General features: G+C 53.9%; 61 protein-coding genes (2 of these 61 cut by a window edge). 11 read left to right on the forward strand and 50 right to left on the reverse strand.

Going from position 1 to position 57,671, the window contains the following annotated elements:
• Together MELB17_RS11685 and MELB17_RS11690 are read left to right on the forward strand one after the other, a co-directional pair.
• Positions 1–945, forward strand: the 3' portion of a protein-coding gene (locus MELB17_RS11685; protein ID WP_198136485.1) for a glycosyltransferase. Its footprint begins 237 nt before the window's first position; the window shows 945 of its 1,182 coding nt (coding positions 238–1,182); its start codon lies beyond the left edge, outside the window; it ends in the stop codon at positions 943–945.
• Entirely contained in the window at positions 942–1,922 is a 981-nt protein-coding gene (locus MELB17_RS11690) for a WavE lipopolysaccharide synthesis family protein (protein WP_007350453.1), read from the forward strand. The genes MELB17_RS11685 and MELB17_RS11690 overlap by 4 nt, the downstream gene beginning before the upstream one ends.
• Here MELB17_RS11690 and MELB17_RS11695 read toward each other — a convergent pair.
• The 4 genes from MELB17_RS11695 to glnE form a co-directional block, all read right to left on the reverse strand.
• Positions 1,919–3,145 carry an O-antigen ligase family protein gene (locus MELB17_RS11695; protein ID WP_083796382.1) on the reverse strand — a complete coding sequence of 409 codons (1,227 nt, stop codon included), beginning with the start codon at positions 3,143–3,145 and terminating at the stop codon, positions 1,919–1,921. The two genes, MELB17_RS11690 and MELB17_RS11695, sit on opposite strands and share 4 nt — an antisense overlap.
• 66 nt (positions 3,146–3,211) lie before the next feature.
• The gene (locus tag MELB17_RS11700; protein ID WP_007350455.1) at positions 3,212–3,955 is read right to left on the reverse strand and encodes a 3-deoxy-D-manno-octulosonic acid kinase; all 744 of its coding nucleotides are present in this window, start codon (positions 3,953–3,955) and stop codon (positions 3,212–3,214) included.
• A gap of 100 nt (positions 3,956–4,055) precedes the next feature.
• Positions 4,056–4,982 (reverse strand): branched-chain amino acid transaminase, encoded by a 927-nt coding sequence (locus MELB17_RS11705; protein ID WP_007350456.1) that lies wholly within the window; start codon positions 4,980–4,982, stop codon positions 4,056–4,058.
• A 72-nt stretch (positions 4,983–5,054) separates the two neighbouring features.
• A complete protein-coding gene (gene glnE / locus MELB17_RS11710) occupies positions 5,055–7,955 on the reverse strand; it encodes a bifunctional [glutamate--ammonia ligase]-adenylyl-L-tyrosine phosphorylase/[glutamate--ammonia-ligase] adenylyltransferase (protein WP_007350457.1) in 2,901 nt (966 codons plus the stop codon).
• A gap of 94 nt (positions 7,956–8,049) precedes the next feature.
• Here glnE and MELB17_RS11715 point away from each other — a divergent pair, with 94 nt between their 5' ends.
• The gene (locus tag MELB17_RS11715; protein WP_007350458.1) at positions 8,050–9,210 is read left to right on the forward strand and encodes a potassium channel family protein; all 1,161 of its coding nucleotides are present in this window, start codon (positions 8,050–8,052) and stop codon (positions 9,208–9,210) included.
• A 26-nt stretch (positions 9,211–9,236) separates the two neighbouring features.
• Here the strand turns inward: MELB17_RS11715 and MELB17_RS11720 are convergent, their stop codons facing one another.
• The 6 genes from MELB17_RS11720 to typA form a co-directional block, all read right to left on the reverse strand.
• Positions 9,237–10,163: a CYTH domain-containing protein gene (locus MELB17_RS11720; protein ID WP_007350459.1), complete on the reverse strand. Its 927-nt coding sequence runs from the start codon at positions 10,161–10,163 to the stop codon at positions 9,237–9,239.
• Between the two features lie 64 nt (positions 10,164–10,227).
• On the reverse strand, positions 10,228–11,040 hold the full coding sequence (locus MELB17_RS11725) for a DUF547 domain-containing protein (protein WP_227498885.1): 813 nt from the start codon (positions 11,038–11,040) through the stop codon (positions 10,228–10,230).
• 128 nt (positions 11,041–11,168) lie between these two features.
• Positions 11,169–12,227: a porin gene (locus MELB17_RS11730; RefSeq protein WP_007350461.1), complete on the reverse strand. Its 1,059-nt coding sequence runs from the start codon at positions 12,225–12,227 to the stop codon at positions 11,169–11,171.
• Positions 12,228–12,564: 337 nt separating this feature from the next.
• Positions 12,565–13,017: a D-aminoacyl-tRNA deacylase gene (gene dtd, locus MELB17_RS11735; protein WP_007350462.1), complete on the reverse strand. Its 453-nt coding sequence runs from the start codon at positions 13,015–13,017 to the stop codon at positions 12,565–12,567.
• 128 nt (positions 13,018–13,145) lie between these two features.
• Positions 13,146–14,105, reverse strand: coding sequence for a prolyl aminopeptidase (gene pip / locus MELB17_RS11740; protein WP_007350463.1), 960 nt, complete (start codon positions 14,103–14,105; stop codon positions 13,146–13,148).
• A 133-nt stretch (positions 14,106–14,238) separates the two neighbouring features.
• The gene (gene typA, locus MELB17_RS11745) at positions 14,239–16,050 is read right to left on the reverse strand and encodes a translational GTPase TypA (RefSeq protein WP_007350464.1); all 1,812 of its coding nucleotides are present in this window, start codon (positions 16,048–16,050) and stop codon (positions 14,239–14,241) included.
• A gap of 542 nt (positions 16,051–16,592) precedes the next feature.
• On the opposite strand from typA, the gene glnA reads away from it, so the two are divergent.
• From glnA to MELB17_RS11775, 7 genes are all read left to right on the forward strand, one after another.
• Positions 16,593–17,996, forward strand: a complete 1,404-nt coding sequence (gene glnA, locus MELB17_RS11750) for a glutamate--ammonia ligase (protein ID WP_007350465.1) — start codon at positions 16,593–16,595, stop codon at positions 17,994–17,996.
• A 210-nt stretch (positions 17,997–18,206) separates the two neighbouring features.
• A complete protein-coding gene (locus MELB17_RS11755) occupies positions 18,207–18,731 on the forward strand; it encodes a DUF4124 domain-containing protein (RefSeq protein ID WP_007350466.1) in 525 nt (174 codons plus the stop codon).
• 118 nt (positions 18,732–18,849) lie between these two features.
• The gene (glnL, locus tag MELB17_RS11760; RefSeq protein WP_007350467.1) at positions 18,850–19,992 is read left to right on the forward strand and encodes a nitrogen regulation protein NR(II); all 1,143 of its coding nucleotides are present in this window, start codon (positions 18,850–18,852) and stop codon (positions 19,990–19,992) included.
• On the forward strand, positions 19,989–21,413 hold the full coding sequence (gene glnG / locus MELB17_RS11765) for a nitrogen regulation protein NR(I) (protein ID WP_007350468.1): 1,425 nt from the start codon (positions 19,989–19,991) through the stop codon (positions 21,411–21,413). Before glnL ends, glnG begins: the two co-directional genes overlap by 4 nt.
• Before the next feature lie 271 nt (positions 21,414–21,684).
• Complete coding sequence (locus MELB17_RS23260; RefSeq protein ID WP_007350469.1) at positions 21,685–22,347, forward strand: diguanylate cyclase domain-containing protein; 663 nt, start codon at positions 21,685–21,687, stop codon at positions 22,345–22,347.
• Between the two features lie 194 nt (positions 22,348–22,541).
• A complete protein-coding gene (locus MELB17_RS23265) occupies positions 22,542–23,393 on the forward strand; it encodes a putative bifunctional diguanylate cyclase/phosphodiesterase (RefSeq protein ID WP_007350470.1) in 852 nt (283 codons plus the stop codon).
• 44 nt (positions 23,394–23,437) lie between these two features.
• Positions 23,438–23,818, forward strand: a complete 381-nt coding sequence (locus MELB17_RS11775) for a BLUF domain-containing protein (protein ID WP_083796383.1) — start codon at positions 23,438–23,440, stop codon at positions 23,816–23,818.
• Positions 23,819–23,896: 78 nt separating this feature from the next.
• Here the strand turns inward: MELB17_RS11775 and MELB17_RS11780 are convergent, their stop codons facing one another.
• The 3 genes from MELB17_RS11780 to MELB17_RS11790 are packed head-to-tail and all read right to left on the reverse strand — an operon-like array spanning position 23,897 to position 26,098.
• Positions 23,897–24,082, reverse strand: a complete 186-nt coding sequence (locus MELB17_RS11780) for a hypothetical protein (protein ID WP_007350472.1) — start codon at positions 24,080–24,082, stop codon at positions 23,897–23,899.
• Positions 24,079–24,669 (reverse strand): single-stranded DNA-binding protein, encoded by a 591-nt coding sequence (gene ssb, locus MELB17_RS11785; RefSeq protein WP_036184596.1) that lies wholly within the window; start codon positions 24,667–24,669, stop codon positions 24,079–24,081. Before ssb ends, MELB17_RS11780 begins: the two co-directional genes overlap by 4 nt.
• Before the next feature lie 58 nt (positions 24,670–24,727).
• Entirely contained in the window at positions 24,728–26,098 is a 1,371-nt protein-coding gene (locus MELB17_RS11790) for an MFS transporter (protein WP_007350474.1), read from the reverse strand.
• Between the two features lie 154 nt (positions 26,099–26,252).
• Here MELB17_RS11790 and uvrA point away from each other — a divergent pair, with 154 nt between their 5' ends.
• Positions 26,253–29,096: an excinuclease ABC subunit UvrA gene (uvrA, locus tag MELB17_RS11795; protein ID WP_007350475.1), complete on the forward strand. Its 2,844-nt coding sequence runs from the start codon at positions 26,253–26,255 to the stop codon at positions 29,094–29,096.
• Between the two features lie 123 nt (positions 29,097–29,219).
• On the opposite strand, the gene rplQ is transcribed toward uvrA, so the two are convergent.
• The 37 genes from rplQ to rplA all read right to left on the reverse strand — a co-directional run.
• Positions 29,220–29,609 (reverse strand): 50S ribosomal protein L17, encoded by a 390-nt coding sequence (gene rplQ, locus MELB17_RS11800; protein ID WP_007350476.1) that lies wholly within the window; start codon positions 29,607–29,609, stop codon positions 29,220–29,222.
• 32 nt (positions 29,610–29,641) lie between these two features.
• Positions 29,642–30,646 (reverse strand): DNA-directed RNA polymerase subunit alpha, encoded by a 1,005-nt coding sequence (locus MELB17_RS11805; protein WP_007350477.1) that lies wholly within the window; start codon positions 30,644–30,646, stop codon positions 29,642–29,644.
• 35 nt (positions 30,647–30,681) lie between these two features.
• Positions 30,682–31,302, reverse strand: coding sequence for a 30S ribosomal protein S4 (gene rpsD / locus MELB17_RS11810; protein WP_007350478.1), 621 nt, complete (start codon positions 31,300–31,302; stop codon positions 30,682–30,684).
• 17 nt (positions 31,303–31,319) lie between these two features.
• Positions 31,320–31,709 (reverse strand): 30S ribosomal protein S11, encoded by a 390-nt coding sequence (gene rpsK / locus MELB17_RS11815; protein WP_007350479.1) that lies wholly within the window; start codon positions 31,707–31,709, stop codon positions 31,320–31,322.
• Between the two features lie 13 nt (positions 31,710–31,722).
• On the reverse strand, positions 31,723–32,079 hold the full coding sequence (gene rpsM / locus MELB17_RS11820; RefSeq protein ID WP_007350480.1) for a 30S ribosomal protein S13: 357 nt from the start codon (positions 32,077–32,079) through the stop codon (positions 31,723–31,725).
• 139 nt (positions 32,080–32,218) lie between these two features.
• Positions 32,219–32,332, reverse strand: a complete 114-nt coding sequence (gene rpmJ, locus MELB17_RS23810) for a 50S ribosomal protein L36 (protein WP_007350481.1) — start codon at positions 32,330–32,332, stop codon at positions 32,219–32,221.
• A gap of 30 nt (positions 32,333–32,362) precedes the next feature.
• The gene (gene secY, locus MELB17_RS11825) at positions 32,363–33,685 is read right to left on the reverse strand and encodes a preprotein translocase subunit SecY (RefSeq protein ID WP_007350482.1); all 1,323 of its coding nucleotides are present in this window, start codon (positions 33,683–33,685) and stop codon (positions 32,363–32,365) included.
• Between the two features lie 17 nt (positions 33,686–33,702).
• Positions 33,703–34,137: a 50S ribosomal protein L15 gene (gene rplO / locus MELB17_RS11830; RefSeq protein WP_007350483.1), complete on the reverse strand. Its 435-nt coding sequence runs from the start codon at positions 34,135–34,137 to the stop codon at positions 33,703–33,705.
• Between the two features lies 1 nt (position 34,138).
• On the reverse strand, positions 34,139–34,327 hold the full coding sequence (gene rpmD, locus MELB17_RS11835) for a 50S ribosomal protein L30 (protein WP_007350484.1): 189 nt from the start codon (positions 34,325–34,327) through the stop codon (positions 34,139–34,141).
• A gap of 4 nt (positions 34,328–34,331) precedes the next feature.
• Positions 34,332–34,832, reverse strand: coding sequence for a 30S ribosomal protein S5 (rpsE, locus tag MELB17_RS11840; protein WP_007350485.1), 501 nt, complete (start codon positions 34,830–34,832; stop codon positions 34,332–34,334).
• Between the two features lie 12 nt (positions 34,833–34,844).
• Entirely contained in the window at positions 34,845–35,192 is a 348-nt protein-coding gene (gene rplR, locus MELB17_RS11845; protein WP_007350486.1) for a 50S ribosomal protein L18, read from the reverse strand.
• A 9-nt stretch (positions 35,193–35,201) separates the two neighbouring features.
• Positions 35,202–35,735 (reverse strand): 50S ribosomal protein L6, encoded by a 534-nt coding sequence (rplF, locus tag MELB17_RS11850; RefSeq protein WP_007350487.1) that lies wholly within the window; start codon positions 35,733–35,735, stop codon positions 35,202–35,204.
• A gap of 9 nt (positions 35,736–35,744) precedes the next feature.
• The gene (gene rpsH, locus MELB17_RS11855) at positions 35,745–36,137 is read right to left on the reverse strand and encodes a 30S ribosomal protein S8 (protein WP_007350488.1); all 393 of its coding nucleotides are present in this window, start codon (positions 36,135–36,137) and stop codon (positions 35,745–35,747) included.
• Positions 36,138–36,225: 88 nt separating this feature from the next.
• Positions 36,226–36,531, reverse strand: coding sequence for a 30S ribosomal protein S14 (gene rpsN / locus MELB17_RS11860; RefSeq protein WP_007350489.1), 306 nt, complete (start codon positions 36,529–36,531; stop codon positions 36,226–36,228).
• A 12-nt stretch (positions 36,532–36,543) separates the two neighbouring features.
• A complete protein-coding gene (gene rplE, locus MELB17_RS11865) occupies positions 36,544–37,083 on the reverse strand; it encodes a 50S ribosomal protein L5 (RefSeq protein ID WP_007350490.1) in 540 nt (179 codons plus the stop codon).
• 15 nt (positions 37,084–37,098) lie between these two features.
• Entirely contained in the window at positions 37,099–37,419 is a 321-nt protein-coding gene (gene rplX / locus MELB17_RS11870; RefSeq protein ID WP_007350491.1) for a 50S ribosomal protein L24, read from the reverse strand.
• 17 nt (positions 37,420–37,436) lie between these two features.
• On the reverse strand, positions 37,437–37,805 hold the full coding sequence (gene rplN / locus MELB17_RS11875; protein ID WP_007350492.1) for a 50S ribosomal protein L14: 369 nt from the start codon (positions 37,803–37,805) through the stop codon (positions 37,437–37,439).
• 18 nt (positions 37,806–37,823) lie between these two features.
• A complete protein-coding gene (gene rpsQ, locus MELB17_RS11880; protein WP_007350493.1) occupies positions 37,824–38,090 on the reverse strand; it encodes a 30S ribosomal protein S17 in 267 nt (88 codons plus the stop codon).
• A gap of 1 nt (position 38,091) precedes the next feature.
• Positions 38,092–38,283 carry a 50S ribosomal protein L29 gene (rpmC, locus tag MELB17_RS11885; RefSeq protein WP_007350494.1) on the reverse strand — a complete coding sequence of 64 codons (192 nt, stop codon included), beginning with the start codon at positions 38,281–38,283 and terminating at the stop codon, positions 38,092–38,094.
• On the reverse strand, positions 38,283–38,696 hold the full coding sequence (gene rplP, locus MELB17_RS11890) for a 50S ribosomal protein L16 (protein WP_007350495.1): 414 nt from the start codon (positions 38,694–38,696) through the stop codon (positions 38,283–38,285). Before rplP ends, rpmC begins: the two co-directional genes overlap by 1 nt.
• Before the next feature lie 12 nt (positions 38,697–38,708).
• Complete coding sequence (gene rpsC, locus MELB17_RS11895) at positions 38,709–39,392, reverse strand: 30S ribosomal protein S3 (protein WP_007350496.1); 684 nt, start codon at positions 39,390–39,392, stop codon at positions 38,709–38,711.
• An 11-nt stretch (positions 39,393–39,403) separates the two neighbouring features.
• Positions 39,404–39,736, reverse strand: coding sequence for a 50S ribosomal protein L22 (gene rplV / locus MELB17_RS11900; RefSeq protein WP_007350497.1), 333 nt, complete (start codon positions 39,734–39,736; stop codon positions 39,404–39,406).
• Positions 39,737–39,753: 17 nt separating this feature from the next.
• Positions 39,754–40,029, reverse strand: a complete 276-nt coding sequence (gene rpsS / locus MELB17_RS11905; RefSeq protein ID WP_007350498.1) for a 30S ribosomal protein S19 — start codon at positions 40,027–40,029, stop codon at positions 39,754–39,756.
• 23 nt (positions 40,030–40,052) lie between these two features.
• The gene (rplB, locus tag MELB17_RS11910) at positions 40,053–40,880 is read right to left on the reverse strand and encodes a 50S ribosomal protein L2 (RefSeq protein ID WP_007350499.1); all 828 of its coding nucleotides are present in this window, start codon (positions 40,878–40,880) and stop codon (positions 40,053–40,055) included.
• A gap of 17 nt (positions 40,881–40,897) precedes the next feature.
• Complete coding sequence (rplW, locus tag MELB17_RS11915) at positions 40,898–41,191, reverse strand: 50S ribosomal protein L23 (protein WP_007350500.1); 294 nt, start codon at positions 41,189–41,191, stop codon at positions 40,898–40,900.
• Entirely contained in the window at positions 41,188–41,793 is a 606-nt protein-coding gene (gene rplD / locus MELB17_RS11920) for a 50S ribosomal protein L4 (RefSeq protein ID WP_007350501.1), read from the reverse strand. Before rplD ends, rplW begins: the two co-directional genes overlap by 4 nt.
• Before the next feature lie 11 nt (positions 41,794–41,804).
• Positions 41,805–42,443: a 50S ribosomal protein L3 gene (gene rplC / locus MELB17_RS11925; RefSeq protein WP_007350502.1), complete on the reverse strand. Its 639-nt coding sequence runs from the start codon at positions 42,441–42,443 to the stop codon at positions 41,805–41,807.
• A gap of 75 nt (positions 42,444–42,518) precedes the next feature.
• The gene (gene rpsJ, locus MELB17_RS11930; RefSeq protein WP_007350503.1) at positions 42,519–42,830 is read right to left on the reverse strand and encodes a 30S ribosomal protein S10; all 312 of its coding nucleotides are present in this window, start codon (positions 42,828–42,830) and stop codon (positions 42,519–42,521) included.
• Between the two features lie 185 nt (positions 42,831–43,015).
• Complete coding sequence (gene tuf, locus MELB17_RS11935; protein ID WP_007350504.1) at positions 43,016–44,212, reverse strand: elongation factor Tu; 1,197 nt, start codon at positions 44,210–44,212, stop codon at positions 43,016–43,018.
• Positions 44,213–44,247: 35 nt separating this feature from the next.
• The gene (fusA, locus tag MELB17_RS11940; RefSeq protein WP_007350505.1) at positions 44,248–46,353 is read right to left on the reverse strand and encodes an elongation factor G; all 2,106 of its coding nucleotides are present in this window, start codon (positions 46,351–46,353) and stop codon (positions 44,248–44,250) included.
• Positions 46,354–46,371: 18 nt separating this feature from the next.
• Positions 46,372–46,842 (reverse strand): 30S ribosomal protein S7, encoded by a 471-nt coding sequence (gene rpsG / locus MELB17_RS11945; RefSeq protein ID WP_007350506.1) that lies wholly within the window; start codon positions 46,840–46,842, stop codon positions 46,372–46,374.
• Between the two features lie 111 nt (positions 46,843–46,953).
• Entirely contained in the window at positions 46,954–47,328 is a 375-nt protein-coding gene (gene rpsL / locus MELB17_RS23815) for a 30S ribosomal protein S12 (RefSeq protein WP_007350507.1), read from the reverse strand.
• Positions 47,329–47,491: 163 nt separating this feature from the next.
• Positions 47,492–51,706: a DNA-directed RNA polymerase subunit beta' gene (rpoC, locus tag MELB17_RS11950; protein WP_007350508.1), complete on the reverse strand. Its 4,215-nt coding sequence runs from the start codon at positions 51,704–51,706 to the stop codon at positions 47,492–47,494.
• Between the two features lie 76 nt (positions 51,707–51,782).
• On the reverse strand, positions 51,783–55,859 hold the full coding sequence (gene rpoB / locus MELB17_RS11955; RefSeq protein ID WP_007350509.1) for a DNA-directed RNA polymerase subunit beta: 4,077 nt from the start codon (positions 55,857–55,859) through the stop codon (positions 51,783–51,785).
• Between the two features lie 241 nt (positions 55,860–56,100).
• A complete protein-coding gene (rplL, locus tag MELB17_RS11960; RefSeq protein WP_007350510.1) occupies positions 56,101–56,472 on the reverse strand; it encodes a 50S ribosomal protein L7/L12 in 372 nt (123 codons plus the stop codon).
• A gap of 39 nt (positions 56,473–56,511) precedes the next feature.
• Positions 56,512–57,042 carry a 50S ribosomal protein L10 gene (gene rplJ / locus MELB17_RS11965; protein ID WP_007350511.1) on the reverse strand — a complete coding sequence of 177 codons (531 nt, stop codon included), beginning with the start codon at positions 57,040–57,042 and terminating at the stop codon, positions 56,512–56,514.
• A 269-nt stretch (positions 57,043–57,311) separates the two neighbouring features.
• Positions 57,312–57,671: the 3' portion of a 50S ribosomal protein L1 gene (gene rplA / locus MELB17_RS11970; protein ID WP_007350512.1), read on the reverse strand. Its footprint extends 339 nt past the window's final position; 360 of the gene's 699 nt are visible here — the last part of the coding sequence; its start codon lies off the right edge, out of view; the stop codon is at positions 57,312–57,314.

Raw genomic sequence — 57,671 nt, forward strand, 5'->3', positions numbered from 1 at the left:
CTAAGTAAAGTCTTCTCGAAACCGCTAATAGCTCTACTTGGAAAACACTTCTACCACTTTCTGTTTAGCCCTCTTTTCTGCTGGCAGTTAAAATCAAAACTGCAGGCGGAGAAGTATCAGGCCATATTTTACCACGGGATGAGTTGCATCCCGCTCCATGCCGATAAAGACGATCACTACGTTGTGGTACATAGCTGTAAATACGAGAACTTCGTAGAACGTTACACAGGTGTTCGAAGGCACATCTTCAGGTGGCTGTATAAAAAAATTTATAGTGGAAAAAAATTGCTAACAGTCTCCCAAGATGTTCAAGACGACATGACTCAGAAAATTGGCGCACGACCTGAAAGTATAGAAAACATTTACAACGGTTTTGATTTTGACCGATTGAAAGCCGAGATAGCCAAGCCCGCACCGGATAGCCTGCCGGACTCTTTCATTATGTCTGCTGGTCGCCCCGACCGTACCAAGCGCTTCGATATACTCCTGCGTGCTTATGCAAAAAGCAATAAAACCTATCCCTTGGTTATTTTTGGCGACGGAAAACGCCTGAACCAACTCAAGCAACTCGCGAACGAGCTGGGCATAGCTAAAGATGTTTTTTTTGCGGGTTTTTGCAACAACCTATTACCTGCCTTTCGACGCGCCAAACTTTACGTATCCAGCTCCGATGTAGAGGGCTTACCCACGGTTATCGTTGAGAGTTTGGTCGCGTGCACTCCGGTTGTCGCCACCGACGCAGGTGGTTGTCGTGAACTACTTAACGGCGAGCTGAGCAAGTGGGTTGTGCCGAGACGCGATATAGACGCGCTCGCCCGTGCCATGAATGACATTCTTCAGAACCCACCAGAAGTGAGCTACAACAATATCGCCTTTCTGGATTACCGGCGGATTGCCAAGCATTACATTGCCCTCAGTGAACAACTGAAAGGACACCAGCGTTGAAAACCTTTGAAAACATCACGGTTGTTGTTCAAGGCCCGGTGCAAACCCTAAAGGGCAGAACTCAGGAAGCAGGCATTACTCATAAATGCCTCTCTTCGGTGAGGCAACACCTGCCGGGTGCCATAATCATTTTATCCACTTGGCCCGAACAGCAGCTCTCGGGGCTGGATTATGACCAGTTGGTTATTTCTGAGGACCCCGGCTCCAACATCCGAAACTTCCATAGCGATGGGCGCCCTCAGCACTACAACAATAATCGCCAGATTGTGTCTACATTGGCTGGATTGAAGCAGGTAAAAACCCCCTACGCCATTAAGCTTCGTAGCGATAATTATCTGACCGGAAATCAGTTTGTAGAGCTGCAGCAACGCTATCCTGAACGATGTGACAGTCACCGCTTATTCCGCGAGCGGGTGGTGGTCAGCAATGTATTTACACGCAAGTACGCCAAGGGCTTCCGGGTCGCATTTCATCTCAGTGATTTTTTCTATTTCGGTTTAACCGAAGACTTACTCGCCATTTGGGACCTTGAACTGCTTGAAGACGTAACAACAGATGAAGCGGCTAATGCAAAAAACACCTCAAGGGGCCTCCTGATCGACTGCACACAGATGTTCTGGCTGAAAACGCTGAAAAAATTCGACCCCTCTGTTCGGCTCGATGGTTTGCTGGACAACGCTCCGGAAACACTCGAGAAGTCCGATATCTATTACGCCAACAACTTGATTATCGCTGAACCCGAAGCATTAGGGCTCAGCCTCGGTGAGAAGTTTTCTGGCAAGGCCAGAATTGCCCGGCAAAAAGGCAAATGCGCGCAGTGGCAGTATTTTGAGTGGCAGGATCTTTACCAAAAATACTGCCAGCCTTCTTTCAAACCAGACGCCACCGCGTGGCAGCGACTTTCGTTAACGTTCACGCGATGGCTTCACGTGTTACCAACACGCATTGAAACAACGCTTAAAAAAGTTCGCCATTAATCAGTGTAGTGCCTTGTCTCAGCACTAACCGCGCTGATGAGAAAGCAAATTCCGAAAAACAAAAATATCGTATGGGCATGAATTAACGGCACGTCAGTCAGCGCCGATCCACCGTAAACTAAAATAACCGCCAAGCCGGAGTACCATTGCCAAGGTGCGCGCGGAGACCGATAAGCCATCTGAACGCCGGCTCCAAGCAGCAGCAGTAACGCCAAGCCGCCAACTAAGCCTTTTTTCACGGTCGTATCAATATACTGGTTATGAAAATGATTGGCATTGAACAGGTATAAGCTTTCTTTCATACTGGCCGCTAAATACAGCGACTCCAATGCGTCTCGATAGCCCTTTCCGTGACCAATAATCGGTTCTTGTACAATCAGTTCACCTGCTGTTAACCAGAGCTGAAGACGGACACCAATAGATCCGTCATAGTTGCCTTCAGTCATCTGTCCATACTCGTTGTACGTTTGCGTCAGGCGGTCCTTAAGAAAAACATTGCCGGCAATCGCCGCAAACCCGACCAAAGCAAATACGATCACTAAAGATTGCAGCAGCCTCTTGCTTTTGTTCATCATTAAAAGAACAACGAGCAATCCACCGGTAACCAAAAAAACCGGTACCAAAACACCTCGCGTCTTTGTCATAAACAAGGAGACAACCAAAAGGATGAAGAGTACCCCGAAAGCGCCTCTTTGCCAGAACGCACGATTGCTGAAAAGCGTCATTGCCAGAAACAGCACCGCCACTGAACCAACGGCGGTAGCGTAGGGTATTGGGTTAATGAAGCCACCAATCCTGCCTCCTGTGCTTAGGTACTGGGAAAACGTCAGTGTTATAAAGCCCATTGCAGAGATCAGCGCAATCAATTCGAAAACACGGTCGTTAAAGCGGACACCCCAAAAAAATGAGATATAAACAGCCATCACTAGCACGGCCCGCAACTCAGACCAACTGCCATCATTAACCGCATAACCAACCACAGTTACAAAAACGAACAGCCAACTTGCGAACAAAAAGGGCTTCTGTTTTCGTTGCATCTCCTTGTTGCGTGCCGGCCACTTTCCGCAACATCCATAAAGTAGTATTGCGCCAACTGTCAGCCCGGCAACGTATTTATCGCCGCGAGGGAACCACCACATCAATGTGAGAATATAAAACGCAGGCAGTATGGCAAAAGACTCCCGCAGCCCAGCAACTACAGTTGCTCTTGATGGCAGGCTCATAAACTACTCCGGTCAGACATTACGATAGCGCCAACGGCCGCTGCTCAGAAATATTACTTGCCAGGCTCAATAAGCATGATAGGCGCTTAGCAACTGCTGCCAATCCGCTGCCGTTTTTTGACTCATTTCGGGAGGGGTGATCTTGTCGATCGACCTTTTTAAGCGTTCAAGATTGCTTGCCTTCCATGGCGCATTTTCGCGGGAAGGAGGGTAACGCCGGCACTTGTCAAAATCAATCAGGTGCACAGCGCCAGGGCTAACAAGAATGTTAAAGCAGTTCAGGTCGGCGTGATAAACACCATTGTCATGAAACCTCCGTATAACTGAACCAACGCTCCGCCAAACTGAAGACTCCAGATCAGAAAGCTGCTCACCCATCGTGCTTGCGGCAAGGATACGGTTGATCAAGATACATGCGGAATACGAGGCGTCACCGCGGGTATACGAAGCGGCTACCGGCTCGGGTACCGGCAGACCCTCATCGAACAATTCCTGGAGCAGTTTCAGCTCATAAAACGATCGCACTTTTTTTTCACCGAGGAATAAGAAACGATCAGCGCTTATTCGAGAAACAATACCGCCACGTAAATACTGACGTAATACCCAACTGCGCTGGCCATCATCAATAAACCAGGCACTGCCTCTTCCGCCCTGTGACACAGATTCTAAAGCAACACCCCAATGCGATGATGAAAACCACTCACTGCGAAAAGTTTCAAGATACCGGTTACAGACCAGGTAATGGGCTGGGCGACCTTTGTCGCGAACAAGTTCTGCCACACCACCCTCACTTTGCACGCCGTGGTTCATGCGCTAAGTTGCTTTTACCAACAAGGCTTAGCCCCGGGTTCAAAGATAGCCAATGAAATATGAGCGCCGCGGATAGTGACGCTCATGGTTTATCCGCCAGTTATTTATTAACCACCGACAACCAATCCCGATGCTGGGGCGATTTGCCCTTCACGGCATCAAAGTACATGGCCTGCAGTTTTTCGGTCAACGGGCCACGTTTGCCGGTGCCAATGGCACGGCCGTCTAGCTCGCGAATGGGCAACACTTCGGCGGCGGTACCGGTGAAGAAGGCTTCTTCAGCTACGTAGACTTCGTCGCGGGTGATGCGGCGCTCTTTCACCTCAATGTTGAGTTCTTTGGCGAAGTCCAGAATGGTCTGGCGGGTGATACCTTCCAGGCAGGAGGTCAGCTCCGGTGTATGCAGCACGCCGTTGCGAAAAATAAACACATTCTCGCCAGAGCCTTCAGCCACGTAACCTTCGTTATCCAGCATCAGGGCTTCTTCACAACCGCTGGACACGGCTTCTTGCAGCGCCAACATGGAGTTAATGTAGTTGCCGTTAGCCTTTGCCTTACACATGGTAATGTTCACGTGGTGGCGGGTGTAAGACGACGTGCGCACCTTGATGCCGAGTTCTTTGGCTTCTGGCGACATATACGATGGCCAATTCCAGGCCGCGACCATTACGTGCGTTTTCAGGTTGTCGGCGCGCAGGCCCATGCCTTCGGAGCCATAAAATACCATTGGGCGCAGGTAGGCTTCGTCCAGATTGTTGTCCCGTACCGCAGACAGCTGGGCGGCGTTGATTTCGTCTTTGCTGAACGGCATTTTCATATTCAGAATGTGGGCTGAACGGAATAGCCGGTCGGTGTGATCTTTCATGCGGAAAATAGCGGCGCCTTCATCGGTGTTGTACGCTCGCACGCCTTCAAAACAGCCCAAACCATAATGCAGGGTGTGGGTCAGTACATGCACTTTGGCTTCACGCCAGGGCACCATTTCTCCATCTAGCCAAATAACACCATCACGATCAGCCATCGACATACTAGGTTGCTCCAGAAAAACAGTTTTGTGAGTTCGGTATTCTATCAGGATCACCGAAGAAAGTTTTGGCCGTTATTCAATCATGACTCGCTGCCAGATGGAACGGATAAAATCCCGCTCGGCGATAAAAGCCTCGCCAGACAAATGGCTGTTCAAATCTTGCAGAGTACGCCGATGAATGGCAGAGCGCAGCGCAATGTAGGCCGCACGCAGTGTTTTAACGTCGCTTGCGGGCAATACGCCGGCCTCACCTAATTCTTCCATTTGGCGAATATTGTCTGGCCAGCGAGTTAATGTGGGGTATTCCTCGCTCCAGGCCAGCATCAGGTATTGCACCAGAAACTCGATATCCACAATGCCACCCGGGTCCTGTTTGGCGTGGAACATCTCGGCTCGGCGGCTGGCGGGGGTGGCCAGGCTGGCGCGCATTTTTTCACGCATTGCCACTACTTCGCTGCGCAGCGCCAGACGGTCGCGGTGCTGGCACAGGGTACTCTTGCGGATCTGTTCAAAGCCTTCCAGAGTGCGCGGGCACCCCGCTATGCCGCGGGCGCGAGCCAGAGCTTGGTGTTCCCAGGTCCAGGCGTCGGTGTGTTGGTATTTTTCAAAGGCCTGCAAAGTGGTTACCAGCAGGCCCGAGCTGCCAGACGGGCGCAGCCGCATGTCCACATCGTAAAGCTGGCCGGAGGGTGTCTGGGTGCTCAGAATATGCACAATGCGCTGACCCAGGCGGGTATAGAACACCGCGTTGTCGATGGACTTTTCGCCATCGGTGCTTTGTTGGGGATCGGCGCTATAGACAAACACCAAGTCCAGATCGGAACTGTAACCCAGCTCAATACCGCCTAGCTTGCCATACCCAATCACCGCAAAATCCGAATCGCATACCGAACCATCGGCTCGCCGCGGATAGCCGTGGCGGCTGACCAGATTGGCAAAAGCGACATCCATCACGTGTTCCAGCACCACCTCGGCAATCCAGGTCAGATAATCGCTGACGTTCATCAGCGCCAGGGTACCTTTCATTTCAGCGGCCGCCACCCGCAAGGTGTGGGCTTTGCGGAAATGCCGCAAAGACTCCATCTGGTCTTCCAGATCTTCATAAGAGATGCGCAGCATCTGCTGGTGCAAGTCGTCCTGCAGTTCGGCTTTGGCGGGTGGGTAATACAAGCTTTCAGCGTTTAAAAGTTCGTCCAGTAGCAGCGGTGTGTCGGCCAGCTCGCGCGCTATCCAAGGGCTTTCACTGCACAAGGACACCAGTTGGGAACAGGCCCCCGGGTTTTCCAGTAACAACACCATATAAGCGGTTCGGCGCAGTATGGCTTCTATTAAAGGCTGCACCCGGCCAAAGGTATGGGACGGGTTTTCGACTTCGGTCAGGGTGGCCAGCAGCATGGGCATAAACTGGTGCAGGCGGTTTCGGCCCTGGGTCTGCAGCGACTTTATGGTGCGGCTGGTGCGCAGGTTGGTTAATGCGGCCAGAGTTTCTTCTGGCGCTTCAAAACCCTTTTCAACCAACCAGGCCAAGGCGGTCGGCTCGTCCATCTCGCAAAACCACAGCTCTTGCCAGCCTTCATCAAGGTTGTTTTGCGGGCTGTCGTCGTCATCACTGGTGATGATATTACTGAAGTGCGTAGCCACCTGCGCCCGGTGCTCGTCCAGCTGCTGCTGGCACAGCGGCCAGCTGTCGTAACCCATAATATGCGCCACTCGGGCACGGGCCAGGTCGGTATCCGGCAATAGCTGGGTTTGCTGGTCTTCCATGCCCTGTAGCGCGTGCTCCAGATTGCGCAGGAATACGTAGGCCGCCCGCAGCTCGCCTATCACCTGCGGCGGCAGCAGTTCCAGCTCCAGAAATTCGTTCAGCACCCGCAGTAATTCGCGCTGCTGCAGTTCCCGGTCCCGGCCACCGCGAATCAGCTGGAACGCCTGCACCACAAACTCGATTTCGCGGATGCCACCACTGCCTAACTTAATGTTGTTTTCCAGGCCTTTGCGGCGCACCTCGCGGCCAATCATGGCTTTCATACTGCGCAAGGATTCAAAAGCGCCGAAATCCACGTAGCGGCGATACACGAACGGCCGCAAGCTTTCCATCAGCACCACGCCGGCTTCTTGGTCGCCGGCTACTACCCGGGCCTTGACCATAGCATAGCGTTCCCAGTCGCGGCCCTGGTCTTGATAATAGGTTTCCAGCGCGGCAAAGCTCAGGGCCAGGGCGCCACTCTGGCCATAGGGCCGCAAGCGCATGTCTACCCGGAATACAAAACCGTCAGCGGTTATCTGGTCTAACGCCTGAATCAATCGCTGGCCAAGGCGAACAAAAAACTGCTGGTTGTCTAACGCCCGTCGCCCGTCGCGGGTTTCACCCTTGCTGGGAAAGGCGAATATCAGGTCTATATCGGAAGACACGTTCAGTTCGCGCCCGCCCAGTTTGCCCATGCCCAACACCACCATTTTTTGCGGTGCCTCTTCGCCGCTGACCGGGCTGATACCCCAGGGTGTGCCGAACTGTTCGCAAGCGCTGCCATAAAGCCAGCTTAGTGCGCCATTTATGCAGATATCGGCGAAACCGCTGGTGGCGGCCATGGTTTCGGCCAGGTCGGCCTGGCGCAGAAGATCGCGCCAGATAATACGAAACTGGGTTTCCCGGCGGAAACATCGCAAAGCCTGATGCAGGCCTGGCTCGTCACGAATGTGTGCCAGATATTCCAGCCAGCGCTGTTTCAGATAGGCGACGGTGGTGGGTTTGCTGAGGCAGCGCGAGGCCAGCAATTCACGTACCGCATCGGATTGCCGCTCCAGGGTTTGGCCCAAAAAAGGACTGCTGGCAATGGCCGCCGCCAGTAGCTCGGTGGTAATGGCGCCAGACTCTGTGAGCCAGGAAGGCACGCCGTCTGCGAAAATACCCGGCCAGCGCCCGGCAACGTCGGCAGCCAAAACCTGCGGCAGTGCGTTCCAAGGCTGAGACATAAAGCAAACCTCTGTTTCTCTGTTATATTTTTGGTTTAGTACCTTATTAAAGGTACTGTATAACGAATCAGACCCACAGGACACCAGCGCCCGGATGCTACGCAATCGTCGCCCATTGAACGCCGAACACTCTCAATCCTACGCTCAATCGCACTTGCCTATGAGCGGGTTGATCCGCAAGCGCATGAAAACACTTTTTTCGATGTTGATTGGGCTGCTAATCTTCCAGGTGTTGGTGATTTGGACAGTGGAAGACCTGACCCTGTTCGAATCGATATGGATGACCATGACCACCGTGTCGACCGTAGGCTACGGCGATTACGCGCCGCAAACCCTGATTGGCCGCTTAAGCACTATTATAGTGCTGTTTATAGGCGCCATTACGGTGCTCACGCTGATTATCAGCGACTTCATCGAATACCGGTTTTATCGCCGGGAACGTTCTCTACGCGGACTTTGGATTTACAAAATGAAAGAGCATATTGTTATCATCAACACACCGCAGCACGGCGGCGCGCAGTATTTTCTGCGCTTTGCGTCGCAAATACGCTCTAACCCGGGGTATGAAACCGTTCCTATCATGCTGCTTACCCGCCAGTTTCCAAACGGTTTACCACCCGAGTTAACGGATATGGGGCTGGTGCACTTTCATGGCACCGGGTCTGACCCGTCTGCTTTACAAGCGGTGCACGCCGGCAGCGCCCGGCACATTGTGGTACTAGCCACGGATGAAACCGACGCCAATTCCGACAGCATAACGTTCGACATTGCCCACCGCCTGAGTGAACTCAACCTGGGCTACCAAACCACCTCAGAATGTGTGGCCGATAGAAATCGCAGCCGCTTGAAAGCGCTTGGCATACGCGCAGTGATTCGGCCAGTACGCACCTACCCGGAAATTATGGTGCGCGCGGTGGTGGCGCCCGGCTCAGAGAAAGTGCTGGAAGACATGTTCAACTATGAACATGACCACCCCCACCGTTACGATTTGCTGTTGGAAGACCTGAATTGGGCCGACATCGTCAGCGCTTTGATTCGCCACGACATAGGCACCGCCCTGGCCTACATAGACGACGATGGCGAGGTGATTTGCCAGCCACCCATCAAACAACCGATCAAAGGCAAAGGCCTGATAGTGATGGTACGTTCCATCGAAACCCCGGGCCTGGAGGTGGTGAAAGAAGCCCTTGAGCGCTACCGGAAGTTTCTGGAAAAGTGGCGTAACAGCCAGGAAAGTGACAGCACCGATTCCTGAACGACCCACGGCTTCCCATTCCGTTTTTAATTGGCGCCCTGCTGGTCTGCTATTTGCCGCAGCATGGCCAACTGAGTTTGGCCTAACCAAGGCTGCTGTAACAAATCGCTGACCTTTGTTCCGCCTTGCAGTTGTTCAACAAGCTCTGACCAGGGCTGGCTCGCGGCACAGCCTGCGGCAAGTTGCGCCAGTGCACCGAGGTTCAGGCTCTTCATGTTTACGGATTGCTGCTTTAGCCAGCTCTGACTCAAACGCTGGAGCAGCTTGTTCAAGGAGGCTGTCGCCTCGCCGGCACTCTCACCGGCACTCTCACCAGCACTCTCACCGGCATTCTCAACAGCACGTGCATGAGCCATTGGTGCGTCCGCCAGAAAATAACCCTGCTCGGCTTTACTCACCAGATTCAAAAACACCGGGCAGTGTTGCGCCAGCTTTTGCGCCCAGATCAACAGGCTGTCAGGGTTGCCGGATTTTAGTTCAAATTCAACTTCGCAGAGCGCGCGACCTTGCCCGTTAGCAATTATTTCCCCGGTATCCACCGCCACTTCAATAACGGCATTATCGTTCGCCAGCATAATCACCTGGCGCTCAAAGTTGGTTTCAAACACCGGCGCCAGCCGCGCCAGATTCACGTTATCCGCCAGCGGTGTGTTTGCCAGCAAGCCCAGTTGCAGATTGGGGCCAGGAACCTCCCATTCCCATTCATTGCGATTATGAGCGCCGTTGACAAATTCGCCTTGGGTTTTCAGGGTTTGTAGGGTTCGGCCGCCAGCCTCCCGTAAACGCAGGGCAATGCGTTGACCGTTCAACTGATTGTCGGGGGTGTCGTAGTAAGTATTCACCAGGCGTTTGCACGCGCCCTTGCTAGCGTCCGCCTGCTGTAGCAGCCAAGCCACCGCCAGCGGAATCTGTTGCGGATGCAGAGTCAGTTTAATTTCCAGCTCTTGTGCCATCAATGCGCTTGCCCCATTCGGTGAATGCGTGCCAAAACTGGCAGATACTTGTCAGTGGGCCCGGTTACATGTCAGCCCGCAAACGGCTGAGGTCGCGCCCGTTCAGCGTTCCGTTGACACGCCAGTCATAAGGAATGTCGGGCGCAAGTATCAGGTCCTTAGCGAGCTCTGGCCGATAATGACGAACAAACGCTTCGACACCGCCGTAGGGTTCAAAATCGCTTTCAAACCAATCGAAAATACTAGACAGATGAAGTACGTTATCTGTCTTATTTAGAATAATGCCTTTATTGTCTTGCTTTAAAAACTGAACGCTTTGATCGTCCAGTTGCCTGTCAAGACGACTGGAAACGTAGGGTTCATGGCGCAAGTCCGGACAGCTCATGGAGGCGCAATTAATTGCCATATGCACCCGGGGGTCGCCCATCGCCCTCAAAACATCGTTCTCCAAAGCTCGGAGCGTGACATTTTCGCCACCCACGACACCAGCATTGTGAGCCCAGACCGGGTCCAACATGGAACCTAACGACCGCAACGTATGTAATGGCCAATGCTGCTGAACCATGTTCATTGAAAGAATATTGTAAGCGTTGAGGTAAAACGCCTTTTTTTGATCTTGCGTGTGCAAGCCTGCAATCGGGAACTCGGCTAAGGCCTGAACCAACGCTGCCCACTCCGGATCACCGGACAACGCCGAATAGTCGACCATCCGCGCCTGCATAGAGACCTTTTCACCCACGGAAGTATGTCGAGCCAGTAACTCTGCGTACTGCGCATTAAACGCCTGAAGCGCCTGCTCTGAATTGGCCTGAGCGTTACACATCGACGAGAAAGTGACCAAAATAAAGGCCATGGAACAATAAGAAATAAAGCGCATACCACCTCCACTGTTGCCGTATACGTTACCGCCTCGCTGATCAAATTTCACGAAAATGCTTAAAAAACCGGTGATCCGAAGATCACCGGTTTTTAATACTACCGAATTAACTCATTAACTGAGTTGAATTAGAAGTAGTAAACAGCACCAACAGAAGCGATGGTTTGCTCATCACCGCCAGCGGTAATGCCATCAGGATCGGCATAGTAAGTCGCGCCGTCGGCATTAGACAGGTAGCCTTCGAAGTAAACGTACATGTTATCAGACAGGTTGTGCAGAGCCTGCAGAACAACGGTGTCGTTCTTGTCGTTGGTTGCGTCAATGTCCTGAACCTGATAAGACAAGGAGAACTGATTGGCACCCATAGTATAAATACCAATTACACCGAAGATGTCTCTATCATCAGAACGAGTCTGATATTCACCAGACACACTCAGATCACCCATGTTGTAGGTGGCAAGCAAGCCGTAGGTGTTTTCGTTAGAGCCAGCAGCCGCTTCGTTGCTGTCCATCGCAACCGCCAGTGACAGAGCGTCTACTGAATAAGTTGCTGACAACTGGTACGGGTAAGCCTTGTCACCCTTTACGTCGCGCGTGGCAAGTACTGCTGGGTTAACAGTATTATCAATGAACTGTTCCGTTGTGGACTCGCCGTCGCCATTAATTTGAACGCCAGCGCCCAGAACCAGACCACCAAAAGACGGAGACTGATACTGAATCTGGTCGCCTTCGGAAGTTTTGCCCGCTGTGAAAATGTCGGAGCCAACTTCGTGGAAGTTGCCGATCTTGACAACGGCACGCTCATAAACGCCATCGTCAGAACCTACCCAGATTTGGCCAAAACTGTCGCTTTTCACACCAATATAAGCTTCATCAAGATTATTAATGCCGGAGCTTTTCGATTTGTTGTCAGCGTTAATACCTTCAAGCTCTAGCTTGAAGAAGCCAGTAAGGCCCGGAGCGATTTTATGTTCGTGCTTTACGCCTAAGGTTGTACCGTTGTCAGCGTGCTCAACAGAAGAGCCAGCACCGTCAACGTCGGTTTGCTTGAGAACGTATTGGATGTTGCCGTATACAGACGGCATGGAATCCAACCTTGCAGCCAGCTCAGAAGCGTTTTCCATTGCCAGTGCAGTGCCTGAGAAGGAAATGGCAGCGATAGCTGATGCAATCAGTGTTTTTTTCATTTTTACGTCTTCCTTTTAGGGTTTTATTCAGGTTTTAACGTCGAGATGAATCCCGATTTTAGGTACCGATTATCAGCTTGAGTAAGCTAAATCATCCATAAACTCTATGTCACTTTCGTGACACACTCTGACTGACGTTGTAACTCTCTACTTATTTCTTATTGTCCGGCTTGGCTCTCAATGAGTTAGCGAGCGTTTTTCATGCGTCGCATTACCTGCCCTTTCTAATACACCAATAGAACTTTTGCAAATTCTTAATGTGCATTTATCGGCTTTTTTAGCGATTTCTTTGCATATTTAATAATCAAAAAATCTATCTTTACAATTTTTCGGCTATTCATGCAGCCTTCGACTGCAGTAAAAATGTGACAGGGCCATCGTTTATAAGCCCCACCTGCATATCCGCGCCAAATTTACCCTGTTCCACTTTGTCTTTGCCCAGGGTGCTGAAAGCTTCCACCACAAACTGGCTGTACAGCTCACGGGCGGTGTCCGGTGCAGCTGCCTTGGAGAAGCTGGCGCGCGCGCCAGTGCTGGTGTCGGCGGCCAACGTAAATTGGGGAACAACCAGCAGACTGCCGCCGAGACTTTTCAGACTCAGATTCATGCGGCCTTGCTGATCGGGGAAAATACGGTAATTGATGGTTCGCTGGCACAGGTCTTTTGCCTGCTGCGGCGTGTCAGACTGCTCGATTCCCAGCAATAATAAAACACCGCGGCCAATACTCGCGATGGTATTGCCGTCGACGGTGACCTTGGCTTCTGTCACACGTTGGAGCAGTGCTTTCATTCGAAATCCCCGTAGGTGGGAGTCGACAGTTTATTACGAACCGGCAAGAGTTTATCCATGCTGGCTCAGGATGGCAACCCCACGGGGGCCGGTACCTGACTTTGTCCTCTTTCTTGTCGGATTTTTTGTCAGCCCGCCCGCTCGAATTTTGCGGCTACGTTTTCCACCGCACGCATCAGGGCGTCTACAATGGCGGGCTCTGACGCGCTATGGCCGGCATCGCGAATAATCTGCAAATCCGCTTGTGGCCAGGCGCGGCTAAGAGCCAGCGCGTTGTCCAGCGGGCACACCATGTCGTAACGGCCGTGCACAATGACCGCAGGGATGTTTGCCAGTTTGTGGGCATCGCGCACGATTTGATCGGGTTCAAGAAACGACTGATTCATAAAGTAGTGACATTCGATACGCGCCAAGGCAATCGCCACACGGGGGTGGCCAAAGTGTTCGACCACGTCCGGATTGGGGTGCAAGGTGGCGCAGCGCCCTTCCCAAATAGACCAGGCCTTTGCCGCCTGAATCTGCTCCAGTTCATTGCGACTGGTGAGGCGCTTGTAGTAGGCCGGCACCATATCGCCACGCTCGTGTTCTGGAATCTGCGCCAGGTAATCTTCCCAGTAGTCAGGGAACACCCGGCTGGCGCCGTTCTGGTAGAACCAGTGAATATCTTCGGGCCGGCACAGAAAAATACCCCGCAACACCATGCCCGTTACCCGCTGCGGATGGGCCTGCGCGTACACCAGGCTTAAGGTGGAGCCCCAGCTGCCACCGAACAGCAGCCACTGGTCAATACCCAAAAACTCACGCAGGGTTTCTATATCCGCTATCAAACGGTCGGTACTGTTGTTTGCAAGCTCCGCCAGCGGCGTTGAGCGCCCTGCGCCGCGCTGGTCCATCAGAATAATGCGGAACCGTTCGGCATCAAAAAAACGCCGGTGGTAATCCTCGCAACCTGCACCGGGGCCGCCGTGTATAAACAGCACCGGTATACCCTTAGGGTTACCACTTTCTTCAATGTAAAGTTGATGGGGCTCTTCAACCGCCAGCCGGTGTGTGGCGTAGGGCTTTATATCGGGGAACAAGGTGCGCATGGCAGCTCCGCAGTCATAGGAATGATTGCGATAGTGTAGCGAAGTTACCGCGCAGCAGGGGCACGATTGATGAACGGCACAAAAAAAACCGGCCGCTGTTTCCAGCGGCCGGTTTTTCAGTACGCTGCCAGCGTTACTTCTTGCCGGCGCGCTTACGATCGTTTTCAGTCAGGTGCTTCTTGCGCAAACGGATCGACTTGGGCGTTACTTCCACCAGCTCGTCGTCGTCAATAAACTCCAGCGCCTGCTCCAGGGTGTGTTTGATGGGCGGGACCAAAGGAATCACTTCGTCTTTGCCAGACGCGCGCATGTTATCCAGTTTCTTACCCTTGGTTGGGTTGATCACCAGATCGCTGTCGCGGCTGTGAATGCCACACAACTGGCCTTCGTAAACAGACTGGCCTGGGTCAAGGAACAGCTTGCCGCGGCTTTGCAGGGTTTCCAGCGAGTAAGTCAGCGCCGTGCCTGTGGCCATGGAAACCAGAACGCCGTTCTGGCGACTGGCGACTTCACCGGCCTTGATCGGGCCGTAATGGCTGAAGGTCGAAGTCAGAATACCGGTACCGGATGTCATGGTCAGAAACGAGTTCCGAAAGCCAATTAGGCCGCGGGCCGGAATGATGTATTCCAGGCGCATGCGACCTTTACCATCGGGAACCATATTGGTGAGTTCGCCCCTGCGCAATCCAAACTGCTCCATCAACGGGCCTTGGTGCTGCTCTTCAAGGTCAACGATGACATTTTCATAGGGCTCTTGCTTCACCCCATCCACTACCTTGATGACCACTTCCGGGCGGCCTACGGCCAGCTCGAAGTTTTCCCGACGCATGTTTTCAATCAACACCGACAGGTGCAGCTCGCCACGGCCAGACACCTTGAACTTGTCCATGGTGTCGCCGTCTTCAACCCGCAGGGCTACGTTGTACAGCAGCTCTTTTTCAAGGCGATCTTTGAGGTTACGGCTGGTCACGAACTTGCCTTCTCTACCGCAGAAGGGCGAATCGTTGACCTGAAACGTCATGGACACGGTGGGCTCGTCAACCGTCAGCGGCGGCAAAGCCTCTACGTTATTGATGTCACACAGGGTGTCGGAGATGTGAATCTGGTCCAGACCGCTGACACAAATAATATCGCCAGCCTGGGCTTCGTCCACTTCAACCCGATGCAGGCCAGAGTGGCCCATAATTTTCAAAATACGGCCCTGGCGCTTTTTGCCGTCGGTGCCGATGGCAATCACCTGTGTGTTGGTTTTTATCTTGCCGCGGGCAATGCGACCAATACCGATAACGCCCAGAAAACTGTTGTAGTCCAGCTGCGATATCTGCATTTGGAAAGCACCTTCCCGATCAACATTCGGTGCCGGCACGTGGTCAACGATGGCCTGAAATACCGGGTCCATGTTGTCGATCAGGTTTTCATGCTCCAAACCGGAAATACCGTTAAGCGCACTGGCGTAAACAATCGGGAAGTCCAGCTGCTCGTCGGTAGCGCCCAGGCTGTCAAACAGGTCAAATACCTGCTCTACAACCCAGTCCGGGCGGGCGCCCGGGCGGTCAATTTTGTTAACGATGACAATCGGGCGCAAACCCGCAGCAAAGGCTTTCTGGGTTACAAAGCGAGTTTGTGGCATCGGGCCGTCGATGGAATCAACCACCAACAGCACACAGTCCACCATGCTCATTACACGTTCCACTTCGCCGCCAAAATCGGCGTGCCCCGGGGTGTCTACGATATTGATGTCGTAGCCGTTCCATTTCAGCGCGGTGTTTTTGGCCAAAATAGTGATGCCACGTTCTTTTTCCTGATCGTTGGAATCCATAACGCGCTCGCTTTCGAGCTCTTTACGGTCCAGGGTGCCAGAGAGGCGCAGCAGTTTGTCGACCAGCGTGGTTTTACCATGGTCAACGTGGGCAATAATGGCGATATTACGAAGCTTTTCAATCACAACTTTAGTCCTGCGGCGTGCTTACAATGACCTGAGAGGACGTTAAGGAGGCTGGGCCTCACCTGGACCGTCTCAAATCTATAAAATGAACCCATTCGCTGGCACTGGGCGTGGCCAGGCTCCGGCACGAGGTAATCGCCAGAGCAATGAGGGTCGCGCATTATAGCGAAAAGTCGGTTTCGATAATATGCGCGTGAATGTTTATTTCTTAAACAATTTACGCACCAGTATTGGGCGAAAAACAGAAAGCCGCACAAATGTGGTGCAAGGGTGACCGTTCAAGGACCTTAAACAGAGCTTACACCCTGCATGCTAGCCCGCCATTCTGTAGAATTCAGGCCCCTAGGCTTGGATACATTGAAACTGGCAGGTTGTTTGCTTGGCCTTGTACAAAGGCCGAGACATAGCCCGTGACATAGCCCGTGACAAGGCGACTAACGGCCGCTTAAAAGGAAGGTAACTCACACAGGCATTTGCTAAGCTGCGCAAATCCTGACACAGATTGGCTTTCACACCCCCCCCCCCCCCAACGGAGCATGCAAATGTCCAAGACCATTGATTTGATCACCCAGCACGATGTGAAGTGGATCGACTTACGTTTTACCGATACCCACGGCAAAGAACACCACGTAACCATACCAGCCACCGAAGCCTCTGAAGACTTTTTCATCGACGGCAAGATGTTCGATGGTTCTTCGATTTCTGGCTGGAAAGGCATCAACGAATCCGACATGATTCTGATGCCAGATGACACCAGCGCAGTGGTTGACCCGTTCACCGAAGAGTCCACCGTCAACATCAGCTGCGACATTGTGGAACCCACCACCATGCAAGGCTACGAACGCGACCCTCGTTCAGTAGCGCGCCGGACCGAGGAATACCTGAAGTCTACCGGCATCGCCGACAGCGCTTTGTTTGGCCCTGAGCCCGAGTTCTTTGTGTTCGATTCGGTGAAATGGAAGACTGATATGCAGGGCTCCATGTACGAAATTCATTCTGAAGAGGCTGCCTGGTCGTCCGACAAAGATTTTGATGGCAATAACACTGGCCATCGCCCGCGCGTAAAAGGCGGCTACTTCCCGGTGCCTCCGGTAGACAGCCTGCACGACCTGCGTGGTGCCATGTGCGGCGCCATGGCGTCTATGGGCCTGGAAATTGAAGTGCATCACCATGAAGTGGGTACTGCTGGCCAGTGCGAAATTGGCGTTGGCGCGGCAACCCTGACGCGAAAAGCCGATGAAGTGCAGATTCTGAAATACTGCGTGCACAACGTGGCCCATGCCTACGGCAAAACAGCCACATTTATGCCCAAGCCAGTCGTGGGTGATAACGGCTCGGGTATGCACGTACACATGTCGTTGAGCAAAGATGGCAAGAACCTGTTTGCCGGCGACAGCTATGCTGGTCTGAGTGAGATGGCGTTGTATTACGTTGGCGGCATCATCAAGCACGCCAAAGCGATAAATGCTTTCACCAACCCCGCCACCAACAGCTACAAGCGTTTGGTGCCGCACTATGAAGCCCCGGTTATGCTGGCCTATTCCGCTCGCAACCGCTCGGCTTCTATCCGTATTCCCTACGTTAACAGCCCGAAGGCACGCCGCGTTGAAGTGCGTTTCCCAGACCCGGCGGCTAACCCTTACCTGGCATTTTCAGCGCTGATCATGGCCGGCCTGGACGGCATTCAGAACAAGATTCATCCTGGCGACGCCATGGACAAAGATCTTTACGACCTACCAAAAGAAGAAGCGCTGAACATCCCAAAAGTGGCCGAGACCCTGCAAGAAGCGCTGCAGTGCCTGGAAGCCGATCACGAGTTTTTGACCCGTGGCGGCGTGTTCACCGAAGACATGATTCGCGCCTATATTGACCTTAAGCGTGCTGACGTAGAGCGTATGAACATGACCACTCACCCGGTTGAGTTCGAACTCTACTATTCTTGCTAAACAGGTGACGTCACACAGGTGACACATCGCCAACGCCCGGGTTAACGAAAGCCCAGGCAATGGCACAAAAAAACCGGAGCGGCTGCCCATCAGCCCCCCCGGTTTTTTTGTGTCTGCGATTTTTTTATGTCTGCATGGCCATCGAGCGGCGTTGAAATAAAGCGGCCGGGCGCTGATAATCAAACTCATATACAGTCCCGAGGAAAGCGTATGAAACCGACTATTATGATTGCTGCTGCAACCCTGTTGCTGATCAACGGAGCGGCGCAGGCCGAGGTGTATCGCCAGGTAGACGCCCAAGGCAATGTGACTTTTTCTGACGAGCCCTCTTCTGGCGCCGAAGCCATACAGGTAAGGCCGGTAACCACCATTACGCTGCCGAAAATGCAGGATTTGGAACAGCTTGAGCAACCGCCGCAGCAGGAACAGCCGCCAAGCCCCCTTTATGAGCTGGTGAGGATTGTTTATCCGCGAAATAACGAGGCGTTCCACAGCGGCAATGGCGACGTAGAATTCAGCGTAATCAGCAGCCCGCAACTGCGCGATGGGCACAAGTACGAAGTAACCCTGGACGGCCAGCCCGTTGGCCAAAGCACATCAAGCACTATTTTGGTGCCGCAGATTGACCGTGGCACCCATCAAGCCGGAGTCAACATCGTGAACAGCAGTGGTGTTCAGGTTGGTTCGGGCACTGGCATTACCTTCACCATCCACCGCCCTTCCCGCCTAAACTGAGGGTTCGCCCGGATGTGATTAGCGCTGATGGCTCTTAGCCTGGCCCGGTTCTTGCTTTTTTTAGACCCAGGCCGTCTGCCAAAGCCAGACCCACTCAAATACAGCGAACCCGCTTGTTATGGCTAACGCTTCAAACTCGGTGACCGGTTACCCACACATTGTTGACAGCCTGAGCACCGCTCTGTTGGTGATGGACCGCAATCTGCTTATTCACTATATGAACCCAGCCGCCGAAAATCTGCTGGCAGTGAGCGCAACCCGCAGCCATGGCATGGCCTTCAGCGGTATTGTGCTGGTTGCCGGCGATACCGAACGCCGGCTGAAAGCAGCAGCCGACCACGGTCGGTCGTTCAGCCAGCATGAAGCTGAGTACATGTTGATGAACGGTGCGCGCATGATCGTGGATTACACGGTAACGCCGATTAACTCGGAAGGTGATTTGCTGCTGGAAATCTGGCGCCGCGACCAACTGCTGCGCATTAACCGTGAAGAAGACATACTGTCGCAGCAGGAAACCAATCGGGTGCTGGTGCGCGGTATGGCGCACGAAATCAAAAATCCCCTGGGCGGTATACGCGGCGCCGCGCAACTGCTGGACCGCGAGTTGCAGAGCGCCGAACTGCGTGAATACACCCAAGTGATCATCGACGAAGCCGATAGGCTGCGTAGCCTGGTTGACCGCATGCTGGGGCCCAACAAAGCGCCCAGGCTCATCCGCACCAACATCCACGAGGTTCTGGAACGGGTGCGCGCGCTGCTAGAAGCCGAAAGCCACGGCAAACTGACGCTCAAGCGGGATTACGACCCCAGCCTGCCGGAGTTCTGCGCTGACCGCGAACAGCTGATTCAGGCATTTTTGAATATTGCCCGCAACGCGATGGAAGCTTGCCTGGAAAGACCTGACGGCCCTGGCAAATCTGATAGCCGTGATCGCCCTCACAGCTGTAGCAACCCGTCGAGCAACACCAGCGAGCCCGCCACCGTAACCTTCCGCACCCGTACCCTGCGCCAGTTCACCATAGGCCCGGTCCGTCACCGTTTGGTATGCCGGATAGACGTCATAGACAACGGCCCGGGCATCAGCCCACAGCTGCAACAGAATATTTTTTACCCGATGATCAGCGGGCGCGCCAGCGGTAATGGCCTGGGGCTGGCCATTACCCAGAGCATTATTGGCCGCCACCATGGACTGGTGGAATGTAACAGTGAACCCGGACACACCAACTTTGTTATTTATCTGCCCATCGAGGAGTGCACATGAGTACGTCTACAGTGGCCTGGATTATTGATGACGATCGCAGCATCCGCTGGGTACTGGACCGAGCGCTGACCCAAGCCGGGCTGCGTACCCGCAGCTTCGACAACGGTGACAACATCATGCGCCAGCTCGAGCACGAGCAGCCCGACGTCATCATCAGCGACATTCGCATGCCGGGTATAGACGGCCTGAGCCTGTTGGCGCGCATTGCCGAGAGCCACCCCGGCCTGCCGGTGATTATCATGACCGCCCATTCCGACCTGGAAAGCGCCGTGAGCAGCTACCAGACAGGCGCGTTTGATTACCTGCCAAAACCGTTTGACCTGGACGACGCCGTGGCTCTGGTTCGGCGCGCCGCCGGCCACAGCCGCGAACGTCGTGCAAAAACCGACAGCGTTCATGATAAGGCCGCAGGCGGCGCCGAAATCATTGGCGAAGCACCGGCCATGCAAGAGGTGTTTCGCGCCATAGGCCGGCTGTCGCACTCTAATATTACCGTGCTGATTAACGGCGAAAGCGGCACCGGCAAAGAGCTGGTAGCACAAGCCCTGCACAACCACAGCCCGCGCACCGGGCAGCCGTTTATTGCGCTGAATATGGCCGCGATTCCAAAAGACTTGGTGGAGTCAGAACTGTTCGGCCACGAGAAAGGCGCGTTCACCGGCGCTGCAGCTACGCGCCAGGGGCGCTTCGAACAAGCCGACGGCGGCACCCTGTTTCTGGACGAAATTGGTGACATGCCCGCAGACAGTCAGACCCGCCTACTGCGAGTATTGGCCGATGGTGAATTCTACCGGGTGGGTGGCACCACAGCGGTCAAGGTGGATGTGCGCATTATTGCCGCCACTCATCAAAACCTGGAAACCCTGGTGCAGGCCGGCAGCTTTCGCGAAGACCTGTTCCACCGCCTGAACGTGATACGCATACACTTACCACGGCTGACCGAGCGCCGCGAAGACATACCGCAACTGCTGAGCTATTTTCTCAAACGTGCGGCAAAAGAGCTGAATGTAGACGCCAAGCTGCTGCGCCCAGACGCCGAGGCTTACTTGTCTACCCTGCCCTGGCCCGGCAATGTGCGCCAGCTGGAAAACACCTGTCGCTGGTTAACGGTGATGGCCAGCGGCCGTGAAGTTCACGTCGACGACCTGCCGCCAGAGCTGCGCCAGCAAGCTGCCAGCAGCGCCACCGGCAAAACCTGGCAGGAGGCTCTTAGCCTTTGGGCGGAACAGGAGTTCAAGCGCGGCCGCAGTGATCTGCTGACCGGCGCGCTGCCGGAATTTGAAAAAATCATGATCAACGCAGCCCTGCACCATACCGCAGGCCGCCGCCGTGACGCCTCCTTGTTACTGGGCTGGGGCCGCAACACTTTAACCCGTAAAATCAATGAACTGGAGTTGAATTCGGCGGATTCACTGGACTAAAAAAACCCCAATGATTGGTCTTGGGGACAGATTTGAAATCTGTCCCCTATCTTGCTTCCCTGTCCTTAGAGACAGATTTCGAATCTGTCCCTCTATCTTGTTCACTGTCCTTAGGGACAGATTTTAAATCTGCCCCTAATATTGCTCCCTGTATTGACAAGCACCAGAGAAAAAGTCCTTATGTTACTAAGGCTGATTTTGCCAACTGTGAACGCCCCACTCTGCCGACGTTTTAACGTCCGGCCGCCGACGCTGTCCTTGGCAACCCGCGATGAAAAAAGACCGTTTAGTATTGTCTGCCCCCTCGGATATCGAGCGGCTGAAGGCGGAGAATGCGCTGCTGCGCGATGTTTTCGGGCGCCTGCCGCAGGGCTTTTGCGCCTTCGACGGAAAAGACCGCTTGCTGTTGGCCAACGCGCGCTATCGCGAAATTTGGTCACTCCCTGAGCACGCCGTCCGGCCGGGTACGACGTTCGCCGAGATCATGGAGCACACCCTCGGCTGCGAGACCGAGCACAGCCGCTCACAGCAGAGGCTTGAACCCTGCGGCGAAGGTACGCGCAAGCGTGAGTGGACGCTAGACGACGGTCGCGTGGTGGAAGTCGTGGTCTCGCGCCGCGCTGATGGTAGTTATGTAGCCCTCTGTGACGATGTGACCGAACTGCGCGAGACGCACACGCGGATCGCCTTTCTCGCACGTAATGACCTGCTCACCGGACTTCCCAACCGAGCCGTGCTGTGCGAACAACTCGACCATGGGTTTACGAGCATTGCATGCGGCGATGAGATGGCGCTGCTGTGCCTGAACCTGGACCGCTTCAAATCAGTCAACGACAACTTTGGTCACCCGGTGGGCGACGAGCTTCTTCGACAGGTCGCGGCGCGGCTGCGGACGTGTGTGCGCCAACGATTTGGTTGTGCGCTTGGGCGGTGACGAGTTCGCTATCGTCCAGACGGGCGCTCCGCAACCCGCCAGCGCAAGCGTGCTGGCGGATCAGATCATTGACTCGCTGTCGTCCGTTTCGATCTCGACGGCCAGCCGGTGTATATCAGCACGAGTGTCGGCGTGGCCGTCGCGCCCTTCGACGGCGCTGACGCGACAGGCTTCTGCGAAGCGCCGATCTGGCGATGTACCGCGCCAAAAGCGATGGTCGCGGTTCCCTCCGCTTTTTCGAGCCAAAGATCGACGCCGACATGAGAGCACGACGCAATCTTGAGGCAGACCTGCGCCTGGCGCTCGAGCGGAGCCAGTTCGAACTGGCCTATCAACCGCAGGTCGACGCTGCGGGCTCTTTTGTCTGCGGCGCCGAGGCGCTGCTGCGTTGGCGCCACCCTCAGCGCGGCATTGTGAGTCCACTCGATTTCATCGAGCTGGCCGAGGACACGCGGCTGATCGTACCCATCGGCCGCTGGGTGCTTGAGCAAGCTTGTCGCGATGCGATGGCGTGGCCATCAACTATTCGCGTGGCCGTCAACCTGTCGGCAGTACAGTTCCGGCACGGCAGCCTGCTGCGCGACGTGCTCGGGGCGCTGCAGCTTAGCGGTCTCCCGGCCCGCCGGCTGGAGCTCGAAATCACTGAAAGCGTTAATCTGGCCGACGCGCAGCAGGCGCTGTCGACGCTGCGTGAGGTGCGCAGTCTTGGCGTTCAGGTGGCCCTGGACGATTTCGGCACCGGCTACTCATCGGTGAGCTACCTGCGCGACTTTCCTTTCGACCGCATCAAAATCGATCGCTCGTTCGTGCGCGATGTTGATACGAGTTCAACCACGCAGGCCATCATTCGCGCCGTGGTCGACCTAAGCCACAGCTTAGGCATGAAAACGACGGTGGAAGGCATCGAAACGTCGCAACAACTGCAAATCGTGCAACAGCTAGGTTGCTCCGAAGTGCAAGGGTACCTAGTCGGCCGGCCGTGCGCGGCTGCCGAGATCATCGATATCATTCGAAAGCTATCACTGACTGCTGCGGACGAGCCCTGAGTCATGTTTGAACGCCTGCCCTACTTCAGCCCTGGCAGCCATCGATTGACGCGCGCAGCGCCTACGACATCATTCGTGTCGCCCACAACCGCAATAGCGAATGCAACCTAACCGGTGCGCTGCTGTTCCTGGACGGCTATTTCGTGCAGGCACTCGAAAGCGAACCGTTTCGCGTGCAGGAGCGCTTTGCGATCATTACCGCCGATCCACGGCACGAGGACGTGCAGCTGCGTCAAACATCTCGGGTAAACACTCGGATGTTTACCGACCAGTGGATAGCATTGCGCCTGAAAAGCAGTATCGACAGCCGTCGATTCGAAGAGATCGGCTACCTCCCGGGTCTATCCGCTACGCATTTTGACGCTGTGACTGTGCTCAGATTCGTGCAGGCTTGCTGCGCCGATTTGGGATTACCGTCAACATAGAGACAGGGGACGGATTTGAAATCCGTCCCCGCCTGGATTCAAACCTGTCCCCGTCTTGTTCTCTATCCCCTGTCTTGCTCAATCCGCAAACAGCCCCTCAACCACCGCAAGTCGCCTGCCCTGCTCGGCAGTCAGCTTGCCAGCGGCGGATGCCACCCGGCGAATCACACTCAGCGCCTTGTCTTTGGACTGAATTTCAACAAACAGCATTGCGGGGATGGCATCGAGCGCGGCCTGCTGGTCAAGTCGCAGGGCAATCCTCAAAACGGAATGTCATCATCAAAATCATCCACCGGATCGGGCATGGTGTTTTTCTGCGGCGATGACGGAGCGTTGGCCGGTTGTTGATTGTAATTTTCGTTCTGGGAGCCCTGATTGTAGCCGCCATCGTCTTGCGGAGGCTGATTGGCATTCTGCGGACGCGCAGGCGCCTGCTGCGGGCGATTTTGCGGCTGGCCCTGGCCTTGTTGACCCTGCCCTTGACTCATACCACCGCCGTCGCTATTGCGGCTGTCCAGCATCTGCATCTGGCCGCTGATGTCCACAACCACCTCGGTGCTGTAGCGGTCCACGCCGTCTTGCCCCTGCCATTTACGGGTTTGCAGTTTGCCTTCAACATAAATCTTCGAGCCTTTGCGCAGGTACTGGCCCGCCACTTCAGCCACTTTGCCGAACATGACAATTTTGTGCCATTCGGTTTTTGGCACCATTTGACCGGTTTGGCGGTCTTTGTAACTTTCGTCAGTCGCCAGGCTCAGGTTTACCACGGCGTTGCCGTTGGGGGTATAACGGGTGTCTGGGTCTTGCCCCAGGTTACCGATTAGAATGACTTTGTTGATGCCTCGTGCCATGTTCTGCTCCTGAATAAAGTGTCGCGGCGGCTCGCGCTCCGTGCGAGCCGCCAGAATTTCACGGCCTGTCAGTTTGCTGCACAAATCCCGTGTCGGCAAGCAAGGCCTCATCAAAAAACTGCCGGTCTATCTTCAGATAGGCAGTCGCTGCTTCTTCCATTATAACTACGTCTTGCACGCCTGGCAGGGCCCGCAAAAAACTGTCTACATCGCTATAGCTGCGCGCTGCATCTGGCTCTAACTTTAGCACAAAACCACTGGTATACCCGGGTGCCGGCATGGTTAAAGCCACAAGCAGCCAAACCACCAGTACCGCCACCATCAATCCCAGCACGCCGGTTACGCCAATATGTTGCAACAGGTAGCCGCCCAACGCACCGCCCAGAAAGGCGCCCATAAACTGGGAGGTAGAATACACCCCCATCGCCGTGCCTTTGCTGGCTGCCGGCGCCTCTTTACTGAGCAGAGACGGCAAACTGGCTTCCAGCAAATTGAACGCCATGAAAAAGAAAAACAGCATAAACCAACCAGCAAGCAAGCTTTCGCCCACTCCCGACAGGGCCGCGCAAGACAGCGCGAGCAAGGCCACTGCGCCGCACAATACCGGCTTCATTTTACGCTTTTTTTCGCCAATAATGATGAACGGCAGCATGGCAACAAACGATGTGAGCATCACGCTCAGGTAAAACCACCAGTGTGAGCTGCTGGGCAGACCCAGGCGATCTTGCAGTAATGAGGGAAAAACCAGAAACAGGGCGGTAAGCACCAAGTGCAGGGCAAAAATACCAAAGTCCAGCCGCAACAGGCGTTGGTCTTTCAACACCCGACCCACCATGGCTCGGGCCGGTTGTTGCTCTGCACTGACTTTTCTTTGGTGGGGCGTAGGCACCAGACGCCAAACAACTAGGAGCGCGATCAATGCCAGTGCGGCGGTCAGGTAAAAAATGCCAGACAGGCCCCATCGCGCGCCCACGAGCGGCCCGAGAACTAAAGACACGGAAAACGAAATACCGATGGAGATACCCACCGTGGCCATAGCCTTGGTGCGTTGCTCTTCGCGGGTCAGGTCACTCAGCAAAGCCATCAGTACGCTGGCAATGGCACCAGCACCCTGAAGAATCCGACCCAGAATCACAACGTATATTGAATTGGCTGAGCCAGCCAGCACACTGCCTGCCGCAAATAGAATCAAGCCAAGGTAGATCATGCGTTTGCGCCCGACCCGATCAGACAGCAAACCGAACGGAATTTGCAGCAGCGCCTGGCTTAGCCCATAAGCACCAATGGCCAGGCCTAACAGCGCGGGGGTTGCACCTTCAAGCTCGCCGCCCAGCAGCACAAACACCGGCATAACCATGAACAGCCCAAGCATACGAATGGCGTACACAGACGCCAAAGCGGAAACCGAGCGTTTTTCAAGGGCGTTCATGGAACAGTTCCTCAGACGTTAGCAGAGACTGAAATCAAGCGCAGTAGTGTAACAGAACCGCCACGGCCGGCGCGAAGCCGTATTACACAGCCGCAGCGCTCACAAGGTAGCCGCAGAACGCGGTATACTCATCACTTTTTCCTCGCGAGGTTATATGGACCAGATCCAGATCAAGGGTGCCCGCACCCACAATTTGAAGAACATCGACCTGGATATACCCCGGGACAAACTGATTGTGATTACCGGTCTGTCAGGCTCTGGCAAGTCATCACTGGCGTTCGACACTCTTTACGCCGAAGGCCAGCGGCGCTATGTGGAATCACTGTCGACCTATGCCCGTCAGTTTCTGTCAATGATGGAAAAACCCGACGTGGACCATATTGAAGGCCTGTCGCCGGCCATTTCCATCGAGCAAAAGTCCACGTCCCATAACCCGCGCTCTACGGTCGGTACAATTACTGAGATATACGATTACCTGCGCCTGTTGTTTGCCCGCGCCGGCGAACCCCGCTGCCCCGAACACGGCCAGCCGCTGGAAGCGCAAACCGTGAGCCAAATGGTGGATCAGATTTTAGCGATGGAAGAAGATTCGCGGTTGATGATTCTGGCCCCGGTGATTCGTGACCGCAAGGGCGAACACCTGCAAGTGGTCGAAACCATGCGCAGCCAAGGCTTTATCCGCCTGCGGGTAGATGGCAATGTTTACGACATTGATGACGTTCCGGCTCTGGACAAAAAGCGTAAACACCATCTTGATGTGGTGGTCGACCGCTTCAAGGTCAAACCCGGCCTGGAACAACGCCTGGCCGAGAGCTTTGAAACCGCTCTGGCCCTGGCAGACGGCATAGCGCTAGTGGCCGCCATGGATGGCAGCGGCGAAGACACCACACTGTCAGCTCGCTATGCCTGTAACCAATGTGGTTATGCCATCAGCGAGCTAGAGCCGCGGCTGTTCTCGTTCAACAACCCGGCAGGCGCCTGCCCTACCTGCGACGGGCTTGGCGTAAAGCAATTTTTCGACTCCGACAAAATTATCCAGCATCCAGAGGCCAATCTTGCCTCCGGCGCCATCAAGGGCTGGGACCGCCGCGCGGTGTATTACTTCCAGCTCCTTAGCAGCGTGGCCGAACACTACAATATTGATTTGGACACTCCATGGTGCGACCTGCCCGAACCGGTGCAACAGGTGATGTTGCATGGCTCCGGCAGCGAGGACATTAGCTTCCGCTACGTAAACAGCCGCGGCCACATCATGGAACGGCTGCATTCGTTCGAAGGCATATTACCCAACCTGGAACGGCGTTACCGCGAAACTGATTCCCAAAGTGTACGGGAAGAACTGGCCCGCAACCTTAGCACCCAGCCGTGCAAAGACTGCGGCGGCACGCGCTTACGCCGTTCAGCGCGCAACGTGTTTATCGACAATCGAAACCTTCCAGCCATCGCCCACCTGCCGATTGGCGAGGCGCACCGGTACGTTAGCCAACTGACACTACCGGGCGCCAGAGGCGAAATTGCCGAAAAAGTTCTGAAAGAAGTCCGCCAACGCCTGCAGTTCCTGGTTAACGTGGGGCTGGAATATCTGTCCCTTGAGCGCAGCGCCGATACACTCTCCGGCGGCGAAGCCCAGCGTATACGCCTGGCGAGCCAAATTGGCGCCGGCCTGGTGGGCGTTATGTACATACTGGACGAACCGTCCATTGGCCTGCACCAGCGCGACAACGAGCGCCTGCTGGAAACTCTTTACCACCTGCGTGACTTGGGCAACACAGTGATTGTAGTCGAGCACGACGAAGACGCCATACTGGCAGCAGACCACGTAATCGACATAGGCCCGGGCGCCGGTGTACACGGAGGGCAAATAATCGCCCAAGGCAAACCGGCAGACATACTCGCAAACCCCGATTCACTGACGGGCCAATACCTTAACGGCACCAAGTGCATCGCCATACCCGAAAAGCGCAATCCCGGGTCCGGCGAATACCTGAAACTGACCGGCGCCAGCGGCAATAACCTGACCAACGTTGACCTAGCCATCCCCCTGGGCGTAATGACCTGTATTACTGGCGTGTCCGGCTCCGGCAAATCCACGTTGATCAACGGCACCCTGTACCCGATAGCGGCCACGGCATTGAACAAAGCCACAACCCTAAGCCACGGTCCTTACACCGGCATTGAAGGGTTAGACCTGCTCGACAAAGTCATCGACATCGACCAAAGCCCGATCGGCCGCACACCAAGATCCAACCCCGCCACTTACACAGGGCTGTTCACCCCCATCCGCGAACTGTTTTCCAGCACCCAGGAAGCACGCTCAAGAGGTTACAAGCCCGGCCGCTTCTCCTTCAACGTCAAGGGTGGACGCTGCGAAGCCTGCCAGGGCGACGGCGTCATCAAAGTAGAAATGCACTTCCTGCCCGACATTTACGTGCCCTGCGACGTCTGCAAAAGCAAACGCTACAACCGCGAAACTCTGGAAGTGCGCTATAAGGGCAAAAACATCCATGAAGTGCTGTCTATGACCGTAGAAGAAGGACGCGAATTCTTCGACGCGGTGCCCTTCCTGGCTAGAAAACTTCAGACCTTAGTGGACGTGGGCTTGTCGTACATCCGTCTGGGCCAAAGTGCTGTTACGCTATCCGGCGGTGAAGCCCAACGGGTGAAGCTCGCCAAAGAGCTGTCCAAGCGCGACACCGGCCAAACCCTGTACATTCTGGACGAACCCACCACTGGCCTACACTTCTATGACATCCAGCAGCTGTTAACCGTATTGCAGCGCCTACGCGACCATGGCAACACCATCGTGGTCATAGAACACAATCTGGACGTCATTAAAACAGCAGACTGGATAATCGACCTGGGCCCCGAAGGCGGTTCCGGCGGAGGCCTGATCGTCGCGGAAGGGACACCAGAGCAAGTAGCAGAAAACAAAGCCAGCCACACTGGTCGCTACCTAAAACCCTTGCTAGAAAAGCAAAAAGAGGCCCAACGATCTTAGATAGCACATAGGGACAGATTTGAAATCTGTCTCCATTACTTCAAGCTTTCCCGCAGGCGAAAAAAAACCGGCTACCCTTAGGCACCCGGTTTCTTCAGACAACTAACAAGGCTTTACACCGAGTTACTCGTCAACTTCTTCAGCTTCAATATCCATCGGACGACCGATCAGCTCAACATATGCCATAGGGGCATTGTCGCCTGCGCGGGAACCGCACTTCAGGATACGAAGATATCCACCCGGACGCTCGTTGTAACGGGGGCCCAGCTGAGTAAACAGCTTGGCAACCGCTGCATCGTCACGCAGACGTGAAAACGCCAGACGACGATTCGCGACCGAATCGATTTTAGCCAGAGTAATCAAAGGTTCCGCTACCCGACGAAGCTCTTTAGCCTTCGGCAACGTTGTTTTGATCAACTCATGCTCAACCAGTGACGCAGACATGTTACGAAACATGGCCTTGCGATGCGCACTGGTCCTGTTGAACTTACGACCACTCTTACGATGACGCATTGCTCTGATTCCTTAGCTTAACTAATCGGCGATTAACCGCCCAGAACCCGGTCATCACCACGAAGGCTTGCCGGCGGCCAGTTATCAAGACGCATACCCAGAGACAAACCACGGGACGCTAATACGTCCTTGATCTCTGTCAGCGACTTTTTACCCAGGTTAGGCGTCTTCAACAGCTCAACTTCTGTGCGCTGAATCAAATCGCCGATGTAGTAAATGTCCTCAGCCTTCAAGCAGTTGGCGGAACGTACTGTCAGCTCTAGATCATCAACCGGGCGAAGCAGAATCGGATCAATTTCTTCCTCTTCCTCAACACGCTCTGGTTCTTTTTCATGATCAAAATCAACAAACACGGCCAATTGCTGCTGGAGAATGGTAGCGGCCCGGCGAATTGCTTCTTCCGGATCGATAGTACCATTAGTCTCTAGATCAATAACCAGCTTGTCGAGGTCGGTACGCTGCTCTACCCGTGCACTTTCCACAGAATAAGCAACGCGTCGAACCGGGCTGAACGTAGCATCCAGCTGCAGACGTCCGATGGCACGAGTTTCGTCCTCATCCAGACCGCGCTGATCAGCAGGCTCATAGCCGCGACCGCGAGCAATACTCAGACGCATGTTAACTTCACCATTTTCGCTCAGGTGACAGATAACGTGTTCTGGATTGGCGATCTCGACATCATGATCCAACTTTATATCTCCGGCTGTAACAACACCCGGACCCTTCTTGCTGAGCATAAGCTCGGCATCGTCACGGCCGTGCATTTTTACAGCGACGCCCTTAAGATTCAAAAGAATCTCTATGACGTCTTCCTGAACACCTTCAATGGCGCTGTACTCGTGCAACACACCGTCAATCTGCGCTTCAGTAACAGCGCAGCCCGGCATCGAAGACAAGAGAATACGGCGTAACGCACTGCCCAGAGTGTGACCGAAACCTCTTTCGAGAGGCTCCAAGGTGACCTTGGCACGCGTGGAACCGGATTCCTTCACGTCAATGGTACGAGGTGTCAATAACTCATGTACTGAACGCTGCATAGACGCCCCTATCTGCTATCGTTGCTAACTGGGCTTTACTTAGAGTAAAGCTCGACGATGAGGTTCTCGTTGATGTCGGCCGGCAATTCAATCCGTGTTGGCACTGAACTGTAAACGCCGGACATCTTAGTGGCGTCGACATCTACCCAGCTCACCGCTGCGCGACCGGAGGCCAAGTCCAGAGCGCCTTTAACGCGCAACTGGTTTTTGGCTTTTTCACGCACGCTCACAACATCACCTGGCTTAACCTGGTAGGAAGGAATATTCACAACCTTGTCGTTGACCAGAATTGCCTTGTGAGAAACGAGCTGGCGGCACTCCGCGCGGGTTGAACCAAAACCCATGCGGTAAGCAACGTTATCAAGACGCGCTTCCAAAAGTTGCAACAGGTTTTCACCCGTTACGCCTTTCAGGCGAGCCGCTTCTTTATAATAGTTGCGGAACTGCTTTTCCAGTACGCCGTAAATACGACGAACTTTCTGTTTTTCCCGCAGCTGAACGCCGTATTCCGACAGACGACCGCGACGCGCACCGTGCATACCCGGGGGGGTTTCAAGGTTGCACTTAGTGTCGAGAGCGCGAACACCGCTTTTCAGAAAAAGATCTGTCCCTTCACGACGAGACAGTTTGCACTTCGGGCCTATGTAACGAGCCATAATTACTGTCTCCTGTGTTAGACGCGGCGCTTTTTAGGCGGGCGACATCCGTTGTGGGGAATCGGCGTCACATCTGTGATGTTGTTGATCTTGTAGCCGCACGAGTTAAGCGCACGAACTGCAGATTCACGACCAGGGCCGGGGCCCTTGACTTCAACATCCAGGTTTTTAAGGCCGTATTCAGCAGCCGCATTACCGGCTCTTTCAGCTGCTACCTGCGCAGCAAAAGGTGTACTCTTACGTGAACCGCGGAAACCAGAACCACCAGCAGTGGCCCAAGACAATACGTTGCCCTGGCGGTCCGAAATGGTCACGATAGTGTTGTTGAAGGAAGCGTGAATGTGCGCGACGCCATCAACAACCGTTTTTTTCACCTTTTTACGGGTACGTGTACCTGGCTTTGCCATGTTTGCCTACCTGTTACTTACGAATAGGTTTGCGCGGACCTTTACGGGTGCGGGCGTTGGTCTTGGTGCGCTGGCCGCGGACTGGAAGCCCATGACGGTGACGCAGACCACGGTGACATCCGAGATCCTTCAAACGCTTGATGTTCATCTGTACTTCACGACGCAAATCGCCTTCGACGGAGCCTTTAATCACATCAGTACGAAGTGATTCCAGCTGTTCGTCAGTCAAGTCTTTGACTTTGACGTCCGGCTTAACGCCGGTTGCATCGCAAAGCTTTTGAGCTGTTGTTTTGCCTACACCAAAAATATAGGTGAGCGATACAACAACATGTTTGTGATCGGGTATATTGACACCGGCTATACGTGCCATCCAAATTACTCCGCGTTCAAAGCTATGCTGTGTGAATTGTCCGCCACTAAAAGGGCGCGAAATAATAACGCCTGACCCGGCATCGAGTCAAGCGCCATCATCATGCACCTTTTACAAGCAAGGATTTTTCCCGAAGGAATTAACCCTGACGTTGCTTGTGGCGAGGCTCCGAGCAAATGACCCTTACGGCGCCATTGCGACGAATTACTTTGCAGTTACGGCAAATTTTCTTTACCGAAGCGCGTACTTTCATTGTCGACTCCAGTTTTCAATGGGAACGGGTTTACCCGTTCCGACCATAGCCCTTGAGATTGGACTTCTTCATCAGCGATTCATACTGGTGAGACATCAGGTGCGACTGAACCTGAGCCATGAAGTCCATCACTACGACTACAACAATCAGCAGAGACGTACCGCCCAAATAGAAGGGTACATTCCCGGCTACCATCAGGAACTGAGGGAACAGGGAAACTGCTGCAATGTACATTGCTCCGAACAATGTCAAACGGGTAAGAACGCCATCAATGTACTTGGCTGTTTGCTCACCCGGACGAATGCCCGGAATAAAAGCGCCTGAGCGCTTGAGGTTATCCGCGACTTCCCGTGGATTGTACATCAGAGCCGTATAGAAGAAGCAGAAAAATACCACTGCTGCCGCGAACAGAATAATATACAAGGGCTGACTGGGCGCAAGTGCCTGGGAAATATCGCTCAGCCACTCCATGCCTTCGCCCTGGCCAAACCACTGACCCAGCGACGCCGGGAACAACAGAATGGACGATGCAAAGATGGGCGGAATAACACCGGCCATATTCACTTTCAAGGGCAAATGGCTGGACTGCTGGGCAAATACCCGGCCGCCTTGCTGTCTCTTGGCGTAGTTAATCGTCAATCGGCGCTGACCGCGCTCCATGAACACCACAAAACCGATGACGGCAATTGCCAGAACACCGATACCAAGTACCAACAATAAGCTCATCTCACCGTTACGGGCCTGCTCCAGGGTCTGACCGATCGCGCCGGGTAACCCGGCAACGATACCGGCGAAAATCAACAGTGAAATGCCGTTACCGACACCCCGCTCGGTGATCTGCTCGCCCAGCCACATCATGAAGACTGCACCACTCACAAACGATACAACCGCCACAAAGTGGAAGCTGAGAGTGTCATTGAAGGTGACGCCCTGCGACGCCAAACCGACAGAAATACCAGTACCCTGAAGCAGAGCCAGGATTACGGTACCGTACCGCGTATATTGGCTGATCTTACGACGACCTGCCTCGCCTTCTTTTTTCAACTGCTCCAGCGTCGGGCTGACCGCTGTCATGAGCTGCATGATAATAGAAGCCGATATATACGGCATGATACCCAGCGCGAAGATACTCATGCGCTCAAGTGCACCACCGGAAAACATGTTGAACATGCTCAGGATTGTGCCCTGATTCTGCTCAAACAGTACCGCCAAGCGGTCGGGGTTTATACCAGGCACCGGAATGTGGGCACCGATTCGGTACACAAGCAATGCCAGGAAGACAAACCAGAGCCGCGAACGCAGCTCTGCTAGTCCTTTACCCGCGCCCGCAGGCAATGATGCTGTCTTGGCCATTTAGTCCTCGACTCGCGTTAGTCTTCTACTTTGCCGCCCGCGGCGATAATCGCCTCGCGTGCGCCTTTGGTCACTCGCAAACCCTGCACAGTCACTGCGCGGTCAATTTCACCGGACAACATGACCTTTGCATCGCGAATTTCGTCGCGAATGATGTCTGCTTTTTTCAGAGCGTCGAGGTCAACAACATCGCCTTCTACCTTCGCCAGTTCATTCAGGCGAATTTCAGCAACGTAACGCTGCTGACGAGACGTGAAGCCATACTTCGGCAAACGACGGGCCAACGGCTGCTGACCGCCCTCAAAACCGGGGGCAACGCTGCCGCCGGAACGGGCTTTCAGGCCCTTGTGGCCGCGGCCACAAGTTTTGCCAAAACCACAACCGATACCACGACCAACGCGCCTTGCGTTGCGACGTGAACCGGGTTCTGGAGCTAGTTCGTTTAGACGCATCTTAGTTCTCCTCAACCCGAACCAGGTAGTCTACCCGGTTAGCCATACCGCGAATGGAAGGAGTATCTTCCAAAACCACGGACTGGCCAATTTTACGAAGACCCAAGCCCTTCACACAAAGCTTGTGCTTGGGCTGGCAGCCGATTGGGCTGCGGATCAGTGTAACTGTGATCGTTTTTGCGTTCGCCATGACTTCAACCCAGAATGTCTTCGACGGATTTACCGCGCTTGGCTGCAATATCTTCTGGCGCTTGCATTGCCTGAAGACCCTTGATGGTGGAACGTACCACGTTCACCGGGTTGGTAGAGCCATAGCACTTAGACAGTACGTTATGGACACCAGCCACTTCCAACACAGCGCGCATGGCGCCACCAGCAATAATGCCGGTACCATCGGATGCAGGCATCATGAACACCCGTGAACCACCGTGCTGTGCCCGAACCGGGTACTGCAAAGTAGTACCGTCCAACGGCACGTCTACCATATTCTTGCGCGCAGCTTCCATGGCTTTCTGTATAGCAACCGGCACTTCACGCGCCTTACCACGACCAAAGCCCACACGCCCTTTACCATCACCCACTACAGTCAATGCGGTAAAGGCAAATATACGCCCGCCTTTTACCACCTTGGCAACGCGGTTTACCTGAACCAGCTTTTCCTGGAGCTCAGGCGCCTTCTGTTCGTTCACGCTCATCTTCTCCACCTCTTAGAATTGCAAGCCAGCTTCACGGGCTGCGTCGGCCAGAGCCTGTACACGGCCGTGATAACGGTAACCGGAGCGGTCAAACGCAACCTGCTCAACACCCGCCGCCTTGGCACGTTCAGCAATCAGCTGACCGACCTTTTTGGCGGCATCCACGTTACCGGTCGCACCCTGGCGCAGTTCCTTATCCAACGTGGAGGCAGTGGCCAACACTTGGCTGCCATCTGCTGTCGTAACCTGGGCGTACATGTGACGCGGTGTGCGGTGAACGCACAGACGGTTTGTACCCAGCTCACGAATTTTCATGCGCACTTTACGTGCGCGACGCAATCTTTCGTTATTCGCGCTCATAGTCCCGCCTTATTTCTTCTTGGCTTCTTTACGTCTTACCTGCTCATCCGCATAACGTACACCTTTGCCTTTATAAGGCTCGGGCGGACGGAAGGCGCGGATTTCAGCGGCGACGTGGCCAACCTGTTGCTTGTCGATACCGCGAATAATCACTTCCGTGTTTGACGGAGTTTCAACGGTAATCCCCTCGGGCAGCTCGTACGCAACGGGGTGAGAAAAACCCAGCGTCAGATTGAGCTTCGTACCTTGCGCCTGAGCCCGGTAACCTACACCGATCAGCTGAAGCTTACGCTCGAAGCCTGCGGTAACGCCGGTCACCATATTACTGACCAAGGCGCGGGTTGTACCGGCAAGAGCGCGGGACTGTTTAGCACCATCACGGGCTGCAAAGCGTAGGAGATTTTCTTCCTGCTTTACGTCAACCGCTTGGTGGATTGAAAACTGAAGCGCTCCTTTGGAGCCCTTTACGTTGATTTCCTGACCGTTCAGCTCCACTTCAACACCGGGAGGCAGCACGACAGGATTATTGGCAACCCTGGACATGTGATTCTCCTAGAATACGGTGCAGATGACTTCGCCACCTACGCCGGCAGCACGTGCGGCGCGGTCTGTCATTACGCCCTGGGACGTAGAGACAATCGCGACTCCCAAACCACCGGATACTTTCGGTAGCTTCGCAGCGCCTTTATACTGGCGCAGACTCGGACGGCTAACACGGTCGATAGATTCAATAACCGGCTTGCCACCAAAGTACTTCAGAGTAATCGTCAGCTCAGGCTTGGTGTCAGCCGAAACAACAAAATCTGCAACGTAACCTTCGTCCTTCAGGACTTGTGCCACGGAGATTTTCATCTTCGAGGACGGCATCTTAACGTCTGCTTTCGATGCCATCTGGGCATTACGGATACGTGTAAACATATCCGCAAGCGTGTCTTGCATGCTCATTGGTATGAGGCTCCTGATCTTTTTAGTTGTGCAGCGGCGCGCCGCACCGCTTACCAACAGGCTCCCGACCGCAGTCGGGAAGCCTATCTTACCAGCTTGCTTTAGTCAGACCCGGAACGTCACCGCGCATGCCGTACTCTCGGAGTTTGATCCGTGAAAGTTCGAACTTACGCAAGACGCCGTGTGGGCGACCCGTTATCTGGCAACGATTACGAAGACGCGAAGGAGATGCATCGCGAGGAAGCTGTTGCAACTTCATCTGTGCATTCCAGCGGTCATCATCGCTGGTATTGGGGTTCTTGATAATTGCCTTGATCTCAGCACGCTTTGCTGCGTATTTCGCAACGGTTAGCTCGCGCTTGAGCTCACGGTTTTTCATGGAAACCTTTGCCATTACTCTCGTTCCTTATTTCTTGAACGGAAAGCCAAACGCTTTCAACAGTTCACGACCTTCATCGTCGGTACCGGCAGAGGTGGTAATGGTAATATCCAGACCACGAATCTTATCAACCCTGTCGTACTCTATCTCAGGGAAGATGATCTGCTCACGCACACCCATGCTGTAGTTACCACGGCCGTCGAACGACTTTGGGTTCAGACCGCGGAAGTCACGAATGCGGGGAACCGCAATGTGCACCAGACGATCAAAGAATTCCCACATACGCTCGCCACGCAGAGTAACCTTGCAACCAATTGGCCAACCTTCACGGACTTTAAAACCCGCAACCGATTTACGCGCCTTGGTCACAACCACTTTCTGACCCGCCAGGCGCTCAAGATCAGCGACTGCGTTATCAATCAGCTTTTTGTCACCGATAGCTTCACCAACACCCATGTTCAGGGTGATTTTCTCAATACGCGGCACCTGCATTATGTTCTTGTAACCGAACTCCTGCCGCAGGGCGGGTATCACTTCCTTACTGTACTGCTCTTTCATGTTCAGCATCGTAACCACCACCGCTTACTGGTTATCGACAGCTTCTTTCGTCGCTTTGAAGATCCGCTGTTTTGCGCCGTCTTCCTTGATCTGGAAGCCAACACGATCGGCTTTGCCGGTCTGCGGATTAAAAATAGCCACGTTAGAAGCCTGGATAGGCGCTTCTTTTTCGACGATGCCACCAGGGGTGCTCAGCGCCGGGTTTGGTTTGGTGTGCTTCTTCATCATGTTGATGCCAGAAACAATCACCTTACCATCGTCCTGAACTTTCAGGACTTTACCACGTTTGCCTTTGTCTTTCCCCGTAGTGACGATTACTTCGTCATCTCGTTTGATCTTTTTCATGTCCGGCCTCTGGTCCTTTAAAGTACTTCGGGTGCCAGTGAGATAATCTTCATGAACTTCTCATTTCGCAGTTCACGGGTAACCGGTCCGAAGATACGGGTACCAATGGGTGCGTCCTGGGCGTTCAGAAGTACGGCCGCGTTGCCGTCAAAACGGATCAGAGATCCATCTGGACGACGCACACCTTTACGGGTGCGCACCACGACAGCCTTCAGTACCTGGCCTTTTTTTACTTTACCGCGGGGAATGGCTTCCTTAACGGTTACCTTGATAATGTCCCCGATTGCAGCATAACGCCTGTGTGAACCGCCCAGGACCTTGATGCACATCACCTGACGCGCACCGCTGTTATCCGCGACTTCAAGCATTGTTTGAGTCTGAATCATGGTTGTTCTCCGGGCGATTTACACCTTGGATGCATGTTCAGTGACTTCCACTAAGGCCCAGCTTTTGGTCTTAGAGACCGGGCGGGTTTCCTTAATGATCACAGTGTCACCAATATTGCACTGGTTGCTCTCATCGTGAGCATGGATCTTGGTTGAACGCTTCATGTACTTACCGTACAGAGGGTGCTTTACCTGACGCTCGACCAACACCACGATAGATTTCTCCATCTTGTTGCTCACGACCTTGCCGCTCAAAGTTCTGGCAGTTTGGGTAGTTTCGGTCATGTCACTGTCCTGCCTTTTCGTTCAATACTGTTTTCACGCGAGCAATATCACGCTTCACCCCAGGGAGAAGATGAGACTGATTCAGCTGACCTGTCGCCTTACGCATGCGCAGGTTAAACTGCTCCTTCAGGAGGCCGATCAGTTCTTTGTTCAGCTCCTCGGCTGACTTTGCACGCAGCTCTGTTGCTTTCATCACATCACCGTCCTCGTTACGAAGGTGGTCTGTACCGGCAGCTTCGCAGCCGCCAGAGTGAAAGCTTCGCGTGCGATTTCTTCAGTCACACCTTCCATCTCATAGAGCATACGGCCCGGCTGAATTTCAGCCACCCAGTACTCGACAGAACCTTTACCTTTACCCATACGAACTTCCAGCGGCTTGCCAGTAATCGGCTTGTCCGGGAAGACGCGAATCCAAATCTTACCACCCCGCTTGATCTTACGGGTCATGGTACGACGTGCGGCTTCAATCTGGCGAGCAGTTATACGCCCGCGAGTAACCGCCTTCAATCCGTATTCACCGAAGCTCACCTTGTTAGCGCGGTGAGCAAGGCCGGTGTTACGGCCCTTCATTACCTTGCGAAATTTGGTGCGTTTTGGTTGCAGCATAAGAGTGCCCCTTTACTTAGAACCTTTCTTCCCAGAGGCTTTCTTGTCAGCACGGACTTGCTCCATACCACCAAGAATCTCACCTTTGAAGATCCATACCTTGACGCCGATTACGCCGTAAGTGGTATGCGCTTCGTAGGTTCCGTAATCAATATCTGCACGCAATGTATGCAGCGGAACACGACCTTCGCGATACCACTCGGAACGGGCAATTTCAGCTCCCCCGAGACGACCGCCAACCTGAATCTTGATGCCCTTGGCGCCTTGACGCATGGCGTTCTGTACCGCGCGCTTCATAGCACGACGGAACATCACACGACGCTCCAACTGACCAGCAACGTTTTGCGCTACCAAACGGGCATCCAGGTCCGGCTTGCGGACTTCTTCGATGTTGATGTGCACAGGCACACCCATCATGTCGCTGACTTCACGACGAAGACGGTCAACATCTTCACCCTTCTTCCCGATAACAATACCCGGGCGGGCGGTATGGATCGTGATGCGGGCGTTCTGAGCAGGGCGCTCGATCACAATCTTACTGACAGACGCCTTTACCAGACGCTTGTCGAGGAATTCACGGACCTGAATGTCGTTCAACAGGTTTTTCGCGTAGTCCTTTTTATCGGCATACCATACTGAGTTGTGCTCTTTGATCACACCCAGGCGAAAGCCGATCGGATTTACTTTATGACCCATCTGAGCATCTCCTACTTGTCGGCGACCTTGACGGTGATATGACAGGTGCGCTTCATAATTCTGTCAGCGCGCCCCTTGGCTCGAGCCTTAATTCGCTTGAGCGTTGGGCCCTCATCCACCATGACAGTGGAGACCCGCAGATCATCTACGTCCAGACCTTCGTTATGCTCAGCGTTAGCAATTGCGGACTCAAGAGCTTTCTTGAGAATCCCAGCTGCTTTCTTAGGGCTGAAAGTCAAAATATTCAGAGCGTCCTCAACAGCCTTGCCGCGAACCTGGTCGGCAACAAGACGAGCTTTCTGAGCTGAGAGGCGAGCGCCCTTATACTTGGCTGCTACTTCCATTTCATTTCCCCTCACAATCAGCGTTTAGCTTTCTTGTCGGCCGAATGGCCACGATAAGTACGCGTTGCTGCGAACTCACCTAGTTTATGACCGACCATATCTTCGGTGACATAAACCGGCACGTGTTGCTTGCCGTTGTGGACTGCGATGGTCAAGCCTACGAACTCTGGGAAAATCGTGGAACGGCGCGACCAGGTCTTAATTGGTCGTTTGTCGTTCACTTCCAGAGCTGCCTCGACCTTCTTCAACAGATGCAGGTCTATGAAAGGACCTTTCTTTAAAGAACGTGGCACAGCATTTACCTCTATGTAGTCGTTTACTTGGCTGAACGACGACGTACTATCATCTTATCAGTACGCTTGTTCTTACGAGTCTTATGCCCTTTGGTCGGAACACCCCATGGAGTAACTGGGTGACGCCCGCCAGAGGTACGCCCTTCACCACCACCGTGTGGGTGGTCAACTGGGTTCATAGCCACACCGCGTACCGTTGGACGCTTTCCGCGCCAACGTGATGCACCCGCTTTACCAAGCCGCTTGAGACTGTGTTCACTGTTGGATACTTCACCCAACGTAGCACGGCAATCTACAAGCACCTTTCGCATTTCACCTGAGCGCAGGCGGATAGTCGCGTAAGCGCCTTCCCGAGCAACCAGCTGTACGGATGCGCCCGCAGAGCGAGCCAACTGTGCACCTTTACCAGGCTTGAGCTCAACGCAATGGATCACAGAACCAACCGGGATATTCCGCAGCGGCAATGTACTTCCCACCTTGATAGGCGCGTCGATTCCTGAGCGCACAGGCTCACCGATCTGCATGCCCTTAGGAGCGATAATGTAACGGCGCTCGCCATCGGCGTACTTGATCAGCGCAATGTGCGCCGAGCGGTTAGGATCGTATTCAATGCGCTCAATTGTCGCAAGAATACCATCTTTAATCCGCTTGAAGTCTATTATGCGGTAGTGCTGTTTATGGCCACCACCAATGTGACGGGTAGTGATACGGCCATTATTATTACGGCCACCCGACTTGCTTTGCGATTCGACCAACGGCTCGTAAGGGCGCCCTTTGTGTAAATCCGGGTTGTACAGCTTTACAACGTGACGGCGTCCGGGAGATGTTGGCTTGGTTTTGACGATCGGCATATTACGACCCCTTTACCTTATTCCACATCCAGAAAATCGATGTCCTGACCTTCAGCCAGCTTTACATAAGCCTTACGAATGTCATTACGCTTGCCGAACCCGCGAGCTGTGCGTTTAAGCTTGCCCTTACGATTCAGAACCTGAACACCTTCGACGGTGACGTTGAACAATTGCTCAACGGCTTTTTTAATCTCGGGCTTGGTGGCGTCCGGGGCGACCCGAAACACTACCTGACCGTGTTCGGCCACACGAGATGCTTTCTCCGATACGTGAGGCCCTAAAAGAACCTTATAGATACGTTCCTGATTCATCCCAGCATCTCCTCGATTTTCTTCAGAGCGGGAACAGTCACTACGATTTTCTCGTGAGCAACCAGGCTAACCGGATCCAGACCCGCAACATCACGCACATCGACGTGAGGCACGTTGCGCGAGGCCAAGTGCAGATTCTGATCAAGGTTTTCCGACAGGATCAGCACGTTGCTTAAACCCATGTCAGCCAACTTGGCAGTAAAGGCCTTGGTCTTGGGGGTGTCGATTGAAAAATCGTCAACCACAATCAGGCGTTCCTGACGGACCAGCTCGGACAAAATGGAGCGCATTGCAGCGCGGTACATTTTACGGTTTACCTTTTGCTCGTAGCTGCGAGGCTTCGCTGCAAAGGTAACACCACCGGAGCGCCAAATTGGGCTGCGGATAGTACCAGCACGAGCACGACCAGTACCCTTCTGACGCCAAGGCTTTTTACCACCACCCCTGACTTCTGAACGGGTCTTCTGAGCCTTGGTACCCTGACGGCCAGCAGCCATATAGGCTACAACCACTTGGTGAACCAGTGCTTCATTAAAATCTTTTGCGAAAGTAGCCTCGGAAACCGTAATTCCCTGACCGCTACCTGTAATTGTCAATTCCATCGAACCGCTCCTCAGGCTTTAACAGCAGGCTTGATGACAACATCGCCACCAGTCGCGCCGGGGACGGCACCACTAACCAGCAGAAGATTGCGCTCAGCGTCGACACGGACAATTTTCAGGTTTTGCACAGTAACCTGCGCATTACCCATCTGGCCCGCCATCTTTTTGCCTTTGAATACCTTGCCCGGAGTCTGGTTTTGACCAATGGAACCCGGAGCACGATGAGACAGGGAGTTACCGTGGGTAGCATCCTGCATGGCGAAGTTCCAGCGCTTTACGCCGCCCTGGAAACCTTTACCTTTGGATGTACCTGTGGCGTCAACGGCCTGACCGTCTTCAAAGACTGACGCAGTAATTTCGCCGCCGGCAACCAGGTCTTCACCTTCGCCGTCTGCCAAACGAAATTCCCATACGCTACGGCCCGCTTCAACACCGGCTTTTGCGAAATGGCCTGCTGCACTCTTGTTAACACGAGAGGAACGACGCGAACCTACCGTTATCTGAACTGCACGGTAGCCGTCGTTTTCAAGAGTTTTGAGTTGGGTGATGCGGTTAGAATCAACCTCGATCACCGTTACGGGCAACGCTTGCCCGTCTTCCGTAAATATACGGGTCATACCGGCCTTGCGACCGACAATACCAATTGCCATGTTTCACCTCTAAGTGTACGGGGCTTGCACCCTCTATGGCCTTATGACAGTTACACAGGTTAATACCGAGCGGTATTAACCGAGGCTGATCTGAACGTCTACACCTGCTGCCAGGTCTAGTTTCATCAAAGCATCTACTGTCTTTTCCGTCGGCTCAACAATGTCGAGCAAACGCTTATGGGTACGAATTTCATACTGGTCGCGCGCGTCTTTGTTGACGTGCGGTGAAACCAGAATCGTGAACTTTTCCTTGCGCGTAGGCAAAGGAATAGGTCCGCGCACCTGAGCGCCGGTCCGCTTAGCGGTGTCGACAATCTCTTGCGTAGACTGGTCGATCAGGCGGTAATCGAACGCCTTCAACCGAATCCGAATCTTTTGGCTTTGCATGTTGCACCAAACTCCACTCGTAGCAGCGAACCCGTCGCTGACCTTCAAAAAAGGAGCCGCATTGTATGCATAATAAACAACCCTGTCAACAGCTATGCTGATTGGCTCGGCCGACGCATACATTGCAACTGAAATAGAAAAAGGGGCTGATCAAGTCAGCCCCTTTTCCAGACCCTACGAGTAGATTACTCGAGAATCTTGGCAACAACACCGGCGCCTACGGTACGGCCGCCTTCGCGAATCGCGAAGCGCAGACCATCTTCCATGGCGATCGGAGCAATCAACGTCACTTCCATCTTCACGTTATCACCCGGCATAACCATTTCTACGCCTTCTGGCAACTCACAAGCACCGGTGACATCGGTGGTACGGAAGTAGAACTGCGGGCGATAGCCCTTGAAGAACGGAGTATGACGGCCGCCTTCGTTTTTGCTCAGCACGTACACTTCGCACTCAAACTTGGTGTGCGGCTTCATGCTGCCTGGCTTACACAGAACCTGACCACGCTCAACGTCGTCACGCTTGGTGCCGCGCAACAATACACCAACGTTCTCGCCGGCACGACCTTCGTCCAGCAGCTTACGGAACATTTCAACGCCGGTGCAAACCGTTTTGACCGTGTCTTTGAGACCAACGATTTCCACTTCTTCACCAATCTTGACAATACCACGCTCTATACGACCGGTTACAACTGTACCACGGCCAGAGATAGAGAATACGTCTTCGATAGGCATCAGGAACGGCAGATTAATCGCACGCTCAGGCTCAGGGATGTACGAATCCAGCGCTTCTACCAGCTTACGAACAGCGGTAGTGCCCATTTCGTTGTCATCACGACCTTCCAGAGCCATCAACGCAGAACCGGTGATGATCGGAGTGTCGTCAGCCGGGAAGTCGTACATTTCCAGCAGATCGCGTACTTCCATTTCTACCAGCTCAAGCAGCTCTTCATCGTCAACCATGTCCGCTTTGTTCAGGAACACAACGATGTAAGGAACGCCTACCTGACGTGACAGCAGGATGTGCTCGCGGGTCTGCGGCATAGGGCCGTCAGCAGCGGAGCAAACCAGGATAGCGCCGTCCATCTGCGCCGCACCGGTGATCATGTTTTTCACATAGTCAGCGTGGCCCGGGCAATCTACGTGTGCGTAGTGACGGTTCGGGGAATCGTACTCAACGTGAGACGTAGCAATGGTAATACCACGCGCACGCTCTTCAGGAGCATTGTCGATCTGGTCAAAAGCACTTGCGGAACCTGTTCCCCATACATCGTGGCATACACGAGTCAGGGCAGCTGTCAGAGTGGTCTTACCATGGTCAACGTGACCAATGGTGCCCACGTTCAAGTGTGGCTTCTTACGTTCGAATTTAGATTTAGACACAGTTACACCTCTTCCTGTTACTCAAGTCTTGGGTATCAACCCTTTTTGATAATTGCTTCGGCAATGTTATTTGGCGCTTCGGCGTACCGCGAAAATTCCATCGCATAGGACGCACGACCCTGAGTAGCGGAGCGCAGATCTGTGGCATAACCGAACATTTCCGACAACGGAACCTCGCAACGCACGATCTTTCCACTAACACCGTCTTCCATGCCCTGAATCAGGCCACGACGACGGTTCAGGTCACCTACCACATCACCCATGTAATCTTCAGGTGTTACCACCTCAACCTTCATCAACGGCTCCAGCAAAGCCGGACTCGCCTCCAGTGCGCCTTTCTTCATCGCCATGGAACCCGCGATTTTGAACGCCATTTCGTTGGAGTCCACATCGTGGAAGGAACCGTCGTACAAGGTTGCCTTGATACCCAGCAGCGGGTAACCGGCCAGACAGCCGTTCTTCATCTGCTCAATGATACCCTGCTGAACCGCCGGGATGTATTCCTTGGGCACAGTACCACCAACGATTTCGTTGACGAAAATGAAGTTTTCGGCGTCTTCTTTGTCCAGGGGCAGCGGGTCAATCCTGACTTTAACGTGACCATACTGACCGCGACCGCCTGACTGACGCACAAACTTACCTTCGACATCGACCGACTTACGGATGCACTCGCGATAGGCCACCTGGGGCTTACCGATGTTTGCCTCAACACTGAACTCGCGACGCATGCGATCAACGATAATATCCAGGTGCAGCTCACCCATACCGGAGATGATCGTCTGACCAGACTCTTCGTCGGTACGGACCTGGAAGGACGGATCTTCCTGGGCCAGCTTACCAAGTGCAACGCCCATCTTCTCCTGATCGGCTTTCGTCTTTGGTTCAACCGCTACAGAAATAACCGGATCCGGGAACTCCATACGCTCAAGAATAATCTTGTGGTTTTCGTCGCACAAAGTATCGCCGGTGGTAACGTTCTTCAGACCAATTGCAGCAGCAATATCGCCTGCAAGCACTTCCTTGATCTCTTGGCGATCCTTCGCATGCATCTGAACCATACGGCCGACACGCTCTCTTTTGCCCTTCACGGAGTTATAAACGGCGTTGCCAGACTGAAGCGTGCCAGAGTAAACCCGGAAGAACGTCAAGGTGCCAACAAAGGGATCTGTTGCAATCTTGAATGCCAGAGCGGCAAACGGCGCAGCGTCGTCAGCTTTACGGGTCTCTTCGGCCCCGTTTTCGTCGACTTCACCACGAATCGCCTTAACTTCATTCGGCGCCGGCAAGAATTCAACAACAGCATCCAGCACTGCTTGGACGCCCTTGTTCTTGAACGCAGAACCACAGGTCGCAACAACGATCTCGTTTGCCAAGGTGCGCATCCGAAGACCTTTCTTGATGTCTTCGACGTTGAGCTCGCCTTCGTCGAGGTAGCGCATGGTTAGCTCGTCGTTCGCTTCTGCAGCCGCTTCCATCATTTTTTCGCGGTACTGGGCCACTTCGTCCGCCATCTCGGCAGGCACATCACGCTGCTCATAAGTTACGCCAGAATCATCCGGGTTCCAGTAGATCGCCTTGTTACGAATCAGGTCGATTACACCGGCAAAATCCTCCTCCGCGCCAATCGGCAACTGAACCGGAATACATTTTGCGCCCAGACGTTTTTCGATCTGACCCACTACGCGCAGGAAGTTAGCACCAGCCCGATCCATCTTGTTGACGAACACCATGCGTGGCACTTCGTACTTATTGGCCTGACGCCACACAGTCTCGGACTGCGGCTCAACACCGGAAGAACCACAAAACACAACAACAGCGCCGTCAAGCACACGCAATGAACGCTCTACCTCGATGGTAAAGTCAACGTGTCCCGGGGTGTCGATAATATTGATGCGATGCTCAGGATACTGCTTGTCCATACCCTGCCAAAAGCAGGTCGTTGCAGCAGACGTAATAGTAATACCACGCTCCTGCTCCTGCTCCATCCAATCCATGGTCGCCGCGCCATCATGGACTTCACCGATTTTGTGCGAGACACCTGTGTAGAACAGGACCCGCTCGGTGGTTGTGGTTTTGCCCGCATCAACGTGCGCAACAATACCAATGTTTCGATATCGCTTAATCGGAGTCTTACGTGCCACTGTATAAACCTCGGCTGTTTAGAAACGGAAGTGAGAGAACGCCTTGTTGGCTTCTGCCATGCGATGAACATCTTCCCGCTTCTTGACGGCGGCACCCTTACTTTCTACAGCATCGAGGATTTCCCCGGCCAGGCGCTGCGCCATGGATTTCTCACCGCGCTTTCGTGAAAAGTCAACGAGCCAACGCATAGCCAGCGCGTGCTGACGGGAAGGCCGTACTTCGACCGGCACCTGGTAGGTAGCACCACCCACACGACGGGACTTAACCTCTACCATCGGCTGGATGTTCTCCAGGGCCTTTTCGAACATGTCGATCGGCTCTTCTTTGGATTTTTCGGCAACAATAGTGAGCGCGCCATAAACAATGCGCTCTGCTACGCCTTTTTTACCGCTTTCCATCACGTGGTTGATGAATTTGGCAAGACGTGCACTGCCGAACTTAGGATCTGGGATGATTTCCCGCTTTGCTGCAATTCTTCTTCTAGGCATCGATAAGCCCTTAATGTTAAAAGGTCTTCAGGAACCCCTGAGATAGCATCAGCTACTCAGCCTTACTCTCATCGTTCTAACAAGCAACGATAAAAGACACCCGATCTAAGATCAGGATTTGGGTCGTTTTGTACCGTACTTGGAGCGGCCCTGCTTACGGTTCTGTACACCCTGGGTGTCCAGTGTTCCGCGAACAGTGTGATAACGCACACCCGGAAGATCTTTTACTCGACCACCCCGGATTAGCACAACACTGTGCTCCTGAAGGTTGTGACCTTCACCACCAATGTAAGAGGAAACCTCGAAGCCGTTAGTAAGACGAACACGACACACTTTACGCAGTGCTGAGTTCGGCTTCTTTGGCGTTGTGGTATATACACGAGTGCACACACCACGGCGCTGAGGACATGCCTGAAGAGCAGGGACATCGCTCTTGGCTACCTTGCGTTTACGAGGCCTACGCACCAACTGATTAATCGTTGCCATGTAAGCAAACTCCAAAAACCGTATAAATGAAATTTACCCCCAATGAAGGGGGTAAAATTTAGGGGACGCAAGTTTAAGCCCGCACCCCCGGACAGTCAAGATGACTGTTCTCTTTTTAACCACCCAGATGTGAGTAACTACCCCTAGGTGGCCGCCGTTTAACTCAGCCTTCGCGGTTGAGTTCGGCGCTCAGTGCTTCTTCGACATCGGCCGCCGTCACGCCCTGCTGTTCCAGTTCGCGCTTGCGACGACGTGCCGCGTGATACGCCAGACCGGTACCCGCAGGTATCAGTCGACCAACCACCACGTTTTCTTTCAGACCGCGCAAGTAGTCACGTTTGCCAGTTACTGCACCTTCGGTGAGCACCCGCGTGGTTTCCTGGAACGAAGCCGCAGAAATAAACGATTCGGTTGCCAGCGACGCTTTGGTAATACCCAACAGCAGACGTTCGAACCGTGCCGGTTCTTTGTCGGCGACATTAGCCGCTTCGTTGGCTTCCAGTACCCGGTTGATTTCGACAGAATCGCCGGAAATCATCTGGGTATCGCCCGGATCGGTGATTTCAACTTTGCGCAGCATCTGACGCACAATAACTTCGATGTGCTTGTCGTTGATGACCACGCCCTGCAGACGGTAGACGTCCTGGATTTCGTTGGTAATGTATCTTGCCAACTCAACCACACCCAACAGACGCAAAATATCGTGCGGGTTCGACGGGCCGTCCGAGATTACCTCACCCTTTTCAACCGTTTCGCCTTCAAACACGTTCATCTGACGGTGCTTGGGAATCAGCACTTCATAAACATCGGCGTCACGCGGAGTGATCACCAGGCGCTTCTTGCCTTTGGTTTCCTTGCCAAAAGACACGGTACCGCTGACTTCCGCAAGAATCGACGACTCTTTCGGGCGACGAGCCTCAAACAGATCAGCAACCCGCGGCAGACCACCGGTGATGTCACGGGTCTTCGAGCTTTCCTGAGGAATACGTGCAACCACGTCACCCAGCTCGATGCGAGCGCTGTTCGCCATAGTCACCAGTGCATTGGCGGGCAGGAAGAAAATCGCCGCGCCTCCGGTCGGCAGATCAACATCGTTGCCGGCCTCATCCAACATCTGGATAGCAGGACGAATGTCCTTACCAGCGGCCGGGCGCTCTTTCGGATCGATAACTTCCATCGTCGACAGGCCGGTAAGATCGTCGGTCTGGGTGCGCACGGTAATGCCCTGATCCATGTTGACGAACTTGGCCGTACCTTCGGCTTCGGCAATGATCGGGTGAGTGTGTGGATCCCATTTTGCCACGACTACGCCAGCTTCAATCACGTCGCCGGTTTTCACCGACAGTACGGCACCGTAAGGCAGCTTATACCACTCGCGCTCACGGCCCTGTTCGTCGGCAATCGCCAACGCCGAGGAGCGAGAGATAACCACCAGCGAACCGTTGCTCTTTTCCAACGATTTCAAGTTGTGCAGGCGAACGGTACCACCGTGCTTGACCTGAATATTGTCTACCGCAGAAGCCCGACTTGCCGCACCACCAATGTGGAAGGTACGCATGGTCAGCTGGGTACCCGGCTCGCCAATAGACTGGGCTGCGATAACGCCAACAGCTTCGCCCACGTTAACCTGATGGCCACGGGCCAGATCACGTCCGTAGCACTTGGAGCAGATGCCGTGTCGGGTATTACAGGTAATCGCAGAGCGCACCCATACTTCGTCGACACCAGCGCCTTCAATCGCTTCGATGGCTTTTTCGTCCAACAAAGTACCGGCCGTAATAATCGCGGTGTCTTTGTCGGTCGGAGTAAACGCATCACGTGCCGTTACCCGGCCCAGTACCCGCGCACCCAAAGGCACAACAACGTCGCCGCCTTCGATGTGCGGTATCATCAACAGACCTTCGGTGGTTCCACAATCTACTTCGGTAACCACCAGATCCTGAGACACATCCACTAGGCGACGGGTCAGATAACCGGAGTTTGCGGTCTTCAGAGCGGTATCGGCCAAACCCTTACGAGCACCGTGGGTGGAAATAAAGTACTGAAGTACGTTAAGACCTTCACGGAAGTTGGCGGTAATCGGCGTTTCGATGATCGAGCCATCTGGCTTGGCCATCAAACCACGCATACCTGCAAGCTGACGAATCTGCGCCGCGGAACCCCGGGCGCCGGAATCGGCCATCATGTACACGGAGTTGAAAGACTCCTGCATGACCGGCTCACCGTTCTCATCCATCAACGGCTTGCCATCAGGCCCCATAACCGCTTCTTTTGCCAAGCGCTCCATCATGGCCTTAGAGACCTTGTCGTTGGCGCGTGACCAGATGTCGATAACCTTGTTGTACTTTTCGCCCTGAGTCAGCAGACCGGACGCGTACTGGTTTTCAATATCTTTTACTTCCTGTGTCGCAGCATCCACCAGCTTGTACTTCTCTGGCGGAATTTCGAAGTCATTAAAGCCAATCGAAATGCCGGATACGGTGGCGTACTGATAACCGGTGTACATCAGCTGGTCAGCAAAAATAACCGTTTCTTTCAGACCCGCATCGCGGTAACAGATGTTGATCAGGTTAGAGATCGCTTTCTTGACCATCGGCTTGTTGATCAGGCTGTAAGACAGACCATCAGGTACAATGTCAAACAACAGCGCACGACCCACCGTGGTTTCCACGATGTTATAACTCTCGCTACGGCTGCCGTCTTCGGCGATCGCCACTTCCCTTACCCGAACTTTAACGGTGGCTTGCAAGTGTACTTTGCCAGCGCCGTAAGCGCGGTGTACTTCTTTAACATCGGCAAACACCATGCCCTGGCCCAGCGCATTTTTGCGCTCGCGGGTCATATAATACAGACCCAGCACCACGTCTTGCGACGGCACAATGATAGGCTCGCCGTTTGCCGGTGATAGCACGTTGTTAGTGGACATCATCAACGCCCGAGCTTCCAGCTGAGCTTCGATAGTCAACGGTACGTGTACCGCCATCTGGTCCCCGTCGAAGTCGGCGTTGTAAGCAGCACACACTAGCGGATGCAGCTGGATAGCCTTGCCTTCAATCAGTACCGGCTCGAACGCCTGAATGCCCAAACGGTGCAGCGTAGGCGCACGGTTCAGCATGATCGGATGTTCCCGGATGACTTCGTCCAAAATATCCCAGACCACACCCTCTTCGCGCTCGACCATTTTCTTGGCCGCTTTGATGGTGGTGGCCAAGCCGCGATGCTCAAGTTTGGAGAAAATAAACGGCTTAAACAATTCCAGCGCCATCTTCTTAGGCAGACCGCACTGGTGCAGGCGCAGGTACGGACCTACTACGATGACCGAACGGCCCGAGTAGTCGACTCGCTTACCCAGCAAATTCTGACGGAAACGACCTTGCTTGCCTTTAATCATATCGGCAAGAGATTTCAGTGGACGCTTGTTAGTGCCAGTAATGGCCCGTCCACGGCGTCCGTTGTCCAGCAACGCGTCAACCGCTTCCTGCAACATGCGCTTTTCGTTACGCACGATAATGTCGGGAGCGTTCAGTTCCAACAGGCGTTTCAGACGGTTGTTACGGTTGATCACCCGACGGTACAGATCGTTCAGGTCAGAGGTCGCAAAGCGACCACCGTCCAACGGTACCAAGGGGCGCAGGTCTGGCGGCAGAACCGGCAGAACGGTCATCACCATATCGCCCGGCTTGTTGCCGGAGAACAGGAACGCCTCAAGAATTTTCAGACGCTTGCTGAATTTCTTGATCTTGGTTTCCGAGTTGGTCTGCGGAATTTCTTCACGCAGACGGTCAACTTCTTCCTGCAGGTCGATAGCTTGCAGAAGTTCTTTGATGGCCTCGGCGCCCATGCGAGCGTCGAATTCATCACCGAACTCTTCCAGAGCTTCGAAATACTGCTCGTCGTTCAGCAACTGACCGCGCTCCAACGTGGTCATGCCTGGCTCGATCACGATGAAGGATTCGAAGTACAACACCCGCTCTATATCGCGCAGAGTCATGTCCAGCATCAGACCAATGCGTGACGGCAGCGACTTAAGGAACCAGATGTGAGCTACCGGGCTGGCCAGCTCGATGTGACCCATGCGATCGCGGCGGACGCTGGCCAAAGCCACTTCCACGCCACACTTTTCGCAAATAACACCGCGGTGCTTCAAGCGCTTGTACTTTCCGCACAGGCACTCGTAGTCTTTGATCGGGCCAAAAATCTTGGCACAGAACAAACCGTCACGCTCTGGTTTGAACGTGCGGTAGTTGATCGTTTCAGGCTTTTTCACTTCACCGAAGGACCAGGAACGGATCATGTCAGGTGATGCCAGACCAATACGGATGGCATCAAATTCTTTGCTCTGATTCTGGCTCTTGAGAAGATTCAATAAATCTTTCATCAGTAAAAGCTCCGGATGGCGTTAATCTCGGGCGGGCACCGTTGGTGCCCGCTCACGCTGCCAAAAACAATTCGGCTCAATCGGATTCCAGCTCGATGTCGATACCCAACGATCGAATTTCTTTGACAAGAACGTTGAAGGATTCGGGCATGCCCGGCTCCATACGATGATCGCCATCAACAATGTTCTTGTACATTCTGGTCCGACCGTTTACATCATCAGACTTGACGGTAAGCATTTCCTGCAGTGTATACGCTGCACCGTAGGCTTCCAGAGCCCACACTTCCATCTCGCCAAAGCGCTGACCACCGAACTGCGCCTTACCACCCAGCGGCTGCTGGGTAACCAAGCTGTACGAGCCAGTGGAACGAGCGTGCATTTTGTCATCGATCAAGTGGTTCAACTTGAGGATATACATATACCCTACTGTGATCGGGCGATCAAAAGCATCACCGGTACGACCATCGAACAATCGGGTCTGACCGGTTGTGCTAAGGCCTGCCAGCTCGAGCATGTGTTTGACTTCCGCTTCTTGAGCACCGTCAAACACCGGCGTAGCCATGGGCACACCACCGCGAAGGTTGTTACACAAGTCGAGGATTTCCCGATCGTTCAAGGAATCCAGATCTACCTGTGTCACTTCGGCTGAATGGTTGTAAATCTCATCCAGCAGTTTACGAAGCTCAGCAACCTTGCGCTGCTCATCCAGCATACGACTGATACGCTCGCCCAGGCCTTTGGCTGCGGCACCCAAATGGGTTTCCAGAACCTGACCTACGTTCATGCGCGAAGGCACACCCAGAGGGTTCAGAACGATATCAACGGTGTTGCCGAACTCGTCGTACGGCATATCTTCAATCGGCTTGACCGCCGAAATTACACCCTTGTTACCGTGACGACCCGCCATCTTGTCACCTGGCTGGATGCTGCGCTTGATAGCCAAGTACACCTTGACGATTTTCTGAACGCCTGGCGCCAGATCATCGCCCTGCTGCAACTTACCTTTCTTGTCGTCAAAACGCGCTTCGTGATCTTTCTTGCGCTCTTCCAGGCCCTGCTCGGATTTCTCCAGCAACTCATTCAAATCGTCGCCTTTCATGCGCAATTTGAACCATTCCGGACGCGGCAGATTCAACAGATAATCCGCTTCCAGCTTGCTGCCTTTTTTCAGGCCTGGGCTACTGATCACTTCCTGGCCCTCAAGGGCGTTCAGCAAGCGCTCGTAGGTGGCACCTTCAACAATGCGATACTCGTCCTTCAAATCTTTGCGGTACTTGTCCAGCTGCTGTTTTTCAATCACTTGCGCTCGCTGGTCCTTTTCGATGCCGTCACGGGTGAATACCTGAACATCGATAATCGTACCACGGGTGCCTGTCGGCACGCGGGAGGAGGTGTCTTTTACATCGGACGCCTTCTCACCGAAGATAGCTCTTAGGAGCTTTTCCTCCGGCGTCAACTGGGTTTCACCTTTCGGTGTTACCTTGCCGACCAGAATATCTCCGGCGCTAACTTCCGCGCCAATATAGACAATACCGGACTCATCCAGCTTGGACAGCGCGCTCTCACCCACGTTCGGGATGTCGGCCGTAATTTCTTCGCTACCCAGCTTGGTATCCCGCGCCACACAGGTCAGTTCCTGAATATGGATCGTGGTCAGGCGATCTTCCTGCACCACTTTTTCAGAGATAAGGATGGAATCCTCAAAGTTGTAACCGTTCCATGGCATGAACGCGATACGCATGTTCTGGCCCAGCGCCAACTCACCAAGATCTACCGATGGACCGTCGGCCAATATGTCACCACGAGCAATGACATCGCCCTGGCGCACAATCGAGCGCTGGTTGATACAGGTGTTCTGGTTCGAGCGGGTGTATTTGGTGAGGTTATAGATATCCACACCAGCGTCACCAGCTTCGGTCTCTTCGTTGTTCACCCGCACTACAATACGTGCCGCGTCAACGCTTTCAATTTCGCCGCCACGACGAGCGGTTACGCATACGCCAGAATCCTGGGCCACGATACGCTCAACACCGGTACCCACCAAAGGCACTTGTGCGCGCAGCGTAGGTACGGCTTGGCGCTGCATGTTCGCACCCATCAGAGCGCGGTTAGCATCATCGTGCTCGAGAAACGGAATCAGCGATGCGGCTACGGAAACAACCTGACGCGGTGACACATCCATGAAGTTAACCGCTTCCGGTGGCATAACCGTGGTTTCGTTTTGGTGACGAACCGTCACCAGCTCCTCAACCAGACGATTGCCGTCGTCCATCTCTGCACTAGCCTGAGCGATAACGTAGTTGCTTTCTTCAATAGCAGACAGGTACACCAGCTCGTCGGTGACCAAGCCATCGGCTACTTTCCGGTACGGGCTTTCTAAAAAGCCGTAGGAGTTGGCACGGGCAAAAGTCGCCAGAGAGTTGATCAGGCCGATGTTCGGCCCTTCCGGTGTTTCGATCGGACACACGCGGCCGTAATGGGTCGGGTGTACGTCGCGAACCTCAAAGCCGGCGCGCTCACGGGTCAGACCGCCTGGCCCAAGCGCAGAAATGCGGCGTTTGTGAGTCACTTCTGACAGCGGGTTGTTCTGGTCCATAAACTGGGACAGCTGGCTGGAGCCAAAGAACTCCTTCACCGCCGCCGCAACTGGCTTGGCGTTGATAAGGTCCTGAGGCATCAAGCCTTCGCTTTCTGCCAGACTCAGACGCTCACGCACGGCGCGCTCTACGCGCACCAAACCAACACGGAACTGGTTTTCGGCCATCTCGCCCACACAACGCACACGGCGGTTGCCCAGGTTATCGATGTCGTCTACCTGGCCTTGACCGTTACGGATGTCGATTAGCGTCCTAAGCACGTCGATAATATCGGCGTGGGTCAGAATGCTCTCACCGGTGCTTTCATCGCGGCGCAAACGACGGTTCAACTTCATACGACCGACTGCGGACAGGTCGTAACGCTCTTCAGAGAAGAACAAATTGTTGAACAGATTTTCCGCCGACTCTTTCGTGGGCGGCTCTCCGGGGCGCATCATCCGGTAAATTTCTACCAGTGCTTCCAGCGGTGTGCGGCTAGGATCGTTGCGCAAGGTATCCGACATGAACGGACCACAATCCAGATCGTTGGTGTACAGCGTTTCAATATCCGTAACGCCGGCGTCCAGGATGGTGGTGATCAGCTCTGCGGTCAGCTCCGAGTTACACTCAACCAGCATTTCCCCGGTTTTGGTGTCGATCATGTCTTTGGCCAAAACGCGGCCATACAGATACTCGGTCGGCACTTCCAGCTCGGAGATATTGGCTTTTTCAAGCTGCTTGATATGGCGCGCGGTAATACGGCGGCCTTCTTCAGCAATCACGTTACCGTCTTTGTCCTTGATATCGAAAGTTGCGATATCGCCACGAAGACGGCTTGGAACCAATTCAAGCTTGCACGTTTCAGCGCCAATGTGGAACTTCGAGGTTTCGAAGAACATTGCCAGCATTTGCTCGGAGGTGTAACCCAACGAGCGCAGCAGGATGGTCGCCGGCAGTTTGCGGCGACGATCAATGCGCACAAATACGGCATCTTTCGGGTCAAACTCGAAGTCCAACCAGGAGCCACGATAAGGAATCACCCGGGCTGAATACAACAGCTTGCCGGAGGAGTGGGTCTTACCCTTGTCGTGATCAAAGAATACACCAGGTGAACGATGCAGCTGAGAAACGATAACACGCTCGGTACCATTGATAACGAAGGTACCGTTTTCAGTCATCAGGGGCATTTCGCCCATGTAGACTTCCTGTTCCTTGATGTCCTTGATCGCCTTGTTGGACGATTCACGGTCATAAATAATCAGCCGAACTTTTACACGCAAAGGCGCGGCATAGGTGACGCCCCGAAGCTGACATTCTTTGACGTCAAAAACCGGCTCACCTATACGGTAACTCACGTATTCAAGCGCGGCATTACCAGAGTAACTGGCAATCGGGAATACGGATTTAAATGCCGCATGAAGACCGGTTTCCCGGCGATCTTCAGCAGCAGATTCGCTTTGAAGGAAGTCCCTGAACGAATCCAGCTGAATAGACAGCAAATAGGGGACATCCATCACGGACGGCAACTTACTAAAATCTTTGCGGATCCGCTTTTTTTCAGTGTAGGAGTAACTCATCTGCATTCCCCAGCGTTAAATCTGATACCTGGTATCAAGAAGCAACCATTGTTCTGCTTCGGGGCCGAATTGCTCGGCATATCGCGCCGTCTTGAACGTGAACCTGATCACGGCCCGGTGGCTCAAAATCAACCAAAAAACCGCCTTCAGACTCTATAGCATATACAACAGAAAAAGGCCGGTGGCTCATAAGCCACCAGCCTGACCATGCTAGTGCATGGCGCCGATCAGAAACCGACTATTACTTAAGTTCAACAGAAGCGCCTGCTTCCTCAAGCTTTTTCTTGGCTTCTTCAGCTTCGGCTTTGCTAGCGCCTTCCTTAATGGTAGAAGGAGCGCCGTCAACCATTTCCTTCGCTTCTTTCAGGCCCAGGCCTGTCAGCTCGCGAACGGCTTTGATGACGTTAACTTTCTTTTCGCCGATTCCGGTCAATACTACGTCGAATTCGGTCTGCTCTTCAACAACTTCAGCGGCAGCAGCAGCAGGTGCAGCGGCAACAGCAGCGGCAGCAGAAACGCCGAACTTTTCTTCCATTGCTTCAACCAGAGCAACAACATCCATTACGCTCATTTCAGCAATTGCGTTCAAAATCTCTTCGTGGGACAGAGCCATGACTTTCTCCGAAAAATAATAAAATGGTGTTCAACAGAATCAAGCAGCTTCTTGCTTCTGGTCGCGAACTGCCGCTACTGCACGGGTTACTTTGGTTGGAACTTCGATCAAAGTACGTGCGAGCTTGGTGATTGGTGCCTGTGTAACCGCTGCCAGCATAGTCAACGCTTCGTGACGCGTTGGTAGCTTGGCAAGGCGATCAATCTGGTCTGCGCCCATCAAAACTCCGCCAACGGCAAGACCTTTGATTTCGAACGCTTCTTTCTCTTTGGCAAAATCTTTCAACAGACGCGCAGCGGCGCCTGGATCTTCCATTGAAAAAGCCAGAATAGTCGGGCCGACTAGGGCCTCGCCGATGCACTCGAACTCGGTGCCGCGAATAGCGATCTTAGCCAGGTTGTTACGAACAACCTGGAGACGCACATTTTCAGCACGAGCTCTTGCACGCAGAGCCGTCATATCACCAGAGGTGACACCACGGTAGTCAGCCAGAACAACAGACAGAGCACCACCGGCAGTCTCGTTGACTTCAGCGACGATCGCTTTCTTGTCTTCGAGTCTAATTGCCACTGGATTTCTCCTCGATTTCGCCGGGAAAATCCCGGCAAACCCATCTATGCCCTCGAAAGCTTCTTCCCAACCTGCCTACTTTCTGCAGTGATTGCGATCCACTCTCCACGGGCTCCTAACGGTGTTTGGGTTCAGAGAACGTCTTCACACCGTCTGCGCAGGTATTGCTTTAACCCCTGTGGCGCTTTCAAAAAAGCAGCTTCGGGGGCCTGCGGTCTTTGACAGCCTTGGCTTCCGCCCAGACTACAAAGCAACTACCGATCAGGCGCCTAGATATCCAGAGCGCTCTGATCAATAGTCAGGCCAGGCCCCATGGTCGAAGACAGTGTGATCTTCTTCAGATACACGCCTTTGGACGATGAAGGCTTAGCCTTTTTCAAATCTGCGATCAGAGCTTCCAGGTTTTCCTGAATGTTCTTCGCAGAAAATTCAACATTACCCAGTGGAGAATGGATAATGCCGTTTTTGTCGGTGCGGTAGCGAACCTGACCCGCTTTAGCGTTTTTAACCGCTGTGGCTACGTCGGGGGTTACGGTACCTACTTTCGGGTTTGGCATAAGGCCACGGGGGCCTAGGATCTGACCCAGCTGGCCCACAACGCGCATAGCGTCAGGACTGGCGATAACCAC

The sequence above is a fragment of the Marinobacter sp. ELB17 genome, from assembly GCF_000169375.1.
GTDB lineage: Bacteria > Pseudomonadota > Gammaproteobacteria > Pseudomonadales > Oleiphilaceae > Marinobacter.

Bases quoted from the DNA above. Each gene is read 5' to 3' on its own strand.
- MELB17_RS11705 (WP_007350456.1), bottom strand. From the start codon at position 4,982: ATGTCGATGGCTGATCGTGATGGTGTTATTTGGCTAGATGGAGAAATG.
- rplB (WP_007350499.1), bottom strand. From the start codon at position 40,880: ATGCCGATCGTCAAAACCAAGCCAACATCTCCCGGACGCCGTCACGTT.
- rpsH (WP_007350488.1), bottom strand. From the start codon at position 36,137: ATGAGCATGCAAGACACGCTTGCGGATATGTTTACACGTATCCGTAAT.
- MELB17_RS11790 (WP_007350474.1), bottom strand. From the start codon at position 26,098: ATGAACGCCCTTGAAAAACGCTCGGTTTCCGCTTTGGCGTCTGTGTAC.
- glnA (WP_007350465.1), top strand. From the start codon at position 16,593: ATGTCCAAGACCATTGATTTGATCACCCAGCACGATGTGAAGTGGATC.
- rpsJ (WP_007350503.1), bottom strand. From the start codon at position 42,830: ATGCAAAGCCAAAAGATTCGGATTCGGTTGAAGGCGTTCGATTACCGC.
- rplQ (WP_007350476.1), bottom strand. From the start codon at position 29,609: ATGCGTCATCGTAAGAGTGGTCGTAAGTTCAACAGGACCAGTGCGCAT.
- rplD (WP_007350501.1), bottom strand. From the start codon at position 41,793: ATGGAATTGACAATTACAGGTAGCGGTCAGGGAATTACGGTTTCCGAG.
- MELB17_RS11805 (WP_007350477.1), bottom strand. From the start codon at position 30,646: ATGCAGCGTTCAGTACATGAGTTATTGACACCTCGTACCATTGACGTG.
- rpsM (WP_007350480.1), bottom strand. From the start codon at position 32,079: ATGGCACGTATAGCCGGTGTCAATATACCCGATCACAAACATGTTGTT.
- glnG (WP_007350468.1), top strand. From the start codon at position 19,989: ATGAGTACGTCTACAGTGGCCTGGATTATTGATGACGATCGCAGCATC.
- MELB17_RS11755 (WP_007350466.1), top strand. From the start codon at position 18,207: ATGAAACCGACTATTATGATTGCTGCTGCAACCCTGTTGCTGATCAAC.
- ssb (WP_036184596.1), bottom strand. From the start codon at position 24,669: ATGGCACGAGGCATCAACAAAGTCATTCTAATCGGTAACCTGGGGCAA.
- rpmJ (WP_007350481.1), bottom strand. From the start codon at position 32,332: ATGAAAGTACGCGCTTCGGTAAAGAAAATTTGCCGTAACTGCAAAGTA.
- rplC (WP_007350502.1), bottom strand. From the start codon at position 42,443: ATGGCAATTGGTATTGTCGGTCGCAAGGCCGGTATGACCCGTATATTT.
- rpoC (WP_007350508.1), bottom strand. From the start codon at position 51,706: ATGAAAGATTTATTGAATCTTCTCAAGAGCCAGAATCAGAGCAAAGAA.
- uvrA (WP_007350475.1), top strand. From the start codon at position 26,253: ATGGACCAGATCCAGATCAAGGGTGCCCGCACCCACAATTTGAAGAAC.
- rpsQ (WP_007350493.1), bottom strand. From the start codon at position 38,090: ATGACCGAAACTACCCAAACTGCCAGAACTTTGAGCGGCAAGGTCGTG.
- rplX (WP_007350491.1), bottom strand. From the start codon at position 37,419: ATGAAAAAGATCAAACGAGATGACGAAGTAATCGTCACTACGGGGAAA.
- rpsE (WP_007350485.1), bottom strand. From the start codon at position 34,832: ATGAGCGTGAACGAACAGAAGGCGCCTGAGCTCCAGGAAAAGCTGGTT.
- MELB17_RS11700 (WP_007350455.1), bottom strand. From the start codon at position 3,955: ATGAACCACGGCGTGCAAAGTGAGGGTGGTGTGGCAGAACTTGTTCGC.
- MELB17_RS23260 (WP_007350469.1), top strand. From the start codon at position 21,685: ATGAAAAAAGACCGTTTAGTATTGTCTGCCCCCTCGGATATCGAGCGG.
- MELB17_RS11720 (WP_007350459.1), bottom strand. From the start codon at position 10,163: ATGGCACAAGAGCTGGAAATTAAACTGACTCTGCATCCGCAACAGATT.
- rplP (WP_007350495.1), bottom strand. From the start codon at position 38,696: ATGCTGCAACCAAAACGCACCAAATTTCGCAAGGTAATGAAGGGCCGT.
- rplW (WP_007350500.1), bottom strand. From the start codon at position 41,191: ATGAATCAGGAACGTATCTATAAGGTTCTTTTAGGGCCTCACGTATCG.
- MELB17_RS23265 (WP_007350470.1), top strand. From the start codon at position 22,542: ATGTACCGCGCCAAAAGCGATGGTCGCGGTTCCCTCCGCTTTTTCGAG.
- MELB17_RS11695 (WP_083796382.1), bottom strand. From the start codon at position 3,145: ATGAGCCTGCCATCAAGAGCAACTGTAGTTGCTGGGCTGCGGGAGTCT.
- glnE (WP_007350457.1), bottom strand. From the start codon at position 7,955: ATGTCTCAGCCTTGGAACGCACTGCCGCAGGTTTTGGCTGCCGACGTT.
- MELB17_RS11715 (WP_007350458.1), top strand. From the start codon at position 8,050: ATGCTACGCAATCGTCGCCCATTGAACGCCGAACACTCTCAATCCTAC.
- dtd (WP_007350462.1), bottom strand. From the start codon at position 13,017: ATGAAAGCACTGCTCCAACGTGTGACAGAAGCCAAGGTCACCGTCGAC.
- glnL (WP_007350467.1), top strand. From the start codon at position 18,850: ATGGCTAACGCTTCAAACTCGGTGACCGGTTACCCACACATTGTTGAC.
- rpmC (WP_007350494.1), bottom strand. From the start codon at position 38,283: ATGAAAGCAACAGAGCTGCGTGCAAAGTCAGCCGAGGAGCTGAACAAA.
- rplN (WP_007350492.1), bottom strand. From the start codon at position 37,805: ATGATTCAGACTCAAACAATGCTTGAAGTCGCGGATAACAGCGGTGCG.
- rplE (WP_007350490.1), bottom strand. From the start codon at position 37,083: ATGCTGAACATGAAAGAGCAGTACAGTAAGGAAGTGATACCCGCCCTG.
- rpsD (WP_007350478.1), bottom strand. From the start codon at position 31,302: ATGGCTCGTTACATAGGCCCGAAGTGCAAACTGTCTCGTCGTGAAGGG.
- rpsN (WP_007350489.1), bottom strand. From the start codon at position 36,531: ATGGCAAAGGTTTCCATGAAAAACCGTGAGCTCAAGCGCGAGCTAACC.
- rpsC (WP_007350496.1), bottom strand. From the start codon at position 39,392: ATGGGTCATAAAGTAAATCCGATCGGCTTTCGCCTGGGTGTGATCAAA.
- pip (WP_007350463.1), bottom strand. From the start codon at position 14,105: ATGCGCACCTTGTTCCCCGATATAAAGCCCTACGCCACACACCGGCTG.
- rpmD (WP_007350484.1), bottom strand. From the start codon at position 34,327: ATGGCGAACGCAAAAACGATCACAGTTACACTGATCCGCAGCCCAATC.
- rpsG (WP_007350506.1), bottom strand. From the start codon at position 46,842: ATGCCTAGAAGAAGAATTGCAGCAAAGCGGGAAATCATCCCAGATCCT.
- rplL (WP_007350510.1), bottom strand. From the start codon at position 56,472: ATGGCTCTGTCCCACGAAGAGATTTTGAACGCAATTGCTGAAATGAGC.
- rpoB (WP_007350509.1), bottom strand. From the start codon at position 55,859: ATGAGTTACTCCTACACTGAAAAAAAGCGGATCCGCAAAGATTTTAGT.
- rplO (WP_007350483.1), bottom strand. From the start codon at position 34,137: ATGCGTCTAAACGAACTAGCTCCAGAACCCGGTTCACGTCGCAACGCA.
- rpsK (WP_007350479.1), bottom strand. From the start codon at position 31,709: ATGGCAAAGCCAGGTACACGTACCCGTAAAAAGGTGAAAAAAACGGTT.
- rplV (WP_007350497.1), bottom strand. From the start codon at position 39,736: ATGGAAGTAGCAGCCAAGTATAAGGGCGCTCGCCTCTCAGCTCAGAAA.
- secY (WP_007350482.1), bottom strand. From the start codon at position 33,685: ATGGCCAAGACAGCATCATTGCCTGCGGGCGCGGGTAAAGGACTAGCA.
- rpsL (WP_007350507.1), bottom strand. From the start codon at position 47,328: ATGGCAACGATTAATCAGTTGGTGCGTAGGCCTCGTAAACGCAAGGTA.
- MELB17_RS11725 (WP_227498885.1), bottom strand. From the start codon at position 11,040: ATGCGCTTTATTTCTTATTGTTCCATGGCCTTTATTTTGGTCACTTTC.
- rplR (WP_007350486.1), bottom strand. From the start codon at position 35,192: ATGAGCGCGAATAACGAAAGATTGCGTCGCGCACGTAAAGTGCGCATG.
- MELB17_RS11730 (WP_007350461.1), bottom strand. From the start codon at position 12,227: ATGAAAAAAACACTGATTGCATCAGCTATCGCTGCCATTTCCTTCTCA.
- rplF (WP_007350487.1), bottom strand. From the start codon at position 35,735: ATGTCCAGGGTTGCCAATAATCCTGTCGTGCTGCCTCCCGGTGTTGAA.